Raw genomic sequence first — 53,950 nt, 5'->3', positions numbered from 1 at the left:
TTTCCTGCATAATCTGAAAGGTCTGAAGGACCGTGGCGGGAAGATCGTCACCTTCAACCCGGTGATCGAACAGGGGCTGGTCTCCTTTGTCGATCCACAAAACCCGATGGAGATGATGAGCGGCAAGGAGACGATTATCTCCGATCAGTACCATCAGGTTCAATCCGGCGGTGATGTCGGTGCGATCCTTGGCCTGTGCAAGGTTGTGGTGGAGGCCGACGATGCGGCGCAGGCAGCGGGCGCGCGAAGAGTCATCGACCACGATTTCATTGCTCAGCACACTACCGGCTTTGACGAATTCATCGCCTGCTGCCGGGATGCCGACTGGGCCGACATTGAAAAGGCCAGCGGTCTGACCGAAGCCGCGCTGCGCGAAGCCGCGCAGGTTTATATCGAGGCCGAAAAAACAATCGGCGTCTATGGCATGGGCTTCACGCAGCACACGCATGGCGCGCTCAATATTGCGATGATGGTCAACCTGCTGCTGCTCAAGGGAAATATCGGACGCCCCGGCACGGGCTGCTGCCCGGTTCGCGGCCACTCCAATGTGCAGGGCCAGCGCACCGTCGGGATTGCCGAAAAGGCGCATCTGGTGCCGATGGACAAGTTGAAAAAGCTGTTCGATTTCGACCCGCCGACCAAGGATGGTCTGCATGTCGTCGATGCGGTGAAGGGCCTGATCGATGGGCGCGTGCGCGGCTTTATCTCGCTCGGCGGAAATCTGGTGCGCGCGGTGCCGGATCAGAAACGGATGGAGAAAGGCTGGGCCTCGCAGGACATCGTGGTGATGGTCTCGACCAAATTGAATCGCAGTCACCTTTACCCCGGCAAAAGCGCTTTCATCCTCCCATGTCTCAGCCGGACCGAAGTGGACGAGCAGGCGAGCGGTAACCAGGCTGTGACTACCGAGGACAGTTTTTCGATGATCAATGGGTCGATCGGGCACCGCACGCCGGCCTCCGAGCACCTCAAGAGCGAACTTGCGATAGTGACGGGTATTGCCAAGGCTACGCTCGATCCCAATCCCCGGCTGAAATGGGACGAATGGACCGACGATTATTCGCTGGTTCGGGACCTTATCGAGGCGACCTATCCGGATGATTTCCACGATTTCAACAAGCGAATGTTCACCGCTGGCGGTTTCTGGCGCGGTAATCCCGCGCGTGAACGGGTGTGGAAAACGGATAGCGGGAAAGCGGTTATCACCACGCCGCCGCAGCTCACCTCCCTGGGCTTCGCGGACAAGCCCGGCCGCTACAGGCTTCTGACAATGCGCTCCAATGATCAGTTCAACACCACGATCTACGGGTATTCCGACCGATTTCGCGGGATTGAGGACACACGCGATGTCGTTCTGATGAACCCAGATGATATCGTTGAAGCCGGGCTTGCGGACGGAGACACGGTGCGTCTCATCACCGATTATGACGGTGACGATGTGGAGCGCGACCTCGGTGGTTTGAAGCTTGTGGCTTACAAGCTGCCGCGCGGCACGATTGCGGGCTATTATCCGGAATGCAACGTGCTGGTACCAATCACGCATCACGATCAGATATCCAAGACGCCGGCCTCCAAGTCGATTCCCGTGCGGGTTGAGGCAGGCTAACCCGACAATATAAAAGGCGCGCGGCTGGCGCGAACTTGCTCGGATGATTCCTCAGACACTCGAAGTGGCTGCCATCGCATTCCTGTTGATGGGGGTGCTTTGTGCCCTCTACGTGGCGCTGCAAATGGTGCGTCATCCGCCCCAAATGGCGGTCATGCGGTTGGTCTGGCCACTATGTGCGCTGTTCGCCGGGCCGGTGTTGATCTGGTTCTATCATCGCTATTCCGGGCCAGATGCAGATGACGTACCGTTCGCTGCAAAAGTCGCCAAAGGCACGCTGCATTGCGGCGCGGGATGCTCGCTCGCCGATCTGCTATGCGAAAATCTGGCGCATTATGTGCCGGGAGTGCTGGCATTTTTTGGCATGGGCACGCTCTTCTCGACTGAAATATACGCGCAGTGGACTATGGATTTTGTCTTTGCGCTGCTGACGGGAATTGTCTTCCAGTATTTCGCTATTGTGCCGATGCGTGAGCTGTCATTTGGTGAAGGAATCTGGGCGGCGGCAAAGGCGGATGTCCTCTCGCTCACCAGCTGGCAGGTAGGAATGTATGGCTTCATGGGCATTTCGCACTTCCTTGTGTTCCCCCTATCCTTCGGCGCGCCAATCGATGCCGGAAACCCGGTGTTCTGGGTGGCCATGCAGATCGCTATGCTGGCCGGCTTTGCCACGGCGTATTTCCCGAACTGGCTGTTGATCCGATCAGGGGTGAAGGAGGAAATGTGATGGCATGGATGAAGGCCGACTGAGGTCGATCAACCGAACCTATCAATGGCGTCGGTATGGCCATCCCTTGCATCGCCCGCAGCTTCGAGCCACCCGGCTCCATTGACCAGCGCCAGCAGGCTGACTGCGACCGCAGGTGGTACAAGCGCGAAAACCAGCCCTATCTTTAATGTCAGGACCGCGCCGATAACAGCGCCGGCAAGGATCGTCCCCCAGATGCTGAGCGGCAAGAGAATGTGTTTCCACTGACCGCGTCCCGAAATGGCATCGGCAATGTCCGAGCCGATGGCTACCACCGCTCCGCTGACGAAAGTGTGTACCGTGAAGCCGTTTCGGCCCTGCAAGGCCCGGTTGATCATTCCCATGGCAAAAGCGAGCAGGAGCAGAAGCGTGTAGTGGGCCCATCCGGACAGGGCGCCCACCACCGCCATCCACTTTGCCCCGGCGACCAGTGCCAGTGCCGCGGTTTCCCGCCAGGGCGTGCCGTCATTGACCAGCCGCGTGATGATGGTGCCCAGGATGAAGATGAGGACAACGCCCGCGACCATGGCGGCCAGCGTCAGCTTGCCAGAGACCAGGTCGGTGACGACCTTGGTAGAATTGCCGCTCATGAAAGAGGGGAATGCCTCCACCGAGCCAACCAGTGCGAGAAAGCCGACCGCATCCACCCAACCGGCCACGAAATTGAGAGTGAAGACGGCATGTTTGCGCGTGATCACTTGCGTCCGCCAGTCAGCGCGTCGGGGCTTCAGGCATCGCCGCGTCGCTCCCGCTGGCCTGATGCATACGCCCTCCGAGGTCTGACATGATGTACCAGGTTCCGCCGGCCATGATCGCGAGCAGGCAGACCGAGAACAGCACCAGCAGCAAATCTTCCCGCGACTGACCGCCCGAAAAGCTGAGATGAAGGAAATTGCGCATGTGCACGATGATCTGCAGCAGTGCCGCCACGCAGATAAGAACGATCTTCCACGTACTAGGCAGGTCGGAAAGCAGCGCTGCGAATGCCCCCACCGTCAGCAGCAGGCTGACGATGAAGCCCGTGGCATAGCTCTTGATCTCGCTCGCCGCGCTTTCCTGAGGGTTGAGTTCACCGGTGTTTGGCTTGGTCATGTGAGCGTCGCCAGAAAGACAAAGGAAAAGATGCCGACCCAGATCAGGTCGAGGAAATGCCAGAATACCCCCAGCATCGACAGGCGGACTTTCACCACGTCATCGACGCCGCGCGTGGAGATCTGTCCGATCATGGCGATAATCCAGAGAATGCCGGAGAAGACATGAAAGCCGTGCAGCCCGACCAGCAGCCAGTAGGAACTGAGCCAGCCGCTTACCTGAGGCGTGCCGCCTTCGCCGGCCTGACTTATGAAATCCTTGATTTCGAAGAACAGGAAGCCTGCGCCGAGAACTGCGCATATGAGCAGCCAGAGGATAAGCTTCGCGCGGCCTTGCTCATATTTCACTGACAGGGAGACACCCCCATAGGCCACGCCGCCGAAAAGCAGGAAGGCCGTCTGGATCGCGACGCTCTTTACGTCGAAGAGATCCTGCGGACCCGGACCTCCGGCGAGCCCGATGGGATCGAGATAGGACGCGTAAGAGGCGAATAGGATGCCGAAGATGATGAGATCACTCATCAGGAACACCCAGAAACCGAACACTGTGGATTCGGCCTGAAGATGCGCATCATCATGCGCTTCGCCAAGGTTCAATCCGGGATAGAGGCCGTTCTCGCTCATCCTGCGAACTCCGACAGGTCAGGGACGCCGCGATTGCGCTCTGTCTCTTCGTCGGCTCGGGTCGCAGGCGGAAGGCTGGCCACTTGTTGGCGGAACCGGCGATCTTCCTCCTCCACCTGGGCTGCCGGAATAATGTTGGGTTCAATCACCCGCATGCCGCGCAGTACAACTAAGCCGGGAATGGCAAGAACACCAAGGATCGCCAGCCACCAGATGTGCCACACCATCGCAAAGCCGAGCGTGAATGAGGCGCCGGCGATCAGCAGCCCATGCGCGGTGTTGGCGGGCATTTCTATGTCGGTATAGGTTTCGGGACTTCTCCAGGGATCACCTCTGCGCTTTGTCTCGCCCCAATCTTCACGTGCCTTGACGCGCGGGATACAGGGGAAGGTCCATTCCGGCACTGGCGCGGGGGTCGACCATTCCAGGGTCGAGCCATTCCACGGATCGCCGCCGGGAACGGCCAGTGCCCTGCGATTGCGATAGCTGGTCCAGAAGGTCCAGCAGAGGCTGGCAAGCGCGCAGAGCATCAACACCCCGCCAAACGCCGCAATATACATCCACGGCATGAAGTCCGGGTTCTGGAAGGTGGGTGAGCGGCGCGGCATGCCCATCAGTCCCAGCACGTAAAGCGGCATGAAGGTGAAGATGAACCCGCCGACGAACAGCAAGGCCGTGCGCCGGCCCCAAGTCTCGCTAAGGCGGAAGCCGAAGGCCTTGGGGAACCAGTAATGGATACCCGCCAGCATGCCGTAAAGCACACCGGGAATGATCACATTGTGGAAATGTGCAACCAGAAAGGTCGAGTTATGGACCTGATAATCGATCGAGGGATTGGCCAGAATGATGCCCGACAATCCGCCGATAACGAAGAGCAGGAAGAAGCCGGTCAGATAGACGATCGGCGCGGTGATCCGCACCCTGCCGCGCCATAGGGTTGCCATCCAGTCGTAGATCTTCACGCCGGTCGGGATTCCTATAATCATGGTGGCGATGCCGAAAGCTATATTGACCCCGGCGCTCTGCCCCATGGTGAAGAAGTGGTGCAGCCAGACGGTGAAGCTGATCACCGCAATACTCATGCTGGCGATCACGAGCGAGGTGTAGCCGTAAAGCCGCTTGCCCGAATAGGTGGAGCTGATTTCCGAGAACACGCCGAAGGCGGGCAGGATCAGGATGTAGACTTCCGGGTGGCCGAACATCCAGAAGATGTTGGCATAGTTCATCATATTACCGCCAGCGGCATTGGTGAAGAAGTGGAAATCGGCATATCGGTCCAGCGCCAGCATCACGCTCGACACGGTCAGTGCGGGCATGGCGTAGATCAACATTATGGCGACGCACAGGCTGGTCCAGCAGAACAGCGGCATCCGCATTAAATGCATTCCCGGCGCGCGTTCCTTGAAGATGGTGACGGCGAAATTCATGCCGGTCAGCGTCGAGCCCATGCCCGATATCAGGATTGCCCAGAGCCAGTAATCGACCCCTTCACCGGGGCTGAAGATCTTGCCCGTATAAGGCGGATACATGGTCCATCCGCCGGTGCCGAACTGGCCCACCAGCAGCGAAATCATGATGAGGCCCGCGCCCGCCGCCGTCAGCCCCAGACTCACCTGATTGAGCACCGGGAAAGCCATGTCGCGCGCACCAAGCTGTTGCGGCAGGACGAAATTGATCAGTCCGATCAGCAACGGCATGGCGACAAAGAAGATCATGATCGTGCCATGCGTGCTGAACAGCTGCGCGAAATGATCGGGCGCGACGAGACCGCTTTCCTTTTGCGCCAGCGTGCCAAGCGCCATCGCCTGATGCGCGCGCATCACGAAGCCTTCGATGATGCCCCGCGCCAGCATGACGAGCGCCAGCGCGATATACATGATGCCGATCTTCTTCGCGTCAGGCGACGTCAGCCAATTGCGATAGAGCGGGCCCCACCAGCGCATGTAGGTAAAAAGAACCAGACCGGCGATGGCGCCAAGAACCAGCACGCTGGCCGCGCCCGCACCCACGATGGTGCTGCTGTCCACATGCTTCAGCAGGTCGGTATAGGGCGTTACATTCCAGTCGAGATTGCCGACGATCGGGCTGGTCTCCCCGCTCATTCTCCGGCTCCCTTCGCACCGCTTTGGGGTAGGGCGATGCCGCCCCAGCGCTCGCTCGCGGCTGTGTTGCCGCTCCCGTGGTATTTCGCGACGATCTGCTGGAAGATATCCTGCTGCCCCAGTGCCATGATGATCGGCTGGGCGCGCTTGTTCAGACCAAGATCGCCCCTGGCATCGGCCAGCACCGTCCGTCGGCGCAATGTGGCATAGGTCTCTTCATCGAGCGCAAGCCCATCTTTGCTGCTGGCGACCCATGCCTCATAGTCGGCCGGGGCAAGTGCGCGCACCGTAAACTTCTGGCGCCCGAAGCCGTCGCCATTGAACTGCGTGTTTTCGCCCTCGGCCTCGCCGGTGCGGGTGGCGGAGAAATTCAGCTTTGTCGTCATTCCCGGCATGGCATAGATCTGTCCGGTAAGCGGTGCGATCAGCAGGCTTTGCATGACCGTATCGGTCGTCAGTGTCAGTTCGACTGGCCTCCCGACAGGCACCGCCAACTCGTCGACTGTCGCAATTCCCTCTTCGGGATAGATAAACAGCCATTTCCAGTCGAGCCCGATGGCCTGAACCTGCAATGGCTCCGGCCCCAGCGGTTCATAGGGATCGAGTTTCTCGGTGGAATACCACAGCCAGCTCGCCAGCAGGATGACGACCAGCACCGGCACACCCCACAGGGCATATTCGAGCTTCTTTGAAAATTCCCATTCGGGCGTATAGGCGCCGCGCGGCCTGGAATAGCGATAGCGCCAGAGGATGAGAGGCACGCCGATGAGCACCGGAAGGATCACGACCATCGTGATCCCGATTACCCGCAGCAGGTGGTCGTATTGTTCTTGGGCAATCGGCCCCATCGGCTGCAGGAAGCTCTGATCGAGGCTCCCCGATGATGCCAATGCGGCAGAGCCCGTCCATGCGACCAGACAGGCTACACCAGCTTTCGCCCATGATATCGAACGTCGCCCCACTCAAGCTCCCCGAAAAACTATTCAATCCCAGCCGATGTGACGTTTGTCGCTTCCCCGCAGGAAGGAACCGATGTGGCACAGGGCGCATCGGTTCCCTGAATTGCAGATCAACCTCGTCAGGCCGCATGCCGCCCCTTCTTGCGGGCAGATTAGCTGCAGAGGTTCTTATCGCAAGAAATTGTTTTTCAAGAGGTCTACGACCTCCCGCGTTCTGCCGTCGAGCACGGCCTTGACCCCGAACAAGGCAGTACTGGCAACTTGAGACGCTTCAATCTTGGGCGGCATGACCAGTTCCATCTGGTTGACATGGACATCCAGCAAAGCGGGCCCATCATGCTGCAACCACGCATCCATGGCTGGCTCCAGCGCGTCGGCTTTCTCGACATGCCATCCGGCAAATCCGCAAGCTTCTGCCAGCTTGGCGAAATCGGGATTGTGCAGGGTGGTGTAGTGATCGACCAATCCCTCAACGCGCTGTTCCATCTCCACGAAGCCGAGCGTGTTGTTGTGGAACACCACCAGCTTGAGCGGGATATCTTCCTGTACCAGCGTCAGCAAGTCGCCCATCAACATGGTCAGGCCGCCATCGCCGCACATGGCGATGACCTGGCGTTCGGGATAGGCCAGTTTGGCACCGATTGCCTGCGGCATGCCGCTCGCCATCGTGCCGTGCAGCAGGCTGTTGAGGAAGCGCCGCTTTCCGTTAGCCTTCAGGTGCCGCAGCATCCACACCATCGCCGTACCGACATCGGACACGAAGATGGCGTCGTCGTCGGCCTTGCCGTCGAGCATATTGGCCACGAATTGCGGGTGGATCAGTGTGGGATCGCTTTCCTCGCCCTCATTGTCATAGCCCTTGAGATCTTCGCCCCACTGTTTGCGCTGTGCCTGAAGGTGGCTGTCATCCGTCTTGGGCGCGACCAGCGGGGTCAGAGCCGCAAAGGTCGTCTTCGCATCGCCGACCAGACCCAGATTGATCGCCGACCTTCGGCCAAGATGCGTGGGATCAATATCGATCTGCACGATCTTCTTCGCTTCAGGATAATATTGCGTATAGGCAAAGTCGCAGCCCAGCGTGATGACCAGATCGGCATCCTCCAGCGCTTCCACGCCGGCCTTATTGCCGAGAATACCGTTCACGCCGACATTGTAGGGATTGTTCGGTTCGAGGAACTCTTTCGCCCTGGTCGTATGCACCATGGGTGCCTTCACTTTTTCGCAGAAGGCCATGATTTCCTCGCGCGCATCACGCGCACCGATCCCGGCATAGACCGAAACCTTGTCCGCACCATCCACGAGCGCGGCAAGTTCGGCCATTTCGGCGTCGCTCGGGCGGCAAACGGGCTGCGGACGATAGACTTCCCAGTCCATCGCATCATCATCGGTTTCGGTGAACATGTCCCCGTTGACGATGACGACCGCCACGCCCTTTTTCGTAAGCGCGGCCTGTGCGGCCTTGGTCACGATCCGGCGGGCTTGCGAGGGGTGCGAGATATATTCGCAGAAATGCGAATGCTGCTCGTAAATCTTCTTCTGATCGACTTCCTGCGGGAAATTGAAGCCGCTTTCCGTGCGCGCAACGTCCGAGGCGATCAGCACCACTGGCGCGCCGTTGCGATGGCTTTCATAGATTCCGTTGACGAAATGCAACGAGCCCGGGCCGCATGTTCCGGCACAGATCGACAATTCGCCGGTCATGTAGGATTCGCCGCCCGCAGCAAATGCGCCGACTTCTTCGTGACGCACACCGATCCAGCGGAGGTCGCTTTTGGCGACGGCGGTGGTGAAATGGTTGATGGTATCGCCGGGGATTCCGTAGACGCGCTTTGCGCCAGCCTTTTGCAAGGCATCGACCATGATCTCCGCTACGTTCTTCGACATAATCTTCCTTTCACCGGGGAATTCTTCAAATCTCATTATGACTGGCCGCATCAGGACGATGCGTGATCATCAGCTCATACGATGCGAAACGATCGTTCCGTCTTTCAGTGCCATCACGGTCCCGCGCGGCAGCGGCTGCCAGCCTTTCGAATCCAGCGGCACCGACGCAAAAAGGTGCAGCGGACCGGAAATTTCCGCGATACTGGCGCCGTGCGCAGTCCAGCCATCCCCGCAATCTTCTGCGTTGAAAGAGCGAATGTTCAGCCCGGGCTCGCGCGGTTCGGTCAGCCCGTCTTCAGTTTCGAAACGTCGCCGGTCAGCATGGATGAACAGATGCTCACCATCGAAGAACAGGAAGTTGGCGCTTCCCAGCTCGCGCATTTCGGCGGCGAACCCGGCGAAGATTTCGAACCGGGCGGCGGCTTCGGTGGCCTCTGCCTTGCCAAGCCTGTCCAGCAACAACAGGAAGGCGAGTTCGGAATCGGTATCGCCAATCCTTTTGCCGATCAGATTCTGCGTATCGCTGCGATCCTCCAGCCCCGGCAATTCCCCATTATGGGCGAAAGCGTGGCGTCTCCCGCCAATCACGCGGTCGAAGGGATGGGTGTTGGCCAGCTCAGGCTTGCCCGCCGTCGCACGGCGGACATGCGCCATCAGATGCTTGCAGGGGCGCGCGTCGCGAACCACCATACGCGACAATTCGCTGGTGGCGGCCGGATCGGGTTCGCGAAACAGATAGGCATCGCGGTCCTGCGCGAAGAGAATGCCCCATCCATCGCGGTTGCGATGCCGCTCGCCTCCTTCATTGGCAAAAAGGTCGAGCTCGTAACGGACCGTCTGGGGGGCCGACGCGCTCATCGCAAACAGTTCACACATCCATTCCGCTCCGCTTGTTGGCAGTTGACGACCCTGCGCTGTCGGCAGAGATCGCGCCGCTGAGAACCACGTTCTGATAGGCATAGGGAATCTCGATACCCGCCTCATCGAAACGTGTCTTGATCTGCTCCAGCAGGTCGAACTCCGCCCCCTTGGCCGTCGCCGCATCGGCGCACCACGCCCGCAGCGACAAGTCCACGCTCGACGCGCCGAGATTTACCACCGGGCACCCAATGACTTCGGCGACATCATCATGCGCGTGGGCCAGTTCGAGCACGATCGCGCGCGCCTTCGCAATATCGGAACTGTACCCGATGGAAATTGTCGGCGTCATCATCACCCGCAGGTCCACCGAAGACAGGTTGATCATGATCTGGTTGGCAATGGTCCCGTTCGACAGGACGATACGCCGATTGTCGAATGTCCGCAGCACGGTGTAGCCAAGCGACAGGTTCTCGACGATGCCCGTCTCCAACCCGGTGGGGGTGGTCAATTGCAGGCGGTCTCCCCTGCGAAAGGGCTTGTAGATCACCAGACTGATGCCTGACACCAGATTGCCCAGCGTCGATTGCGCGGCCAGCCCGATTACCACCGAAACGATGCTGACACCGGCCAGCAGCGACGTCGTCAATTTGTTGAGCGAGGGAACGACGTGCGTGAAGAGCAGCGCCAGCACGATCCACATGATGAAGGTGGCCAGATGCTGGATAAAACTGATCGTCATCCTGTCGATCCGCTCATTCGGATCATGTTCGATCAGCGTGCTCAGAGCCCGGCGGACAACCCAGCTCATCACGAAGCCGAACATCACGAAGGCCACGCCAAGCCCGACTGCCCCCCAGAAATGGCTGGGATCAAGATAATGCGTCAAACCAGCCAGCGCATGCGGAACGCTTTCACTGGCTGGGGATGAAGAGGCGGTTGGCGTCGGCCCCGGAGTGGCTGGCACCATCAGGGCCATCACAAGGTCGGCTTGAACGTGTCGGGATTTGCCATCCGCCAATATTCTGCAAAGGCTGTGTCATCGGGTTCATGCAGCAATTTGCCGGGTTCCACTTCATGGACAATTTGCGACCACGGGATCATCTCGGCATTGTTTTTCCACTGACGCAGATGGCGCGGCGTGAAATCGTCCGGCGTTTCGAGACCGCAGGCAACGACGATATCGTGCAGGCTGTCGAGCGTCTTTGATTGGAAATTGGCCACCCGTTCGGCCTTTTCGGGGATCACCAGGCCGCGCTGCCGAGCAGGCGAACTGGTCGCCACCCCAGTCGGGCACGTGCCGGTATGGCAGCGCAGCGACTGAACGCAGCCCAGCGAGAACATGAAGGCGCGGGCCGCATTGCACCAATTGGCACCCAGGGCCGCATTCATCGCGATGGCTGAGCCGGAGAAAACCTTTTCCGATGCGGCTAGCTTGACCTTGTCCTTCAGCCCGGTGCCGATCAGCGCATTGTTGACGTAATAGAGGCCGATGCGCAGCGGCAGACCAACATGGTCCGACAGTTCGAGCGGCGCTGCTCCGGTTCCGCCGCCACCGCCATCCACGACGATGAAGTCGAGCGTGATGCCGCTGTCGAGCATGGCCTTGCAAATGGCGAAAACCTCGTGCGGCATGCCCACGCACAGCTTGATGCCGACGGGCTTGCCGCCCGAGAGCTCCCGCATCTTCGCAGCGAATTCCAGCATTTCGCGCGGTGTGGAGAAGGCGGAGTGCCCCGGCGGCGAGAGGCAATCCTTATTGGCCTGAACCTGCCGGGTATTGGCGATTTCCACGGTCACCTTGGCTGCGGGCAGCAGGCCGCCATGGCCGGGCTTGGCACCCTGGCTCAGCTTGATCTCGGTCATCTTCACCTGATCGTGCTGCGACTTGTCGCGGAAGCTCTCAGGGTCGAAATTGCCATTATCGTCACGCGCGCCAAAGTAGCCCGAGCCAATTTCCCAGACGACGTCGCCGCCATGTTTCAGATGATAGGGGGATAGCCCCCCTTCGCCTGTATCGTGATAGAAATTGCCGAGCTTCGCGCCCATGTTGAGCGCCTCGATCGCATGGCTGCCGAGCGCGCCAAAACTCATCGCGCTGATGTTGAGGCGGGCGGCATCGTAGGGTTTGCTGCATTGATCGGTCCCGACTGTGACGCGGGTCCGCTTGGGTGCATTGGCATTGGGCGCAGTCGAATGGCAGAGCGCTTCATATTCGTTCGAGTAAACGTCGAGCTCCGTCCCGAAAGGGTGGGCGTCTTCCTGTTTCTTCGCTCTGGCATAGACCAGCGAGCGCGCGACCCGGTCAAACGGTCGTCCTTCCAGCGGGCCTTCGACGATATAGCTGCGCAGGAAGGGCCGAAGGTCTTCGAACAGCCAGCGGAAGCGCGACGTCAGCGGGTAATTGCGTCTCAACGAATGGGTGGTTTGCGCCAGGTCCCATAGCGCGATCAGCAGTAGCGGGACGATCAGGAGGAGGCCCCAGAAAAAGTGGTGCGACACCAGCACTCCCAGCAGCACGATAGCGGCTAAAAGTCCAAGCGGGATCCAGAGGCCCAGATTTCTTTCCCAGCCCTTATCTGCAAACAATCCGCGCACCAGCATCGAAGACCCCTTTGTATCGTTCTTTTTATGATTGGTAATGTCTAGGGCCGCGCTGTGCAAAGGTTTAAAAAGGGGGCATTTTTTTGTCCCAGCCGGGGGCATCCTAAAATGGCGACAGCGGGCGCAGCTTGTGGCCCTCTGTTTCGTTCGCTTGGAAAAACAGATTGAGTTCAGTCGGCTGTCGAACCTATTGCTGTCGCTTCACCGCCCCATTCCTCCGCCAGGACAGACCGGCATGAGTGATTTTCTCTTCGCCTTTATTCTATGCCTGCTCGCCGGCTGGCCATCACACAGCGCCAGTTTGGTGGCGCGGCTGTCTGCGCGTTTGTCAAACATGGCGCTGCTGTCCAGTCTGGCCTTGCTGGCCTGCATCACCAGCGCGGCAGTGGCGGTCTGGGCAGGGACTGCACTGTCGCCTGCACTGACGCGGAAGGCCGCGTTGATATTGCTAATATTTGCGCTGTGTCTGGCTGCGCTGGAGGCGGTACTCGGGCGCAAGGCGGCCTTGCCGCAGGAACCAACCCGTTCAGCAGGTGCGATCACCTTGGCATTGTTTATGTCTCTGCTCACCGATGCGGGACGATTCCTGCTCTTTGCACTGGCGGCGCTGACACTGTTCCCCCTGGCCACAGCTCTGGGCGGTGTGCTTGCGAGTTTTGCCGTGTTGATGCTGGCGGCGCTGGCGGGGGACAAATGGGACGTGACCTTTGCCAGCAGGAAATTGCGCTATGTTCCGGCCGGTCTTTTCGTCACCGCCGCCATTGTGGTGTTCGCCAGACTCTAGCTCAGCCTAAATAATGCAACGATTACAACGGAAATTTCCTCAACCGGCGGACTGGATCATTGATCGATTTACTAGATTAACTCGCGCGCTATTCTCGCTGAAACCGATGAAGGCTGTCGCGCGTTGAAGGATTGAAACAATCCAAAGATGTAAAATCAGATAGGGGAATAATTATGGCCCAAACGGGTGACAATTCGAAAAAAGCTCTGGTTGAAGCGCTGAATGGGGCACTTGCTGATCATCTCGCGCTGTATGTGAAGACCAAGAACTTCCACTGGCATGTCAGCGGCGCGCGCTTCCGCGATCTGCACTTGCTGTTTGACGAACAGGCCGGGCAGATCATCGCCCAGGTGGACGATATCGGCGAACGCGTGCGCAAGAATGACGAATATACGCTGACATCGATCGGGTCGGTGGGCAAAGCCACCAAGATCGAAGATCAGGATGACGTCACTCTCACCCCGCAGGCCATGGTCGAAGAACTTCGGGATGATAACAAGAAGGTCCTCGACCGGCTGAAGGAAGTGAAACGCGCTTCTGAAGAAGCTGAAGATTTTGCCACCAGCGGTGTCGTCGATGACTGGATTGACCAGACCGAAGAACGCGTCTGGTTCCTGACACAGACATTGAAATAAGGCAGTAAAACACGGTAAGCGTGTTGCTGTACGGACCGCTGCGGCTCATGCTGCGGCGGTCCTTTTTCATGGAGCAGATAATGGCCGAAATCCAACTCGTCGAAAATGCGAAAAATAGCGATATCGCCACCTGGCTTTGCCACCGGCTGGACGTCGCGTTGCAGTCCGGCGAGGGGCCAGTCGCAATTACAGTGCCGGGCGGATCGACTCCTTTCCCCATTCTTGAAGAATTGGTGAAATCCCCGCTCGACTGGAGCCGCATTGTCGTATGGCCGGGTGACGACCGGGTGGTGCCGGAGGATCATGCAGCCAGCAATACCGGCAAGATCCGCGCCTTGTTCGAGCCGGTTGGTTCAGAAGTCGTGACGCTCAGCGAAATGGAGGAGGTTCCTCATTTCGCGCTGGTCTGGCTGGGCATGGGGAGTGACGGGCATATTGCCTCGCTCTTTCCCAACACCAATCCGCAGACCGATGATCCCCAGATGGTACGCCGGCTCACCCCTGATCCCTTGCCGCCCGAGGCGCCGTTTGACCGGATCACGCTGACGCTTCCGGCGTTGCTCGACAGCGATGAGATTCTCTTCGTCATTCGCGGGGACGATAAATTTGCCGTTTTCGATGCTGCGGCACGGGGCGAGAATGATCTTCCCGTCGCGCGCTTGCTGCGCGCTGCATCGTCCCAGAATGTGGCATGCTTCACCTGATCCCGCCGCCGCTGCACCGGGCAGCCTTGCGGCTGGCGCATGGGCTGCGCAAACGGCTCTGGCGCTGGCGGCCACGCGTTTTGAACGGTGCGAGCATGATTGCGCGCGATGGCTATGGCCGGGTTCTGCTGGTCCGCCATTCTTACGGAAGTGACAGCTGGACTTTGCCCGGTGGCGGTATCCGTGCGGATGAGAAACCTGCCATCGCCGCTTTACGCGAATTTGAAGAAGAACTCGGCTGCGGGGTCAGCGATCTGACATTTCTGGGGGTTCGCGAGGAGCAGCTTCATGGCTCACTCAACCGCGTTCATGTCTTTACCGGAGTGGCGCAGGGTGTGCCGCGGGCTGACGGGCGGGAACTCACGCAAGCGTGCTTTTTTGCGCGCGATGATTTGCCCGAAGCAATCAGTCCGTTGGTCGCGCAAAGGCTTGCTTTACTGGATCGCTGAACTTGCTCAGAGAAGCGAAAGCTGTTTGTCCTCCGTCGCGTCATGACGTTCATCCACGCCCTCCAGCGCGCTCAGCGTCAGGCCCATCAAACGGATCGGCAGCGGCAGCGGCAGGCAGTCGGCCAATATCGCATGGCCAAGCTGGCTGAATTCTTCCTTGTCCCCCACCCAATGCGTTACCGAGCGTGCCCGGGTAATCTGCTGAAAATCGTTATATTTCAGTTTTAACGTGACGGTGCGCCCGCGGGCGCTGTGGCCCTCTATCCTTTCCCACACGATATCGACGATCGCGTCCATCGCCTCGTGCAGATCCTGCGGCTTGTGGATGTCCTGCGCATAGGTCCGCTCTCCGCCAATAGATTTGCGAATGCGGTTCGGCTTTACGGGGCGCAAATCTATCCCGCGCGCGGCACGATAGAGATAATCCGCGAAAGAGCCGAAATGTTCGCGCAGGAAGGCAATCGGCCGGGCCGCCAGATCGGCCCCCGTTTCAATGCCGAGTTTTGCCATCTTCTCCGCTCCGCGCGGCCCCACACCATGAAAGCGGCGCACGGGCAGCGACTGGACGAAGGCCGCGCCATCGCCGGGGCGAATGATGCACATGCCGTCGGGCTTGTTCTGATCGCTCGCCAGTTTGGCCAGAAATTTGTTGTAGGACACCCCCGCACTGGCGGTCAGCTGGGTTTTCTCGCGAATATTCTGACGGATCAATTGCGCGATCCGCGTTGCCGAACCGATGCCGCGCAGATCATCGGTCACATCGAGATAGGCTTCATCCAGGCTGAGCGGTTCGACCAGCGGGGTATAATAGCGAAAGATCTCGCGGATCTGGCCGGAAACCTCGCGGTAGGTGTCAAACCTGGATTTGCAGAAGACCAGATCGGGGCAGAGGCGCTTGGCGGTGGAGGATGGCATGGCGGAGCGTACCCCGAATTTGCGCGCTTCATAGCTCGCTGCTGCCACCACGCCCCGGCCACTGGCTCCGCCCACTGCAACCGGTTTGCCGCGCAGGTCGGGATTGTCGCGCTGTTCGACGCTGGCGAAGAAAGCATCCATATCGACATGGATGATCTTGCGCATACCGTCCGCTTCGTCATCCTGCGCCGGCGGAGGAGAGGAAGGGATGGGAGTCTCCATGACAGGCAATCTAGCGGTCCAGCTTGCACGTTTGAATAGAAAGACAACGGAATTTGTCAGTGTTGCCAACATATTTCCGTTTCTTCACGGCAGACACCGGGCTAGGGGCGAAGCATGAGTAATCTCGCGATCCCCAAAAATAAGCGCGTTATCGGGCAGCGTGAGCTGGTTGCCCTGACCGCATTCATGATGTCGCTGCAGGCGCTGGCGATTGACGCTATGCTGCCCGCACTGGACGAAATGGCCCGCGAACTGGGTGTTGCTGAAGGCAATCAGCGGCAATTGGTGGTCGCTGTTTTTCTCCTCTCATCGGGCGTCGGCGCCTTGCTGCCGGGTTCCTTCGCGGACAGATTCGGGCGTCGATCAGTGGCGATGTTCTGCATCACTTCCTACGCGCTCCTGTCGCTGGTTATCGCGCTCATCCACGATTTCACGCTGCTTCTGGTTATTCGCGCGCTGCAGGGTGTTCTCAGTGCTGGCCTGATGGTCCTTCCTGCGACGATCATTCGGGATCGCTATGAAGGTGACCAGATGGCGCGCCTGCTTTCGCTGGTCGGCGCGGTATTTATTGTGGTGCCGGTGCTGGCCCCGAGCTTGGGGCAGGCTGTGCTGACCTTTGCCGGTTGGCGCTGGATTTTCGTGGTGTTGGCAGCGATGGCGGGGATGGCTGGTTTCTGGGCCTGGAAGCGTCTGCCGGAAACGCTCGACCCGCTTGATCGCCAAATGATCGAATTGCCCGTGGTGATGCGTAACATGACCCATGCGCTGCTCAACCGTTCGGCAATCGGCTATGTCCTGGGCACCAGTCTGCTGATCGGTGCGGTCTTTGGCTATGTGAATTCTTCGCAGCAATTGATCGGCGAACATTTTGGCATGGGCACGTGGTTCCCGATCGTGTTTGGCGGCACCGCGGCGATGATGGTTCTGTCCAACCTCGTCAATTCGCGGATCGTCGAACGCTTTGGCGCGCGGCGTGTTTCGCATACCGGCGTGCTGGCCTTCATCGCGGTCAGCGCGCTGCAGGTCTTGGCGGCATTCCGGCATGATGGCGACATCGTCTATTTCCTGCCGCTGATGGCGACGAATCTGGCGCTGCTCGGTTTTCTGGGGGCCAATTTCGGGTCCATTGCAATGCAGCCTTTCGCGCATATTGCGGGGGCTGCGAGTTCGATCCAGAGCTTCTTCCGCACCTTTGGCGCGGCGGTTGTCGGGCTCTTCATCGGGCAAAGCTATGACGGCACAGCGCGGCCTTTCGCTATTGCCCTGCTGATTTGCAGTGTGCTGGCTCTGCTGCTCGTGCTCTATAGCGAAAAGGGCCGGCTGTTCCGCCGGCTGAATGCCCCCGCCAAGCCTGAGACGAAGCCCGGCGGGGTTTATTAAGCCAGGATTGGCGGGGCTATTCGGCGGGTTCGATCCGCGCGAGTAAGGTGTCCACCTGAACCTGCGCGCCCTGCTGCGCGGGCAGGTCGGTCACGATACCGGTGAAGGGTGCGGTGAGGGTGTGTTCCATCTTCATCGCCTCCATCACCAGCAATCGCTGCCCTTCTTCAACGCTGTCGCCTGCGGCTACATCCACCGCAATAATTTTGCCCGGCATCGGGGCCAGAATGGCGCCATCGCCAATCGCGCCCTGTCCGGTGCCGCGCGCGACGGCGTCGAAAGCGATGGCCTGGCCGGAATCGAAAGTAATCGGGCCGCGATCACCGGTTACACTGGCGAGTGCGGCCTGACCGGCGGGTTCAACGCTGCGGAACTCTCCGTCATAGCCCACCCATATTCCGGTTTCTGTGGGAGCATTGAGGCGAAAGCCCATCAGCCCTTTCGGTTCCGCTCCACCGGCTGAGTGGTCCTGAATGGCGCGGGCCGCAATGCGCCAATGCTGATCGTTCGGCTCGGTGGAGGGGATCAGCGCATCCTCATGTGCGGCGATGAAGCCAGTATCCAGATTGGCGCTGCGGAAATCTGGATGATCCAGGGCGCGGGCCAGAAATGCGGCATTGGTTTTGACAGGCCAGATCTGCGTTTCGGCCACCATCTTTTGCAATCCATCCACCGCCTGTTCCCGGGTGTCGGCGTGATAGATCAGCTTCGCAATCATCGGGTCGTAATGCGGGCTGATCGCGTGGGTTTGCGCCACGCCGGTTTCCACCCGTCCGCTTTCAGACAGATGGAAATGGTCAAGCCGCCCGGTGCTGGGGAGGAAGCCGCTGGAGGGATCTTCGGCATAAAGCCGCGCCTCTATGGCATGGCCGCGGATCGTCAGATCGTCTTGCGCCAATGGGATGGGTTCGCCGCTGGCCACCCGCAATTGCCATTCGACCAGATCGACCCTGGTGATTTCCTCTGTCACCGGATGTTCGACCTGCAGCCGGGTGTTCATTTCCATGAAAAAGATGTTGTCGGCAGACAGGCCGCCATCTGTGCCCGCATTGCCATCGGCGATGAATTCGACCGTTCCGGCCCCCACGTAATCAACCGCTTTGGCGGCCCTGACCGCAGCCGCGCATAATTGCTCACGTGTTGCCGCGTCCATGCCCGGCGCGGGCGCTTCTTCGATAACTTTTTGATGGCGCCGCTGAAGTGAACAATCGCGTTCAAACAGATGCACGGCATTGCCGTGGCTATCGCCGAAAATCTGCACTTCGATATGGCGCGGCGATGTGATCCATTTTTCCAGCAGGACATGATCATTGCCGAAACTGGCCTGCGCCTCGCGCCGGCAGCTTTCCAGCGAAGCGGCAAAATCGCTCGCCCGGTCGACCTTGCGCATGCCTTTGCCGCCGCCGCCGGCGACTGCTTTGATCAGCACGGGATAGCCGATCTGCTCAGCCTCCTGCGCCAGCCTCTCTGGCGATTGATCCGTGCCGTCATAGCCGGGCGTGACCGGTACGCCGGCATCGCGCATCAACTGTTTGGCGGCATCTTTCAGGCCCATGGCGCGGATACTGTCCGGCTTGGGCCCAACCCAGATCAGCCCGGCATCGATCACCGCTTGTGCAAATTCGGAATTTTCAGACAGGAAGCCATAGCCGGGGTGAATGGCTTCGGCGCCGGAGGATTTCGCCGCGGCGATAATGGCCTCTCCGCGCAGATAGCTTTCCGCGGCGGGCGGCGGCCCGATGCGGACTGCATCATCGGCCTGCTGCACATGCAAGGCTCCGGCATCGGCATCGGAATAGACCGCAATCGTGCGAATATTCATCGCATTGGTTGTGCGAATGATGCGGCAGGCGATTTCGCCGCGATTGGCGATCAGAAGAGATTGTATCATCTGTAACAGGCTACAATTGCCTGCAGCCATCGGCAAGCGTGGTGGTTCAGATATCGTCCTCTTCACGCAAAGGTGTCATGGGAATGGGGGCAATCGGGCCCGCCATCCGTACCGCGACCAGAACTTCGCTGCGGGTCCAGCGGGGCCATTTTTCGGGTTCCGGCGCGCGCCGCAGAGCCTGATAGAACCCTTTACTAACAAAGCGCGCCTTGGCCGCAGCGGATGTGTGTACCCGGCTGTTCCACGCCTCTGCGCCGCGTTTGCGAACTTCGCGGCCAATTGCGCCATAGATATTGGCGGCGGAGAGCACCGCCCAGCGTTGTCGCAGGGTCAGCGCGCGCGCGCCATAACGGGCGGCGGCTTCGTGGCTTTCTGCCATATCCACCAGACGTTTGACCAGTTTGACCAGCTTTTCGCGATAGGCGGGCTTCATGTGCTGGCCGGGCGGAATATCTTCCTCCACCAGCCATTCGACCGGCAGATAACAGCGCCCGGCAGCATCATCTTCATAGATGTCGCGGGCGATATTGTTGAGCTGAAATGCAAAGCCAAGGTCACAGGCGCGATCCAGCGTTTCATGGTCATCCGGAGATACGCCCATCACCAGCGCCATCATCACGCCGACTGCGCCAGCCACGTGGTAGCAATAGCGCATCATGTCCGCTTCGGTACGGGGGCGCCAACCTTTGGCATCCAGCGCGAAGCCGTCAATCACATCATCGGCGAGCTGCCGATCAATCCGGGCTTCCATTGCCACCTGACCAAAAGCATCAAAGGCGAGGTCGGCGGTTGGCTGCCCGTCCAGTGCGCGGTGTGTCAGGACGCGGATGCCCTTTACGCGCTGCTCAACATTGGCCTGTTCCTGCAAGACACCGCCATGGTCCTGCCCATCGGTAATGTCGTCACATTGGCGGCACCAGGCGTAGAGCAGCCACACGCGTTCACGCGTGGCCCGTCCGAACAGAGCGGATGCGGCAGAAAAGCTTTTGGACCCCTTTGCGATGGACGCTTTTGACTTTTGCACCAGCCATTCCCGCTCGCGCCCGCCGCCGACCTGGCGGGGCGTGGTGCGCAAAATGCGGGAGGGAGCAAGAAGACGGGGGCGGGCCATGTCAGAGTTCTTCGCGTTTCATATCGAAAATCGGGCGGTGCGGCTGATAGTCCCTCATGCGGTCAAGCAGCGGGTCGAGCGCGCTGTCGGCGATCATGATCCCCTGATGAGCCGGGCGGACGAAACCCACCTCCGCCATATGGTCGCGAAAGGCGATCAGCGAGTCGTAGAAGCCAAAGGCGTTGAGCAGGCCCACGGGATAGGAATGGTAGCCCAGCTGAGCCCAACTGATCGCTTCCCACAATTCATCCATCGTGCCGACCCCGCCGGGCAGAGTCAGAAACCCGTCGGACAGATCGGTGAATGCCTGCTTGCGCTCATGCATGCTGGAAACCACGGTCAGCTCGGTGCAATCCGTATTGGCGACTTCGCTGCCTGCCAGCTTGTCCGGGATTACGCCCAGCACTTCGCCGCCAGCCTCCAGCGCACCTGTCGCCAGTGCGCCCATCATGCCCAGACGGCCTCCCCCATAAACCACGCCAATACCGCGCTTCGCCAAGGTTTTGCCAACCGTGTAGGCGAGTTCGACATAGCGTGTATCCTGCGGGGAGGCGGAGCCGCAATATACGGCGAGACGTTTCATCTTAACTTAAATCCTCAATCATCAGCCCGGCGGTGGCCTTGGCACTGCCAACCACGCCCGGAATACCCGCGCCCGGATGGGTCCCGGCGCCGGTCAGGTAGAAATTCTTGATCACATCGTCGCGATTATGTCCGCGGAACCAAGCGCTCTGGGTCAGGATGGGTTCCAGACTGAAGGCGCTGCCCAGATGGGCGTTGAGGTCCTGCGTGAAATCGCGCGGCGTATAATGGAACTTGGTCAGGATGCGGTCGTGAATATCGGGAATCAGGCGCCGCCCGACTTCATCCAATACGCGCTTTTCAAGCATCGGCCCCACCTTGTTCCAGTCCACTGCCAGCTTACCCATATGGGCGACGGGCACCAGAGCATAAAACGTGCTCATACCCTCTGGTGCGACCGACGGATCGGTGACCGTGGGATGGTGGAGATAGATGGAGAAATCCTCCGGCAGAACGCCGTGATCGTAAATATCCTCCAGCAATTCCTTATAGCGCGGACCGAACAGGATCATGTGATGGGGAATGCCGGGCCAGCGCCCCTCTATCCCGAAATGGACTACGAACAGGCTGGGGGAAAAGCGCTTGGCCGAAAGGCTGCGGCCCATTTTCTGCCCGCGCTCATGGCCGGACATCAGATCGCGATAGGAATGCACGATATCGGCATTGCTGGCGACGGCGTGAAATTCCTCTTTCCACCCGCTTTGCGTTTCCACGCTGCGGGCCTTTTGCCCTTCGACATGCACCTGTACCACCGGATCACCGATGCGCATCGTGCCGCCCAGCCTTTCAAAATGCCGGACCATGCCTGCGACCAGACGGTTAGTGCCGCCGCGTGCCCACCACACGCCGCCATCCTTTTCCAGCTTGTGGATCAGGGCATAGATCGAGCTGGTCGTCATCGGATTGCCGCCGACCAGCAATGTGTGGAATGACAATGCCTCCCGCAGTTTTTCACTGCGGACATATTTCGACACCATCGAATAGACCGAACGCCATGCCTGATGTTTGGCCAGCGCAGGGGCCGCCTTGATCATGCTTTTGAAATCAAGGAACGGCACCGTGCCGAGCTTTACATAGCCTTCCTCATAAACGGCGGCGGCGTAGCGCAGAAATTCGTCATAGCCATCGACATCGGCGGGATCGAGCTTGGCGATTTCCTTGCGCAATTGGGCGTCATCATTCGAATAATCGAAATTGGTGCCGTCGGGCCAGTTGAGCCGATAGAAGGGCATGACTTCCATCAGTTCCACATCCTGCGCCATATCGGCACCGGTCAGCTGCCACAGTTCACGCAGGCAATCAGGGTCGGTGATGACGGTCGGCCCGGCATCGAAGGTGAATCCTTCACGCTGCCAGTGATAGGCACGTCCGCCCGGCGTATCGCGGGATTCCACAATCGTGGTCGCAATGCCTGCGCTTTGCAGGCGAATGGCCAGCGCCAGCCCGCCAAAGCCGGAACCGATGACACAGGCGCGGCGCGTCTGCGCCGTAATGGGGCTGTTCATGCAAAATCCTTCCGGCGGGAAATAATCAGGGTGCGCAGGGCGCGGAAAATCGGAACGGGTGGTTTGCCGCATAGAACGCGGAAGCGATCTGCCGGCGTTGAACGCGCGGAATAGAAGCGTTCTATCAAAGGTTCGCGCAAACGGTAAAATCTTTCGAAGATACGAAACCTTTCTTCCGGCTCGGCCGCGCCAAACAACATGCTGCCCAGCATTCTGTAATATCCGGTGGCTCGCCAATGGTTCCGCGCCCGCTCCTCCAGCTGGTCCGCCAGAAGGTGCCCCGGCATATCGGCCGCCCGCACGATGGCCAGCGCGGTGTCGACCGCAAAGGGCAGCGTATAGCTGGTCAGGGGATGGACAAACCCGCCGCGTGCGCCCGCGATGGCGACGCCTGAGAGGCGCTGCTCACGTTGAAATTTCGGGAAGTCTCCCCCGGTGATAACCGGCAGGACGCCCGTTTCTTCACTGATGGTTTCGCCCTGCAGCCGGTGTCTTTCGCAATAACGATCGATCCGGGCGGACAGTTCGGCCTGGTCCAGTTCAGGGCCATCGGAATAATAGGTGTCTTCGAGGAACAGCTCCGTGTCGCTCAGCGGCAGGACATAGACGAAGCGATAGGAGCCATGCTGGCGCACCATGGCATCCATGATGACAGGGTGTTCAATATTATGCGGTGTGGGGCTGCGCAGGTGGCGCCCGTAAAATACCTGATACCCGCCGCCTAGATAGCGTGATTCGGTGTGGCCACGGCAATCGATCACGCTGCGCGCATCGATGGTGCTGCCATCATCCAGCTTCACCTGGCGATGGGTCAACCGGCTGGCCTGCCGCCCGGTCATAATCGTGCCGGGCGGCAGCATATTTTCGAGCGCCGCGGCAAACTCCGTAGAAGAAAGCGAATTATAGGGCGTCGACAAATGTCGTTCGAGCGCGGGGAAACGCACATCATATCCGCCATCCCACCGGGCATGCGGGAATAGGGCCAGCAGCGCTTCCGCCTCTGCGCCCATAGGTGACAGGTCGCTGCTGAACCAGCTCCAGCGATGATTGCCGCCGGGGCGTGTGCCGCTTTCGATCAAAGCCACGGAAAGGTCTGGCCGGTGCTGCTGCAGGGCAGCGGCGATCAAACCGCCGGAGAGGCCCCCACCGACAATCGCAATATCACAGCCTGTTTTATCCATAGGCCTGCCTTAGCTGATGGGAGCGTGCAGGCAAATCGTCCGATGCGCGCAAAACGACAAACGCTGCCACTATTTGGAACCGAGACCGAATGAGCGAGTTGTTAGTACCATAGAAATACGGGGTACATCTGCATGAAAAATATAATCTTCACCAGCGCATCGGCGCTGGGGATGCTCGCCTTCGCAATGCCTGCGCAGGCCCAGGATGATCCGGTCACGGCGGTGGATGCCGGCGTGTTTGCCGGAGACAATCTGACGGTGGGTGTCGGCGCGGTTGCATCACCCAGCTATGATGGTTCGGATGATTACGTCATCAGCGTCTTTCCCGCCATTCGCGGTAAGGTGCAGGGCATCGGCATCAATCCCCGCGCAGGCGGTATCGCGCTGGATGTGATCGATGATGACGATCAGCCTGTCAGCTTCAGCTTCGGGCCGACTGCGCGTTTGCGCACCGACCGTGATGGCAAGATCAAGGATGAAGTGGTCAAACGGCTGGGCGATCTGGACACTGCGCTGGAAATCGGCCCCTCTGCGGGCGTGAGTTTCAACGGCGTGCTGCATGAATATGACACGGTCAGCATGAATGTGGATGTGAAATGGGATGTGCTTGGTGCCCATGACGGGATGACGATTTCGCCGTCCATTTCCTATTTTACACCGCTTAGCCGGGGCATTGTCACCATTCTTGCGGTCAGTGCAGAACACGGGAATGACAAGTTTAACGACTATTATTATTCCATCAGCCCGGCCGGGGCGGTGGCCAGCGGTTTGCCGGAATATGAAGCGGATGGCGGCTGGAATTCGGCTGGTGCAACGCTGATCATGGGGGTCGACCTTGATGGCGATCTGACCAATGGCGGCCTGGCGCTGGTCGGAGTTGCGGGCTATTCGCGTCAATTGGGCGATGCGAAGAAAACGCCGCTGACCTCAATTCGCGGTGATGCCGATCAGTTCTTCGGCGGCGCCGGGATTGCCTATACTTTCTGATCCATACCCCGATCATGGGGTGGGCTATTGAAAAAGGGGCGGCGGGTTTCAGCCCGCCGCCCCTTTTTTATGCGCGGGTATGTCAGTCCGCATCTGACTCCATATCCGGTAAATCCGGGCGTGGGTCGGGCAGGGCAGCGGTGCGGTCGCCACTTTTCAGATAGGTGTCAAACCATCGCATCATCCGCAGATTATAGTCATAGCGCGCAGCGGCCCCGGCATTGCCGTGGCCTTCATCCGGATAGAGGACCAGACGCACAGGCGTATCGGGTTTGCGCAATTTGATATTGCGATAGAGTTCATAGCTTTGCGTCGGCGAAACGCGCGGATCATCCTCCCCATGCATGATGAGCAGCGGCGTTTCGGCAGTGTCCACATGATAGATCGGGCTGACTTCCATCATCCCTTGCCAATCTTCCCACGGCCATTTGCGCGCATGCACCAGATACATTTCATTCGGAATGTCGGTGGTGCCGAATTTACTGACCTGGTTGGAAATGCCGACAAACATCACGCCCGCGGCATATTCGTCCGACAAAGCGGTGGCGCTCCATGCTGTGGCATATCCACCATAGGAGCCGCCCGTAATGCCCGTGCGGTCAGGATCGGTAATTCCCGCTTCCACCAGGGCGCGTTTGGCATCGACAATATCGGTAAATTCCGGGTCGGTGTAATTGTTCTGATGCTGTTTGGAAAAGGCGGTGCCATACCCGGTTGAGCCGCGATAATTGGGGAGGAAAACGGCATAGCCTTCACCGGCGGCGACTTGTCCGGGCATGGAATAGGCAGTCAGCCAGCCGTTGGATTCGTGGCTTTCCGGACCGCCATGGACGTCCATGATCGTGGGCGCGCCTCCAGCAGGCACACCGCCCACCGGTTCAATCAGAATGCCTTCAATCTGCTGCCCATCCCGGGCGGTGTAACGCATGGTGCGCTGCTCCACGAAATCGACATCTGCCAGCCATTCATTATGCTGGGTCCAGCGTTGGAAACGGCCATTGGACCACAGGAACAATTCGCTGGGGTGGCGGGGGGAATCCGCCTCCACCGCAATCCGGTTGCCGCCCGATTCCAGCCCGGTCAGAATGATCGGGCCAGAGGCGATATCCTCCACCAGATTGCCATCCTCGGTATAGATCCTCAGCCGGCTTTGCGCTCCCACATGGGCGATTGTTGCCAGCCGGCCATCGGCCATCCACTCAGTGTCGACTGTTGCTTCCGGCGCGCCTGCATTCAGGGCGCGGTACGTGCCGTTCGCAACATTGACCAGATGCAGGGTGGTGGCCGCAGGGTCATTGGCATCGACCGCCGCGATCATCGAAATTTGCGTGCCATCGGGCGAAATTTCGAAATCCCCCAATTTGCCCGGCGTTTCGATGACGCGGCGGATATTTCCACTGGCCAGATCAAGGATCTGCAGCCGTTTGGACGTATAGGCGTCATCAATCAGGGGGGAGGGGGCACTGGTGATGGCCGCCCAGTTGCCATCGGGGGCAACCTCTATATCGCTGACATATCCCGGCACCGTGATTTCGCGCGGATTCTTATCGGGTCTTTTGCGGTTTACCTCTGCGGCGAAGAGACGGTTGAAGCGCTGCTCTTCCTCGTAAACCACGGCATCGAACCCGGCTTCTTTTTCGGCATCGCGCGCCTCATCCGGCGCCGCACCCGTCAGCATGTACACCGTGCTGCCATCGGGTGCCCAGGCATATTTGCGGATGGCAGCGTCTTCAATCGCCGCCAGCTTGCGGTGGCTGCCGCCATCAACGGGAATCCCCCAGAGGGCGGTCTTTTCGCCTTCATCGGACCACAGAAATGTGATCATCGATCCATCCGGTGAAAAGGAGACAGAGGACACTCCCATATCATCGGGCAGAAATGCGCGTGCCGCATCCGGGCCGGTCGTCAGATTCAGCCTTTGCCGGGCTTTGCCATCCTCTTCCCCACTGGTCACATCAGGCAGGCTGCGTGTTGTATAGGCAATGCGGGAGCCATCAGGGGATATTGCAATCGTCTGAACGCTTTCCAGACGGGCGACATCCTCGGCCGTCATCGGGCGGGCGAGGGCGATGGACGGCATGATCAGCGCCGTCGCAGCGCAGAGTTTATGAAGTGTTTTCACAGAACATCCCCTGAAATCGTGTATTTATACTGCGCAGCATAATGCGCACAATTGATCAGGCAATGGGGGACTCGGCGGGGCGGGCGGCGGGGCGGGAAGATTACGTTTCGCGTCATCAAGAGCTGGATTTTGCCGGAGGGAAGAGTAGCTGCGAACCGATGAGCTCAGGAAGGGGCAACGGTGTGAGTGAAACGCAGAAATATGACTGGCGCGCCAGCCTGTTACCCCTGGCCGCTCTGGTCGGCGCCATGCTGTCGATCGGCATTGGTGCGGCGCTGGCAAAGCAGCTATTCCCCCTGGTTGGCGCGCAGGGGACGACCGCGCTGCGCCTCACCTTTGCGGCATTGATGCTGACGCTGGTTATGCGGCCATGGCGGGCGCGCTTTACAGCGCAAAGCTGGCTTCCGGTGCTGCTTTACGGCCTGACAATGGGGGGTATGAATTTCCTCTTTTACATGGCGCTGCGCTCCTTGCCGCTGGGTATTGCCGTAGCGCTGGAATTTACGGGGCCACTGGCTGTGGCAGTCTGCTCATCGCGCAAAGCGGCTGACTTTCTCTGGATAGCCTTCGCCGTGTCCGGGCTGGCCCTGCTCCTGCCGCTCAGTGGCGGGGTGGGCGATCTGGACCCGGTCGGAGCCGCTTACGCGCTGGGAGCAGGCGCCTGCTGGGCCTTTTACATTCTCACCGGACGCAAGGCCGGGCTTGATCACGGAACGATGGCGACCGGCCTTGGCATGATCATCGCGGCCATTCTGGTGGTGCCCTTTGGCATCGTGGAAGCCGGAGCGGACCTGCTGCTGCCATCCGTGCTGGGGCTGGGGATCGTGATTGGCTTCCTTTCCAGCGCGCTGCCTTATTCTCTGGAAATGTACACTTTGCGGCGATTGCCGCCCAAGGCATTCGGTACGCTTACCAGCCTGGAGCCCGTGGTCGCTGCGACGACCGGTTGGATATTGCTGAGCGAATCGCTTTCTCCGATACAGGCGGTTGCCATTATGCTGATCATTTCGGCTTCGATCGGAACGACGCTCACCGACATGCGAGAGAAGTCACGTGTAAAACGAACCGAACTGTTGCCAGATTAAACGGCAAGCGGAATATTAATTCGCACCCTCTCGATTTATTGCGTGAAAATTGCGCATTAATCACGTATTAATGACGCCCCGAAGGGGGGTAAATTTTGAATATTACTGTAAATCTGGCTGTGGCGATGCTGAGCATCGTCGGGGGGCTGGCTTTTTTGTGCCTTCTGACATTTCTGGCTATGCGGCGCCACTCGGCGCTCGCATGGCTGGCGGCTGCACTTGTGTGCGGTATTTTCGAGACGATAGCGCTTGATGGCGACACGCTGACCGCTCTGGATATTGTCATCGCGACAATTGCGAGCCCGGCGGCCTATTTCACTGTGTCGCAATCCATTCGAGTGGCATTTGGCGCCCCGATGGCACATCGCAATATTCTGATTACATGTGCATCTCTGACGCTTCTTTCCCTGTTCCTGATGCGTCTGCCGTTCCCTATTCCGCCGGTCGCGGTGACATTGGGGGGGCAGCTAGCCGGGGTGGTGGCCATGTTCGATGCTCTGCTCTGCCTGATCCGCCGCAGAGCTGTGATTGGCGTGCTGGGCCATCTTATGGCTGCTATCGCCTTATTGCTGTTCATGATCATTCTGGTGCGGGTGCCATTTTTTCCCACTTTGCTGGGGGCAGATGCTCCGCTTGGGCTGTTTGGCCGGACTGATCTGCAGCGTGTGCTGATCCAGATATATGCCGTACTGGTGCCGGTGTCTGTGCTCCTGATTATCACGCGAGTGGTTGCCACCACGCTCAACACCTATCGGAATGGCGCGGAACGCGACTATCTGACAGGCCTGCCCAACCGCCGCTTTTTTGAAGAGCTTGCCCGTAATCGCAAGGTTTCACCGGCGGCGCTGATCCTGTGCGATGTGGATAGTTTCAAGCTGGTCAATGACGAATATGGGCATGCCGCTGGCGATGCGATGCTGCGCGCATTTGGTTCCATTCTGCAAACGGGCGGTATTGCGGCGCGGATTGGCGGGGATGAATTTGTCCTGCTGCTGCCGGGTGCGGATCTCGGCGAAGGGAAGACCAAGGGGGATCGACTGCGTGAGGCTTTTCGCGCCTATCGTTTGCGGGAATTGCCGATGGGTGAATCGTTCAGCGCAAGTTTTGGCGTTGCCATGATGGATGGCCCCGGTGATTTGCAATCGGCTTTTGAACGGGCGGATATGGCATTGTCACGCGCGAAACAGTTAGGCCGCAATCGCTGTATTACCGAGCTGGAGGTGGAATCTCCCGATAACTCGACAGATCAGACCACGGTCGCACCTGTCGGACAGGCTCTGGCTACCGCCGCCGCTCAGGCGTAATAGGCGCGCTTTGTCCCCTCGGCGGGGTGCGGTAGACATACCCTTTGGCCGTGGACCAGTTATCGGTGCCTCAGCCTTCCTGCGCGAACCAGATCACGTGACGCGGTCCTTTGCCATTGCTGCGGGCCCTCACAGCAACTTCGTCCACTTCAAAACCGGCGCGTTTCAGACGGAATTTGAAGCTCTCATCCGGTGCGGCTGACCAGATGGCCAGCACACCACCGGGCGTCAGCGCGCGCTTGGCCGCCTGCAGCCCGCCGCGCGAATAAATCCGGTCATTATCGTCGCGTACCAGCCCATCCGGGCCATTGTCGACATCCAGCAGGATCGCGTCATACACATCGCGAGCGCTATAAATCAGATCACCGACATCACGCATTTTCAGTGTCACACGCGGGTCTTCCAGACAGTCACCCGTCATGTCCGCCATTGGTCCGCGCGCCCATTCGATGATCTTGGGAACCAGTTCAGCCACCGTGATCTTGCCCTGATCCATCCCTGCCAAGGCCGCGCGCAGAGTGAAACCCATGCCATATCCGCCAATCAGCAGATGCGGTGATTTATAGCCGACCAGGCGGTCCAGCGCCATCGTGGCCAGCGCCTCTTCCGATCCGCTCATCCGGCTGTTCATCAACTCGTTACGGTCAAGCTGAATCATGAAATCCTTGCCTCTGCGGCACAGGCGCAATTCGTTTCCACCGGGAATTTGCGCGCTGTCGAGATGTTCAAGGGGGATCATGCCAATTGCCTGTAACGATAGAATGGAAACCCGTCCGATAGGCTGCCCCGCGCCGCAAGGCGAGAATTTTCGCGCACTCCATCCATGCTTGCTTCGCCTGAGGGGCACCCCTATCGCGGCGATAGCGGCGCGGCTGGTGCGCCAGAGGCGAGGAGCGAGACCATGGCGCGGCTGATCCTGTTCAACAAGCCGCATGGCGTGCTGTCGCAATTTACCGATCGCGGCACCGAGACCAAACGCGCGACCCTGTCCGATTTTATAGATCTGCCGGGGGTCTATCCCGCCGGGCGGCTGGACCGGGATAGTGAAGGCCTGCTGCTGCTGACCGATGATGGCCGCTTGCAGGCCCGCATTGCCGATCCGCGCTTCAAGCTGCCCAAGACCTATCTGGTGCAGGTGGAGGGTGAGGTGCAGGATGGCGCGCTGGAGAAACTGCGCCGCTCGGTCACGCTGAAAGACGGACCGACCCGCCCGGCAGAGGCTGAGCGGATCCCAGAGCCCGATCTCTGGCCTCGTGATCCGCCAGTGCGTTTCCGCAAAACGGTGCCCGATTGCTGGATCAGCCTGACCCTGCGCGAAGGGCGCAACCGCCAGGTCCGCCGCATGACCGCCGCCGTCGGCCACCCGACCTTGCGCCTTGTCCGCTGGCAGATCGGTGACTGGACGCTCGAGGGCGTACCCCCGGGTGAATGGCGGGAAATGGCCATTTGATGCGGGCGTCGCCCTGCGCAGGATAGTCTGTGCCTGCCGGGACGTGGTTGCACAGCTTTACGTCGGCGTCGCTATCCTCTATGATTCGGAATCGAAGCACCGGGGAGGCCGCCCGCCGCTATTTATAGTGGCTGCGTTAAATGGCCTGAGAGGAACGTCTGGCACCGTTCGACCCGTTGAACCTGAACCCGTTAGCACGGGCGGAGGGAGTGGCTGGTCCGGGTAGATATTTCCCGTTGCGCCGCACCCATCCTCCCTTGCGAAGAGGAGAGACGCGCGGTGGCCTTTTTCGATTATCCTGCATGGATCGCCCTGTTTCTGGGCCTCTATGCGCTGGCTGCCGGGATTGGCGAATTGCGCAGCCCGGGCGGCTGGGCGGCCATGGTCGAAGACCTTATCACCAGCCACGGCCTGCGTTTCCTCACCGGAATTGTCTGCATCGCCATTGGCGCGGCGCTGTATTGTGTCTGCGCGCTGCGGCCCGGTGACTGGCTAGCCATCGCGCTCACTGTCATTGGCGGCATCTGCGCGGCGGAAGGTGCGCTGATATTGGCCAGCGGTGATCGCTTCATGATTTTTGCCCGGCGCCTGATGGCGAAGGGCGGCCCGATATGGGCCGGACTGTCCACTCTTATTGGCGCAGGGTTCCTCCTGCTCGCCTTCTCCCGCATCTGATTTTTCTCACGCTCTCCAAGGACATTTCCATGGCTGACATCAATTCCCCCCTCGAAATCGGCGTAACCACCGGTCCCATTCGCGGCAGCCGCAAGGTTCATGTCGGACCTTACAATGTCGCCATGCGCGAAATTGATCTGGAGCCGTCCTGCGGTGAGCCGCCTTTGCGCGTGTATGACACGTCCGGTCCCTATACCGACACGAATGCACAGATCGATATTTCCGCCGGCCTTAACCCGCTGCGCCGGGAATGGATCATGGCACGCGGCGATGTGGAGGAATATGACGGCCGCTCCATCAAACCCGAAGACAATGGCCAGCTTGGGCCGGACCGTTCGGGCGGGGTGCCGCCGTTCCCCAAGGTCGTCAGCCGCCCCCTGCGCGCCAAGGCTGGCCAGAATGTCAGCCAGATGCATTATGCCCGCCAAGGCATCATCACGCCGGAAATGGAATATGTCGCCGCGCGTGAAAATCTGGGGCGGGAACAGGCCCGCGAAGCGGCGGAGCGCGACGGCAATAGCTGGGGGGCAGAGATCCCCGATCATGTGACGCCCGAATTCGTCCGCGACGAAGTGGCGCGCGGACGCGCGATCATCCCCAGCAATATCAACCACCCGGAAGCCGAGCCGATGGCGATCGGGCGCAATTTCCTGGTCAAGATCAACGCCAATATCGGCAATAGCGCGGTCGCTTCCGACGTGGCGGCTGAAGTGGACAAGATGGTCTGGTCCACCCGCTGGGGCGCGGATACCGTGATGGATCTCAGCACGGGCCGCAATATTCACGACACGCGCGAATGGATCATCCGCAACAGCCCCGTGCCGATTGGCACCGTGCCGATCTATCAGGCGCTGGAAAAGGTCGGCGGCGTGGCCGAAGATCTCACCTGGGAAGTCTTCCGCGACACGCTGATCGAGCAGGCCGAGCAGGGCGTTGATTACTTCACCATCCATGCCGGTGTGCGCCTGCCCTTCGTACCGATGGCGGCCACGCGCGTGACCGGCATCGTCAGCCGCGGCGGGTCGATCATGGCGAAATGGTGCCTCGCGCATCATAAGGAGAGCTTCCTCTACGAACGCTTCGACGAAATCACCGAGATCATGAAGGCCTATGACGTGGCCTATTCACTGGGCGATGGTTTGCGTCCCGGCTCGATCGCGGATGCCAATGACGAAGCGCAATTTGCTGAGCTTTACACGCTGGGCGAACTGACCAAGCGCGCCTGGGAACAGGATGTGCAGGTGATGATCGAAGGGCCGGGCCATGTGCCCATGCACAAGATCAAGGAGAATATGGAAAAGCAGCTGGAAGCCTGCGGCGAAGCGCCTTTCTATACGCTCGGGCCCCTCGTCACCGATATCGCGCCGGGATATGACCATATCACCAGCGGCATCGGCGCGGCGCAGATCGGCTGGTACGGCACGGCGATGCTCTGCTACGTCACGCCCAAGGAACATCTGGGCCTGCCCGACCGCGACGATGTGAAGGTCGGCGTGGTGACCTACAAGCTCGCCGCCCATGCGGCCGACCTTGCCAAGGGTCACCCGGCGGCCAAATTGCGCGACGATGCACTCAGCCGCGCGCGGTTCGAATTCCGCTGGCGTGACCAGTTCAACCTGTCGCTCGACCCCGAAACGGCGGAGCAATATCACGACCAGACGCTCCCCGCAGAAGGCGCCAAGACCGCCCATTTCTGCTCGATGTGCGGGCCCAAATTCTGCTCGATGAAAATCAGCCAGGAAGTCCGCGAATTCGCCGCCAAGCAGAATTCGGATTCCTATCTGGCCAGCGAGAACCTGCGTGCCGAGACCTCGGCGGACGAAGCTGAGGAAGCGCGTGAGGGGATGGAGGAGATGAGCAAGGTGTACCGGGAGAAGGGGGAGCGGTTGTATTTGCCAGAGGGGTGAGTTGGCTACTCCATGACGTTCTGGGAAAACCTTCGGATCCGAGGATACGCGTGCAGTCATGAGGCTGAAGCGCCGAGTCCTGACGATCTGGCAAGAGAGCTCGAATGGCGGTGTGGTCTCGTCGCTACCGGGCGTGTCGCATCGCTCGCGCCTAAGTCATCCGAGGACGCTTCTCCGCGCACAATGTCGGCCATCTACGGGCTTTCGCAACAGCCATTCCATACAGATTGCGCAAGTTGGCCGCGACCGCCGCGCATGCTTTCACTTCATTGCATTGAAGGCGGATTCGAAGAGGTGTCGACCGATATTTTGGTTTTCGACTGGGGCGCAGTCGAACGGGCGACGGCAGTGAATTTGAAAGAGGTTGTTTGGCCGTTCCAGTGTCAAAGCAAAAGGGCAGTTTACGGGACCATTCTCCAGCGTCTTCCTGAAATCGGTTGGCGAGTTCGATTTGATCCAACGCTTCTCCGAGTTGCCTGCAACGGTCTGGAAAAGGAGCTCTGCTCTTTGGGGCGGACAGACAGTATTGTATTGCAATCAGGGCATTGGCTCATCATTGATAATTACCGGACTCTGCACAGACGATCCAGAGTTGGAGAAAGTAAAAGTAGGCGTGTTAGACGCTGTTATTGGGGGTAAGGCATGGAATGGGAATTTGATCCCCTTTTTGCAAAAGCAAAGCTGTACGCTTCGCGTGCCAACGAAGAAAAGATTGATTCAGCTCTTTACGGTTTTTGGATGAGCTTGTGTACCGAGCTTTTGGCTCGTGCGGCCCTGTCAAAAATCCATCCCGTTCTCATCGCCGACCCAACCAACGAAGCCAACATTTACTATGTCTTCGGCGTAAACCCAAAAGCAAACCCAAGATCGGTTCATGCGAAGACAGTTTTCGCTAGGTGCGCTGTTTTTATAGAAAAATTTACGGACAATATGGCGGGCCACTGCCTTCTGCTGGCTGATCGCCGAAATAAGGAACTACATGGTGGTGATGCAGCATTCGAAGGCATCGCTCCTGCTAGCTGGCTGCCGCGAACTTATGAAATTTATAAGGTCTTGCTAGACCATATGGGCCTGAGCTTGGAGGATTTGCTGGGCACTGAGCAGGCAAGTGGCGCTGAGAAAATGCTCGATGATCGCGGAGCGGCGATCGAGAAAGAGGTCAAAGATCGTGTGTCCAAGCACAGTAAAGAGTTTGGCGCGCTAACTGGCGATCAAAAATCAGAGATAACTGCGAAAGCAGCAAAGGCAATGGCCAAATGGCTGGGTATGACACCACTAGGGCGCAGCGTGGATTGCCCTTCGTGCGGATTTGGAGGGGCGCTCCACGGTGAAAGTATCAACCGTGGCCCCATTCAAGTATCAGACGAAGACGGCACCATCACCCGTGAGGTCCGAGTCCTTCCCAACAAATTTCGATGTGCGGTTTGTTCCCTCCATTTGGATGGTTTTACGGAGCTTACACACGCCGGCTTGGGCAATATCTTCACATCAATGGAAGAAGAAGACCCGGTTGAGTTTTTTGGCATCGATCCAGAAGAATACATCGATGTCGAAAAAATCGTTCAGGAATATCATGCGGAAGAGATGTACGGATGGCAGAATGAATAGCGGTTGGCGCTAGCTTCTGCGTGCAGCCTCCGTTATAACGCCCGTATGAACAAGTCGCTCAAGATCACCAAGATCGGCAATTCCGCCGGGATCGTCCTACCGAAAGAGGTGCTGGCGCGGCTTCGGGTGGGGCCGGGGGACCAAATCTACTTGTCCGAAGCACCCGACGGGGTGCGGCTGACGGCCGTCGATCCGGACTTTGCTGCCAAGATGGATGCCGCCGAGGCGATCATGCGCGAGGATCGCGATATTCTGCGCGAACTTGCCAAGTAGGCATGGCTCAGCGCACCGAGCCGGAATGGCTTTCTCTCGACATCGCGCTGGCGGTGCATGATCGCCAGCTTGCCGAACATGGCGGGCCGACCGGAGTGCGCGATCGGGGCATGCTCGAAAGTGCTCTGGCAAGGCCGCTCAACCAGTGGACCTATGGAGAGGAAGACCTGTGCGCGCTCGCCGCAGCCTATGCTTATGGCATTGCGCGTAATCACCCCTTCGCTGATGGCAACAAGCGCACGGCATGGGTTTTCGCTCGCCTCTTCCTTAAACTCAACGGGCAGACCCTCTCATTTACCCCGAGAGAGGCTATCGAGATCGTGCTCGCCCTCGCTGCAGGCGAAATCTCGGAGAGCGAACTGACTGACTGGTTCCGCGGTCATGTCGTACCCGCCTGACCATAATTCGGAACCCGCCCGAATCCTCACCCGTTGATTGCCCGAGGGAGAGTGACATGGCACGCAACACAGGTGACGATCATCGTATTGGCTCGGTCGAGGATCGTAGTCAGGTGAAGAACACGGCGACGGGCAAATGGACCAAGCGCAATCGTGAAGAGGGCTCCGCCGAGGCGGGGCAGTTCATGGATGTCAAAGCGGATGGCGAGCCGTTCAAGGGCGTAGCGAAGGAACAGGACGGGCGGCGCTGAGCGGCGCAGTCTCGGGCGGCGCGCGCCAGAGCTGGGAGGTAGGCAGGTAACGCGGTCTGCGATGCCCCCTGTCGCAAATGACCATTCGTCTCTATGGGGCGCTATTCTCTGTTTCAGCAGGCGCATGCGCCGGAAAGTACCCTATGGCCGACCTCTATCTCAAATCGCTGGAATCCGAGCGCCGTCAATTATGGGCGACGTGCCGGCTCAAAGGGCTGGCCAGGGACACGCCCGAGCGGCAGCGGATTGCCGCCATCGATGAAGCGATTGCCGCGCATAAGGCCAAGCCGCGCGGGGGCGAAAACAATGCCGGGCCTGCTGCGGATGATAAAACTTCGGGCTGACGGCGCCTGTGTGGCAAGCCTGTCTGTGCCCGGCTGCATCTATTTCCGCAGTTCGTCCAGATAGGCCGTCACGGCGTTTTGCACATGGCGGAAGCGATCCCCGCCCAAATGTTTGCCGCCATACCAGCGGGTGACGACTATGAGGTGATCGCGCAGCTCCTCGCGTTCGAGCATCCGCAGGATAATGAGGCCCGCGCCGCTTTCGCCATCGTCATTCTTGATCGGGCCCTCGTCACAGATAAGGCCCCAGCTATTATGCGTGGCCTTGGCGAATTTCTTGGCCTTGCACAGCGCCCTGACCAGCGCCTTGGCTTCATCCGAAGAAGTGCACCTGGCACCGGACACGGCATATTTCGATCCGCGGTCCGAAATGATCTTGTCGAGTGTCAGCATGGGCTGCGGCTTAAGCCGAAGTGCGATGCGATGCAAAAATGGTGTGAAAACGTACCTGCCGAGCCATGGCGAAGTTTTGCGACGAACCGAGGGGATGGGCGGCACGATTGTGGAGGCTGTTCGTTATTGCAGTGCAGCATAGCGCTGCCGGAGTGATCAACCTATGTCTTCTTCTACCACAAAATCATGGCCTGACCTCGCTTTCGATAGCTGGATGCTCGCTGGCGAGATGGGGGCTGTTATCTGGCTGCGATCCTTGCGGATGATGAACGGGGGCAAACTCGCCGAGCGTGAGGCGAAACAGATGGTGAGCGAGAAAATCTCCGCCGCCTTCAGCTTCTGGCCCGATGTCATGGCGGGTGGAATGGATCAGTCGCCTGAAAATGCGGCGGGCCGCGCGATGGCGCATTATAAGCGTCCGGTGAGTGCCAATTATAGGCGCCTGAGCCGTAATCGGTGATGCCGAACGCGGCGATCTGGTCATCTTTCAGATCGCTGCATGAATATCGCGAATGCTCAGGATTGATGCATTCTCAGGGCTTGTACATGGGGTCTTGTAATCCGCGCGGATTGGTCTGGTCGAGACCCTGCTGAATGCTTAGCGTTTGCTGCTGCATGGATGATATCAGCGCCTGACTTTGCAGAATAAAGCTCATGAAATCGCCGAAATGCTGCGCAAGGCTTTGTGCCGCCTCATCCGGTGGGGCTGTACCAACAGCCAGAAGGTCTGCCTTTGCGGGATCGACGAAGGAGATGTCGAAATAGCGCGCTGCAGGGACAAACCAGCCGCCCATCGCGGCAAATATATCGGGCGGGGCAACGAACATTTCGAATGTGGCGCCAATATCCTCACCTTGCGGTGTCTGGAGCCAGAAGCCAGCGATTTGCACCGGGCCAGAAGCGGTGCGTGCCGAGGCGGTAAAGGTTGAATAGCGTCCTTGCGGGTTGTCGATCGCTTCGCTGAACATGTCGGGTATTCCGCCGGTCAGATCACGGCGCGCGGTGATCACCGGCTCGCTTACGCTTTCATGCGCCAAGGCTTCACGAAGTCCGGCTTCAAATTCTACCGCGACATCCTTCACCGTCATGAGCACTGCCCCGTCAAATGCCTGATTGTCGGGTAACAGCCGATTGTCGGAGTAAGTGGTGTGAGCCTCGTGCCAACCGCGGAGAATGGTCGGCCGATCGTCACGCTGGATAGGGTCAGGCACCAGGCGCGGCAAATCCCGTGGTTCGGCCGCAACATTTTCCGGTGCGCAACCGGCGAGCAACAGCGCGATTGCTCCGCAGCGAAAAAGGATGGACATCACTACTTCCCGAAAGAACCGCAGTTCAAGAACGGACTGAGGTCAGTATGTATTCCCTCGCAATTCTGTGAGGCAACGCCGGTGCGATAAAGAGTGCCCTTAGCGCTTCTTGACGAATTCTGCGCGCAGGACGAGGCCCTTGATTCCGGGATATTTGCAGTCGATTTCCTGATCGTCTCCGGTCAGGCGAATGCTCTTGATCAGTGTGCCCTGTTTCAATGTCTGGCCCGCGCCCTTGACGTTCAGATCCTTGATCAGCGTTACCTGATCACCATCCTGCAGAACATTGCCCACCGCGTCGCGCACTTCGACCTGACCGGCTGTGGCCTGTTTTGCGGCCAGTTCGGACGCTGGCATCCATTCGCCGCTTTCCTCGTCATAGACATAGTCTTCATCGGCGGACATGCGGCTCTTCTCCTGAATAGTAAATACCAGCGGCTGATAGCCGTTTGCTGTCCGCGCCGTTACGCAAAAATTGGCCTATGCGCAATGAAGCAGGCTGGGGTGGAGCGCCTTTGCTCCATTTCTGCCCTGAGAACGCGCGTTGAATCCAGCCCAGGCCTTTTCATGAAAGAAAAAGGCAACGGCATTGATGCAGGGTTCGATCAGTGCAATCCCCCCGGCAAGGGCGAGCGAACCGGTGATGGCATAGGCGACAGAGAAACCGACCATCAGATGCAGGACGAGATAGGTGAATGTCTTGATGAGATCCTGTGGCATGGCGCGTAATCCTTCGCTGAAGCTGAGATTTGTAATTATTGCGAATGGATCGCAATTCCAAATGCATTGCTTCGCTCACACTGATCGACTGCCTGAAAACCGGCTCCTTTCGGAAAGTTCACCATCTCCTGAGCTGTGCGACTGACAGCGCATCCCATCACGGTGGCGCTATATTTTCTGCCAGAATTGGCTAAGGAGCTGGTGAAAGAATGCCACCTTATCTCTGGCGTAGTGAAAGGATTCCTCCCATGCGCGCCCATCCATTTTTCCTCATTATCTCTGCAATTGCGCTGCCGGGATTGAGCGGGTGTTCCTCGGGCGGGCCGGACGGCACGGTGCCGGGGGATCAGGATGACAACCAGCCTTTTGCGCAAATTGCCGAGAGTGAAATGCTGCATGTAAGCGGTACGGAGCCCTTCTGGGGAGCGCAGGCAAAGGGCACTGTTCTGACCTATACTACACCGGAAAAACCGGAGGGGGAGGCGATCACTATCCGCCGTTTCGCCGGCCGGGCCGGACTGACTTTATCCGGAAACTATCATGGTGAGACCTTTGATATGATGGTGACGGAGGGCACGTGCAGCGATGGGATGTCCGACCGCACCTATCCTTTTACCGTGACCCTGCGGCTGGGCAGTGAATTGCGCGATGGGTGCGGCTGGAGCGACAGCCATCCGGTTAAGGAACTGTCGGCTCGCGCTGGGGCGGGCTAAGTGCTATTTCGGAACTCCCGAGGCATTCTGCCGTTTTCGGGGTCAGAGGCGGCGCGTCAGGCGATTCCGCCTCTTATTGTTAGATATTCAAAAGGACGTTTTACATGAAACGCTTTACGCTTCCGCTTCTGGCCGGTGCCGCGCTGGCTCTTTCAGCTTGTGGCTCCGAAACTGCGGAAGAAGCCCCCGAAGCGGCTGCCACTGAGGCCGCACCGGCTCCGAAGACGATCGTCGATGTCACAGAGGAGAATGACGATTTCTCCACGCTGGTTTCGGCTATTCAGGCGGCGCAGCTTGGCGGTACGCTGATGACCGACGGGCCTTACACGATTTTCGCTCCTACCAATGCGGCCTTCGATGCTCTGCCTGAAGGCACGCTGGAAGAACTGACCGCCCCGGAAAACCAGAGCAAGCTCGAAGCTATTCTGACCTACCATGTGGTTAAGGGGGACGTGTCTTCTGAAGCGCTGAAGCAGCAGATCGAGGAAAATGACGGCGAAACCGAACTGACCACAGTCAACGGCGCCAAGCTGACCGCGCGCATGCAGGACGGCAATGTCGTGCTGACAGATGAGGCCGGCGATAAAGCCACTGTCACGCAGGTCGATGTTGAAGCGTCAAACGGCGTTGTTCACGCGATCGATGCGGTTCTGATGCCAGAATAAGCGTATCCAACCGGGCAAGGGTGGCATTCGATTGCCTCCCTTGCCTGACTTCCGGCTAGCGCATCCCTGGTTCAGCCTTCGCTGTCAGGTGCGAAGCCCGCTTCCGCCAGAACCTGGGCGCCTGTTTTCATCACCGTGTTCTGGGCCAGATCGTAATAGGCTGGTTTCTCGTCAGTGAAGATCTGTCCCTTGATCTCAAACGTGGCAGGCAAGTCGAACGATCCGGCGCAGAAGAAATATTGGTCACTGGGCAGGAAGTGATACCATAGCGAACTGCCGCAACGCGTGCAGGACGCCCGCTCTGCCCAGTCTGAAGACTTGCGGGCATGCACCAGATGATGACCCACAATGTCCTGCGTTTTAGCAATGACGGAAAACATCGGTCCGCCGGTCCAGCTTTGACACATCCGGCAATGGCAGACATTGATGACGGGATCTGCGGTGATTTTCATCGTGACCGAACCGCATAGACACTGACCGGATAGTTTCGACATCACATTCTCCTGAAATCTTTGCAGATAATGCAATGTTGCCTGGCATGGGGCAAGAACACATAGTTCTGGAACGGCTCAGTCCCATGCCCGTTGAACGATATTCACAGCTAAGCGGAAAGAATACGTGTCGGACAGCGAAGACAGACCATCCTTTGCCAATCAGATGCCTGTGGGATCGGCCACTTTCGATGATGCGCCACGGCGTTTTCGTGCCGATCATCCGGAAGACAAGTTCTCAGGCGCATCGGGCGTGTTGTTTGAACAGGCCATGGCACAAACCCGCATGGCGATCTGCCTGTGCGATCCGCATGCCGAAGATACACCGATCGTTTTTGCCAACCGTGCCTTCCGTGCGCTCACGGGCTATGATGAAGAAGAAATCATCGGCAATAATTGCCGGTTTCTCCAGGGGCCGGACACCGATCCGAAACAGGTTGAGAAAATCCGCCATGCACTGGCGACAGAAGACGTTCTGGTCGTGGAATTGCTGAATTACCGCAAGGACGGATCGTCCTTCTGGAATGCGCTGCATCTGGGGCCGGTCTATGACAATGACGGCAATCTGATGTATTTTTTCGGTAGCCAGTGGGATGTCTCTGATGTTCGTGCGGCCCGCGCGGAGGAACATCATGCCAAGATGATGGCGCGCGAATTATCGCACCGGATGAAAAACATGTTCGCTGTCATTTCGGGCATTGTGAACATCACCGGGCGAATGCGCGGTATCGAAAAAGAGTCGGCCGAGATTAACGGGCGTATTCAGGCTCTGGGGCGGGCATATGAGACCACTCTGGATGAAGCGTCGAGCGGCAGCATCGAAATCGGCCAGGCCATTCGCGCGATCCTTTCCCCCTATGGTGCCGATGAAGATCGGCTGATATTTCTCGGCAATGGCGCAAGGGTGCCATTCCAGACGGTGTCTGTCGTGGGACTGGTGCTGCATGAACTGGCGGCCAATGCCACGAAATTCGGCGCCTGGTCTGATGACAACGGCCGGGTGGAAGTCGACTGGAAGCGCGGCGAGGTGGATGACAGCGCCGCGCTCATCATTGAATGGCAGGAAGTTGGCGGACCGCAAGTGAGCGAGCCCGAAAATGACGAAGGCACTGGCACGGCTATCGTCAATCGGATGCTGCGTCTGGCGCAGGGCCAGATCGACCGTGAATGGGCGAAGGACGGCCTTCGCGTTACGATATCAGTCCCCTTGGGGAGCATGGCATGACAGATTGCAGCGATTGCACCATCCTCTTGCTGGATGATGAGCCACTGATTTTGATGGATCTCGAATTTGCCGTTGAAGACAAGGGCTGTGCAGCGCTGTGCTCATCAACGGTGCAGCAAGCTATCGACCTGCTCGAACAGACCGAGACAATTCACGTCGCGATTCTGGATGTAACTTTGCAGGATGGTGAAACCTGCGTGCCTGTTGCTCGCGCCCTGGAGCAAAGGGGCATACCCTTCGTCTTGCATTCAGGAGATCTGGACCGGCAGGACGAAACCGTACGAGACCTCGATGCAGAGCTGATCGCCAAACCGTCGAGTGCCGACAGTGTGATCCGCCGCGCGCTTGATTTTTCGGAAAGAACGCGCGCCTGATCTTCCCGATGTATAGAGGTTCGGACTTCAGGAAAACGCGCCTCTATATATCGGTGGAGGCCGCCACCCCGCCGCTGAAACATCTGTCAGCGCGGATGGCAGCTCCTCCGGATTAGTGTCTTAGAACGGTTTCGATTGCGGCTCAGCCACTTCAGGCAGACCTTCCTTCCAATCCACCCGATACAAATCGAACCTGCGATCCTTCAGGTTTTGCACGGCACCGCTCTGGCGGCTGGTGAGCAGGTCTGTGAGTGAGAGATCGGCAATCGCGATCGTTTCCGTATTGGGGGCCGTATCCGCTGCCACACCGTCGCGGGCGAAGGGGAAGTCGGACGGTGTCAGGATGGCGCTTTCGGCATAGTGAATGTCCATATTTTCGACATTCGGAATATTGCCCACCACACCGGACGTGATGACATAACACTGATTTTCCACCGCACGGGCCTGTGAACAATAGCGCACGCGCAAATAGCCGCGCCGTTCATCCGTGCAGAAGGGCACAAACAGCATCATCGCGCCCTGATTGACCAGATGACGCGCAATTTCGGGGAATTCGGAATCGTAACAGATCATCACGCCGATCGGGCCGCAATCGGTGGGAATGGCATCTGCGCCGTAGCCGCCCTTGATATTCCACCAGCGCCGTTCAGACGGAGTGGGATGCAGTTTCTCCTGACTGTAAACGGCACCGTCGCGCAGGAAGACATAGGCAATATTACGGATCTCGCCTTCTTCGACACGGGTCGGGTGAGAGCCACCGATGATATTGATATTATAGCTGACCGCCAGCTGCTCCATAAAGGCCACGAAGCGTTCGGTATAATCGGCGACCTTCTCGATTGCTTCGAGCGGGGGCAGTGGCTTGTCCGGTATGGACAGCAATTCCAGGGTGAAGAGTTCGGGGAAAACCACGAAATCCGCAGCGTAATCGGCCGCGACATCGACCCAATATTCCACCTGCTGTTCAAATTCGTCGATCGTGGAAATGCGGCGCATCATGAACTGCACCGTGGCAACGCGTACAGAAGACGGCAGTGTGGCACCCGGCCCGCGCGAGGCCTTTTCCCGCGCATCGGGGGCGAGCGGGTTTTCCCAATACATCAGCACGGCGTTGCCGGCGCTGGATTTATCGGTCGGATCGTAATTGCGCAGAACCTTCTGCGGCTGATAGCCCTGATTGAGCTGGAAATTGATCACCTGATCGCGCAGCTGTTTTTCCACCACTGCATCAAGATATTCAGCCGGATCGGGATAGGTCCTGCGGCGGCGGGAATAGCCGGGCATCCGCCCGCCAAAAACGATCCCCTTGAGTTCAAAATACTGGCACAATTCACGCCGTTTGCGGTAAAAACGCTGTCCGATGCGCAGGCGCCGGTAATCCGGATCGACACAGACTTCGATACCATACAGCACATCGCCTTCTTCATCGTGACGGGCGGCGAAGCCCTGTCCCGTGATTTCAGCCCAGCTATGCGGGGCAAAGGCGATATCCTTCGAAACGATCATCGTCGCGCAATAGCCCACGACGTCGCCTTCATATTCGGCGACGAACTGGCCGTCGGGGAAATTGTTGATCTGTCCGCGCACCTGGGCGGGACGGTATGCGTCCGACTTCCCATAAACTTTGGCGGAGAGCCGTACGATGGACGCTGCGTCCTTGGGCACGGCGGGGCGAATGACGAGTTTTGCCTTAGTTGAATCCATGCGTTTGCATATAGGGGTTGTCAGCCGGGAGTCTACGCGTCCAAACAGATAGCCGCACAAAATGGAACAGTGGAGCCGGACGGCTCGTTCCCCTAACTCAATCCCATTAAATCAGTCTCAACTGAGAAGAGGATCCAAACCGATATGTCCGATCACGTCCCCGCCTGGCTTAAAAAAGAACTTCCCAATGCGCGTGAAGGTCACGCGAATCTGACGATTGCCCGAATGGGGAGTGCAGATTTGCTCAACAAGGGTGGCTTCAGTCTGAAATCGGCGGCCTTTGTGAATGGTGAGGAGCTTGATCCGTGCTTCACCGCTCAGGAAGAGGATGCCGTGGCCCCGCCACTGGAATGGACGCCGCCGCCCGCCGGTGCGCAGGAGCTGGTGCTGATCGTCGAAGACCCCGATGCGCCGGGCGATGATGCGCTCTGTCATTGGGTGGTGTGGGGCCTGCCGCCGCAAAAGGGGCAGTTGCTCGAAGGCGAAAATCCGCCGCGTGTGGGCAAGAACGCGCAAAAGAATTCCGAATGGCTGCTGCCCAACCCGCCGGCGGAAGACGGGCCGCATGATTACGTGTTTCAGCTCTTTGCGATTGATCTGCCGCTGGTCCTCATGCCCGGTGCCTCGCGCGCTCAGCTGCATAAGGAAATGGAAGGGCGGATCGTGGCCGCAGCCATATTGACTGGAACCTATCAGCATCAGGACGATAGTGAAGAGGTGTGGGAGGACGATGACGACGCGCTCTGACGTCGTTTGTTTTTCGCGTAATATCAATAAGACAGGAGAGGCCCATGGCCAAAGCCAACAATGCCCTTAGCAAGCCGGTTCAGCTTTCCCCCCAATTGGAGGAAGTCATCGGCAAGGGGCCAATGACCCGCGCAGAAGTCACGTCCAAAGTGTGGGAATATATCAAGGCCAAAGGGCTTCAGGTAGAAGAAGACAAACGCATGATCGAAGCTGACGACAAACTCGGCGGCGTGATCGGCAAAGAACGGATTTCGATGTTCAAGATGACCGCGGCCGTCTCAAAACATCTGACCTGATCAGATTTGGTCGCGCTTGCGGGCGGGGGCAAAGGGCCAGTCCATGGCCCGCCCCGTCCACAAGGCAAGCCAGATCAGGATCGGTTGCGCTATCATGCGCGGAATATGATAGCCAAGACCAAGCCCGCCATCGGGTTTTGCCATATCCAGCGCAAAATGATTCATATTGGCCGGCCATACGCACAGCGCGTAAAGCGCCAGCCCAATCCCCGCCCATCGGCACAGCGTGTCCGACCAGGGCTGAATAAGGGCGATTGATCCCGCCAGTTCGGCCACTCCGGTCAATGCCACCACGGCTTCTGGCGCGGGAATGAAACTGGGCATGATGCTCAAAAATGGCTCTGGCGCTGCCAGATGAAAAATGCCCGCCACCAGATAAAAAAGTGCGAGGATAACGCGGAGCCCGCTGCGGATCATGCGCCTGGCTCCCACCCGGTATCCGCCAGTGTAAAGCCCTCAAATTCAAAGGCGGGGGCAACGATGCAGGATACCAGCGTATAGCCATGCGGGCCGGGCATTGGCTCCGCGGCCTGCCATTCATGCGGTTTGATTACATGATGCGGCTGCCCGCCGCGCAGCACATCGGCGCTCAATTCGACATCCCTTATTGGTCCGGCATCACTCTCCGCCAGTGACAGTTTCAGCGGGTCGCCGGAATGGTAAAGCCAGATCTCGCTCGCATCCACTGTGTGCCAGTGGGATCGCTGCCCGGCCTGCAGCAGGAAGTGGATACAGGTAGCCCGAGACCGAACGCCCGCCTCAGCCGCGTCGCGCCATGTTTCCTTGAACCAGCCACCCTCTGGATGGGGTTTGAGGTCCAGTTTCTCGATCAGGGCTTGGGCATCGCTCATTCCTCAATAATCTCTATATCCGCCCCAAATGCAATCCGACCGCGGATATTTGCGGCCTTTGCCGACGGCTCCGGGTAATACCATGCCGCGTCACTCAGTCGCTCACCATCAACCTCGACCGTGTAATAATGCGCCTCACCCTTCCACGCACAGCTGGTTGTGGTGTCGCTTTTCAGCAGCACGGAAGGGTCGACATCTTCCGCGGGGAAGTAATGATTACCCTCGATCACCACCGTATCGTCGCTATGCGCGATTACCTGATCGTTCCAGATTGCCTGCATCGCCATGGAATTTCTCCTCTGAGAGTACAGAGCAAAAGTCGTGACGGGCCGGTGCAGTTCCGTTGCCAAGTGCCGAATGCCGGTTAGACTGTGCCATCAGACAGACCGATTGAGGGAATAGCGATATGAAGATTTCCGCGCTGGCCGTGGCCGCTCTGGCAATTGCATCGACCCCCGCTGTGGCACAAAGCCCGGAGCAGACCGCGCGTGCTGCGTTGGAAGAGGCCCCGGTGTGGGACGGCCACAATGATGTTCCCATTCAGCTCCGCGCCCGTTTTGGCAATGTGATCAGTGATTTCGATTTCGCTGACACCAGCGATACCGGCGCGGATGCTCCGCGGATGATGCATACCGATCTGGCGCGTTTGGGCGAGGGGATGGTCGGCGCACAATTCTGGTCGGTCTATGTCAGCGCGGCTTTGCCGGAAGCAGAAGCCGTGCAGGCCACACTGGAACAAATTGACGTGACCAAGCGGCTGGTGGCCAGATATCCTGATCACCTGGTGCTGGCGCTCAACTCACAAGATGTCGAACAAGCCTTTGCGGAAGGCAAGATCGCGTCTTTGCTGGGTATGGAGGGCGGCCATTCGATCGGATCGTCGCTCGCCGTTTTGCGTCAAATGAACGATCTTGGCGTGCGTTACATGACGCTGACCCATTCGCGTAATACGCCCTGGGCAGATAGCGCCACCGATGATCCCGAGCATGATGGTCTGACAGAATTCGGCAAGGACGTGGTGCGTGAAATGAACCGCATCGGCATGTTGGTCGATCTGAGCCATGTCAGCGAGGCGACCATGATGGACGCTTTGGAGGTGGCGGGCGCTCCGGCCATGTTCAGCCACTCCGGGGCGAGGGCCGTAAACGGCCATGCCCGCAACGTTCCCGATGCCGTGCTGCGCAAGCTGAAGGACAATGGCGGTATAGTCATGGTGGTCGGGCTACCGGGCTATTTGTCGGAGGCTGCCCGGCAATGGTACGCCAATCGCAAGGCCGAGGAGGCACGCCTTGCGACATTATGGCAGGGGCAGCCTGAACTGTTCAGTGCGGGGCTGACAGAGTGGGATGCAGCCCATCCCGAGCCGAAGGCGACCATATCCGACATGGCCGATCATATCGATCATATCCGCGCGATAGCCGGGATCGATCATATCGGGCTGGGCGGGGATTATGACGGCATGGAAACCGGCCCGGTGGGGATGGAAGATGTGTCAGGATATCCGGCCTTGTTCATCGAATTGGCCCAGCGCGGCTATTCAAAGGCTGATCTGGAAAAGATCTCAAGCGGTAATATGCTGCGGGTGTTGAAGGCGGTCGAGGCCTACACTGCGGCGCATGCTGATGATTTGCCGATTGAGTATTCAGTGGAACACGACGGCTGAATCTGGAAGGGGGAGGGTCTTAGCGGCCCTCCAACCGGCCGAGAATCCGAACAAAGAACGCCGTTGACCAGCCCATTAGAATAACGCCGACAATCCCTTCCTGTGCGGCGAGAAGGCGCCATTGCTCGGCGATCTGCGCATCGCTGAAACCAATCGTGGCGTAGCTGATGGTAGAGAAATAGAGCGCATCTTCGAAAGAGCTGACTGCGTGCAGATAATCATACAGGAAGGCGAAGCACCATATCTGAACGAAGTGGACCAGAATCAGGGCAAACACGGTTGCTACGGTAAAGGTCGCACCGTGAAAGGACAGCGGCTGAGCCTTGTCGATTCTATTCAGGACACTGTCACGCTGCAGCAGTCGCTGGAGGGTAAACAGCCCCATGCCATGGATAACCACGCACAGAGCGATCATACCGGCGCCAATCAGCAATTGGGCGTTGAATGTCGCTTCAAGAACCTGATTATTTACGGCTGAATCCACCTATCTATATCCGCGCCAGTGTGGCTTCGTCGCTTACGCCGTCGAAAAAGCATGTCAGCGCTTGCGAAAAATCATCGGTGGTGGATGGTGCAGGGGCTGTGTTGACCTCATGGAACAAGGTCATGCAGCTATGCAGTTTCATCGCATCTGTGTGGCCCAGTATGTCCACCGCAGTTTTCCGTCCCGCCCAGCTCAGAATCGCTGCGGTACATTCTCTGAGCCGCGGCCCCAGAATGGGATGGGACAGATAGCGTTCGGCCTCTGCCAGATTCTGGATGGCATAATGCTGCGCCATCTGGCTGCGTCCCAAGCCGGCGATCTGCGGAAAAATGAACCACATCCAGTGGCTCTGTTTTCGCCCCTTTGTCAGCTCGGACAACGCCCTTTGATAGGTGAAATCCTGGTTTTGAGCTTCGACAAAGCGGTTCAGAGTGTCAGCATCCGCCAAGGTAAAGATCAGCTATCGTCATCCGCCGTTTCGGGCAGATCTTTGCGATCCGTGCTGGCGTAATCTTCCAGCTCATCTTCCGACATGGAATCATACATCTGCTTGGATGCGCCCTGAAGGTCGGACACTTTGGTGTCGCCGCGCTTGGCCGACAAAGCGGCACCCGCCGCCCTTTGCTGTGCTTTGGATTTTGCTGGCATCAGTCTTTTGCCTCCAGTTCCGAACCGAGCTTGAGAACTTCGTCCCCATCTTCCTGACGGATCAGATAAGCGGGGTCATCCTCGGTCCCATTGCGCGTGACTTTGGAGCCTTGCAGGGTGCGCTCGACATCACGTTCGAAGCGCTCGGTAATTTTACCGGTTCCCTGCCCGCTGCCCCAATTCCACTGGACGTATTGCCCGGTCTGGAAACTGTTGGTGTTACTCATGGATGGAATTAATTCTCAATGACCTCGAGGTCATTTTCCATCTCGGTCTTGCTCTGTCCGCCTTCTGATCCGATGGTGTTGTCGGTGAGCGCTTCAGTGTCGCCGGTGACCATGTCGCCAGTGTTCGCAGCGTCGCCTGCAACGGCGCCGTTAGTTTCATCTTCCTGCGCGATCGATTCATTCTGAACGGTGGCGCTGACCTCTTCTTCAGATTCGTCATGGTCAACCGCGCCGGTAATCCAGATAATCGAAAGCAGGCCAGCGGCCAGAACGATGCTGATAACCAGAATCCAGCGCACGATGTGGGGTGTTGACCCACTTCGTGCCTGGTCGGTTTCCATATGAACTTTGTTGTCTTCAGTTTCCATTTCGGCCTTCCCCGTATTTCACTTCGCCCCAAGCCGAGCTTGAGAGAGAAACCGTTTACGAGCGGAATTGGTTCCTCGTACAGCTTTTTGTTCAGGCTCGCAAAAGTTCGTTAATCCCGGTCTTGGCACGCGTTTGCGCATCCACCGTCTTGACGATCACGGCGCAATAGAGCGACGGGCCAGCCGTGCCGTCGGGCAGTGGCTTGCCGGGCAGGGTGCCGGGCACGACCACGGCATAGGGGGGTACTTCGCCCATGTGGATTTCACCGGAGGCGCGATCCACGATCTTGGTCGAGGCACCGAGATAGACGCCCATGGAGAGCACAGCACCTTCGCCGACGCGCACGCCTTCGGCCACTTCGGACCGGGCGCCGATGAAGGCGCCGTCACCGATGATGACCGGGTCGGCCTGCAGTGGCTCAAGCACGCCGCCGATCCCTGCGCCGCCCGAAATATGCACATTCTTGCCAATCTGGGCGCAGCTGCCGACGGTCGCCCAGGTGTCGACCATGGTCCCTTCGTCCACATAGGCGCCGATATTGACGAAGCTGGGCATCAGCACCACGCCTTTGCCGATAAAGCTGCCCTGACGGGCAACAGCGCCGGGAACAGCGCGAAAACCGGCTGCGCGGAAACGTGCCTCATCCCAATTGGTGAACTTGCTGGGCACTTTGTCAAAGCCGGGCGTGCCGGCGGACCCGTTTTCAATTACTTCATTGTCATTCAGGCGGAAAGACAGAAGGACGGCTTTCTTGAGCCACTGATTGACAGTCCAGCCACCATTTCCGTCAGGCTCGGCCACGCGGGCACTGCCCGCATCGATGAGCGACAGCGCTTCTTCCACCGCTTTGCGAACATCCGCGCTTTGTGGCGTCACGTCGGCCCGGTTTTCCCATGCGGCATCGATAGCGGAGGCAAGCTGACTGGACACGGTTATTTCTCCTGATTTCAAACACGGTCTTTATCGTTCTTTATGGTTGCGGCGGGTACTCTGAAGCGCTTTTTTGGGCAATAGGAGAGGCCCTTTAGGCGGGTGAAGCAGGGTTAATAATGAAGTGCGCGACCGTAAATTTACCGATTTTTCAATATATTCTGCTCGGATAGAGGTCCGGGAATAAGAAATAATACTGCCCGGACACAGGAGAATGCCAATGTTTCGGAGTCGCATCCCAACTTATCGCGGGCTTAAACCTCACACTCTGGCGAGCAGTGTTGCATTGTCGGCGCTTGTCGTACTTTCTGCCTGTGGTGGTGGCAGTAGCGGCGGCGGCACCATCAGCACGCCGAGCCCCAACCCGACTCCGATGCCATCACCTACACCTACACCCACACCTACGCCTAGGCCTACGCCGACACCCACACCTACGCCGACACCTAGGCCTACGCCTACGCCATCACCTACGCCTACGCCATCACCTACGCCTACGCCATCACCTGCACCCACACCGGCGCCTACTCCCACACCTACGCCGACACCTGCGCCCACACCCACCCCTACCCCTACCCCTACCCCTACTCCCACGCCGGCGGCGTCCAACAATCCAACTCCGGTACTTGTTTCGCCTCAATATAATACAGCCGAGTTCCGTCGGTCTGACGGCCCGGGGCAACATAACGCAGCGACCGCTTGGAATTTGGGGCATACGGGAGACGGTGTCACGATCGCCGTGGTGGACACCGGCATCGATGTGGACAGCCCCGAATTTGCGGGCAGAATATCGGCATTTTCGCGGGACATGTTCGACGGTGTCGACACACGCGGCGTGAATGCTACGGACGATCACGGGACCAATGTATCACTTGTCGCGGCTGCGGCGCGCAATGGTTCGGGCATTTTGGGAATGGCCTGGGATGCGACCATCATGGCGCTCCGTGCCGATACTCCGGGCTCCTGCGGTGCAGATAATCCTACGTCTTCAAACACGAACTGCTCATTTGCCAATTCGACCATCGCCGATGCGGTCACCTATGCCGCCGACAATGGCGCGAAGGTGATTAACCTCTCGCTTGGCGGGAGCCGTGCCAGCCTGGCCCTTCAACGCGCCGTGGAGGATGCGGTGAACGCCGGTGTTCTGGTGGTTGTCGCGGCAGGCAATGATGGCAGGGCCGATCCTGATGGTTTTGCGCTCAGCCTCGCGGATGATGCTGCAGGGGGCGTTCTTATCGTCGGGTCCATTGATGAAGATGGTAGCATTTCCAGCTTCAGCAACCGTGCGGGGGCTGGGACATCTCAATTCATCATGGCGCGCGGAGGATTGGTTTGCTGCGTCTATGAAGATGGCCAGATCTATGAGCAGAATGGCACCAGATATTTGCTGCAGGGAACCAGCTTTGCGGCACCGCAAGTCGCCGGTGCGGCAGCTTTGCTGGCACAGGCATTCCCCAATCTGACAGGTGCGCAAATTGCCCAGCTGTTGCTCGAAACCGCCCATGATGCCGGTGCTGCGGGCACGGATGAGCAATATGGTCGGGGAGTGCTGGATGTTGCGGAGGCATTTGCCCCGCAAGGAGTGACCCGTCTGGCCGAAAGCAGCGAAGCCTTTCCGCTGTCGGCACTGGCTGGGACCACATCGCCTGCCATGGGCGATGCGATTTCGGCAGCGTCGCTGGCGGCTGTGGTGCTGGATAAATATAGCCGCGCCTATGACGTCAATCTCAGTTCCTCCTTCCAATCTGCACCTGTCAGTCAGCGATTACAGGGGGCACTTGCCGGGCATAGCCGCGCAGTCGGTGCTGCTTCAGGAAATATGTCGGTGGCCTTCACCATTGATGCCTCTGGCGATGCCATGCGTCAGCCGCAGACAGGATCGCTGCAACTGGCCCAGCAAGATGCCGAAGCCGCTCGTGTTCTCGCCGGCCGCGTTACGATGCGCCTGGCGCCCGATATGCAGGTTGGTTTTGCCTTTTCCGAAAGTGCCGATGGTCTGGCCGCACAATTGCAGGGGCAGGACCGCCCGGCCTTCATGGTGGCGCGCAGTGCAGGCGGTGATGACGGGGTTTATCGAACCACGGATGCAGCCATTGCTGCACGCCGGCAATTTGGCGCATGGGGTCTGACTGCCCGGGCTGAGATGGGTGAAACGGTCAATAATACGCTCGACCCGGTGATAGATGTTCAGCGCCTGCAACAGCGCGATCGGGTGCGCAGTTTTGGTCTGTCACTGGATCGGCGTTTCGGCAATCTCAGCACCGCCCTTGGCCTGTCCCTGATTGATGAAGACAACAGTGTTCTCGGCGCGCGTTTCCATGATGGTTTCGGACTTCAGGGCGCGCAAACCATGTTTGTTGATGCAGAGGCTGGCTGGAACTTCGCGCGCAAATGGCGTCTCGGCGCGGCTATGCGTCTGGGGCAAACCACGCCTCAGGGCGGTTTGCTGGCAGATGGATCGCGCCTGATGACGCAGGCATGGTCCTTCGATGTGGAGCGAGCCGGGGTGTTCGCCCAAAACGACCGGATTGGCTTCCGTGTGTCTCAACCTTTGCGGGTTAACGGCGGGGCACTGAATTTCAATCTGCCCGTAGCCTATGATTATGCCAGCAACAGCGCACGCTATGCCGTGCAGAGCCTGTCCCTCAGCCCGAATGGACGGGAACTGATGGGCGAATTGGCATGGAGCGGTGCGCTGTGGTCCGGGCATGCGTCGGCCAGTGTGTTCTTTCGTCATGAGCCGGGCCATTATGCGCAATTGCCCGCGGATAAGGGTGTTGGCCTGCGCTGGTCGCGCGGTTTCTAAGGAAAGGGGCCCTTTCGCCAATGTCGGCTCTCAATCTGCAATCGCAAATTGGGAGCCGTTTGGTCTTGTGTAGGCAGAAGTTGGAGCGTTTGACCGTCCGGTCGCTCAGCGCGTCAGCTTGCGGACGAAATCGACCAGTCCGGTCTGACGCGTCCGGCGCATCCGCTCGGCATGCAAAATCTGCGAAACTTCGGCAAAGCAATGTTCCATATCATCATTCACGACGACATAATCATAGGCATCCCAATGGCTGATTTCGGCTTTGGCGCGGGCCATCCGGTCGGCGATCACAGTGTCGCTATCAGTACCGCGTCCACGTAAGCGGGTTTCCAGAGCATCAATACTGGGCGGCAACAAAAATACGCGCACGACATCCGCCTCTGCGCGCTGATGCAATTGCTGTGTGCCCTGCCAGTCAATATCGAACAGGAAATCATGGCCATGTTTCAGGCCATGGAAAATTTCTGCGCGCGGTGTGCCATAGCAATTGCCGAACACTTCCGCCCATTCCAGAAACGCGCCGTCTTCGACCATTTGATCAAAGGTCGGGCGATCGACGAAATAATAATCCTCTCCGTCCACTTCGCCGGGCCGCATAGGACGGGTGGTGGCGGAAATGGATGGCTTTATGCGGTCATCCTGCGCCAGAAGTTTACGCGCGATCGTGGTTTTGCCCGCGCCGGAGGGCGAGCTCAGGATAAACATCAGCCCGCGGCGATGAAGCGTGTCGGATTCGGTCATGCGCGTTGATGGCGCAGGGGGGCAGGCAAAATCAAGAGTCAGTCCTGATTTGCCTGTTCTTCCAGCGCGGCGTCACCTTCGCGTTCGGCCTGGCGGCGGCTGACACTGCGATCCAGAATGATCTTGGCCAGAATGCTGCCCCCGACCAAAACAGCGCCGGGAACGGACCGGGTTGCCACTTTGGAAATGGCGACCGTCGCCAATGTGCGCCCAAGAGTACGCCCCTCAACCACTTCTCTTGCCTTTTCGGGGGTGAAGCGTGCGCGCAGCAGACCCTTTTCCATCGTTCTGCGGAACAGCATGGATGCGGTGCGCATACCGATATCGGCAATCATCAGATTGGTCGCAGGATTGGTGCTC

The 53,950-nt window shown here is 58.8% G+C and carries 62 protein-coding genes (2 of these 62 only partly in view); 27 read left to right on the top strand and 35 right to left on the bottom strand.

Translation table 11 applies throughout. The annotated features are described in order from the left end of the window. Both GRI91_RS14705 and GRI91_RS14700 read left to right on the top strand, forming a co-directional pair. Positions 1 to 1,606 carry the 3' portion of an FdhF/YdeP family oxidoreductase gene (locus GRI91_RS14705; protein WP_160737430.1) on the top strand. 698 nt of this gene lie to the left of the window's left edge, so only the last 1,606 of its 2,304 coding nucleotides appear in the window; the start codon falls outside the window, past its left edge; its stop codon occupies positions 1,604 to 1,606. A 43-nt stretch (positions 1,607 to 1,649) separates the two neighbouring features. Next, the gene (locus GRI91_RS14700; RefSeq protein ID WP_160737429.1) at positions 1,650 to 2,333 is read left to right on the top strand and encodes a DUF4396 domain-containing protein; all 684 of its coding nucleotides are present in this window, start codon (positions 1,650 to 1,652) and stop codon (positions 2,331 to 2,333) included. A 29-nt stretch (positions 2,334 to 2,362) separates the two neighbouring features. On the opposite strand, the gene GRI91_RS14695 is transcribed toward GRI91_RS14700, so the two are convergent. The 9 genes from GRI91_RS14695 to GRI91_RS14655 form a co-directional block, all read right to left on the bottom strand. Next, positions 2,363 to 3,052, bottom strand: coding sequence for a DUF1275 family protein (locus tag GRI91_RS14695; RefSeq protein WP_160737428.1), 690 nt, complete (start codon positions 3,050 to 3,052; stop codon positions 2,363 to 2,365). 13 nt (positions 3,053 to 3,065) lie between these two features. After that, positions 3,066 to 3,446, bottom strand: a complete 381-nt coding sequence (locus GRI91_RS14690; protein WP_160737427.1) for a cytochrome o ubiquinol oxidase subunit IV — start codon at positions 3,444 to 3,446, stop codon at positions 3,066 to 3,068. Continuing rightward, positions 3,443 to 4,069 carry a cytochrome c oxidase subunit 3 gene (locus GRI91_RS14685; protein WP_160737426.1) on the bottom strand — a complete coding sequence of 209 codons (627 nt, stop codon included), beginning with the start codon at positions 4,067 to 4,069 and terminating at the stop codon, positions 3,443 to 3,445. Before GRI91_RS14685 ends, GRI91_RS14690 begins: the two co-directional genes overlap by 4 nt. Next, positions 4,066 to 6,171: a cbb3-type cytochrome c oxidase subunit I gene (locus GRI91_RS14680; RefSeq protein ID WP_160737425.1), complete on the bottom strand. Its 2,106-nt coding sequence runs from the start codon at positions 6,169 to 6,171 to the stop codon at positions 4,066 to 4,068. The genes GRI91_RS14685 and GRI91_RS14680 overlap by 4 nt, the downstream gene beginning before the upstream one ends. Next, positions 6,168 to 7,133 (bottom strand): cytochrome c oxidase subunit II, encoded by a 966-nt coding sequence (locus GRI91_RS14675; RefSeq protein ID WP_160737424.1) that lies wholly within the window; start codon positions 7,131 to 7,133, stop codon positions 6,168 to 6,170. The genes GRI91_RS14680 and GRI91_RS14675 overlap by 4 nt, the downstream gene beginning before the upstream one ends. Positions 7,134 to 7,298: 165 nt before the next feature. Next, entirely contained in the window at positions 7,299 to 9,014 is a 1,716-nt protein-coding gene (locus GRI91_RS14670) for a thiamine pyrophosphate-dependent enzyme (RefSeq protein WP_160737423.1), read from the bottom strand. Positions 9,015 to 9,083: 69 nt separating this feature from the next. Beyond that, positions 9,084 to 9,890 (bottom strand): class II glutamine amidotransferase, encoded by an 807-nt coding sequence (locus tag GRI91_RS14665; protein WP_160737422.1) that lies wholly within the window; start codon positions 9,888 to 9,890, stop codon positions 9,084 to 9,086. Further along, positions 9,883 to 10,851 (bottom strand): mechanosensitive ion channel family protein, encoded by a 969-nt coding sequence (locus GRI91_RS14660; RefSeq protein WP_237437915.1) that lies wholly within the window; start codon positions 10,849 to 10,851, stop codon positions 9,883 to 9,885. The genes GRI91_RS14665 and GRI91_RS14660 overlap by 8 nt, the downstream gene beginning before the upstream one ends. Beyond that, the gene (locus GRI91_RS14655; RefSeq protein WP_160737421.1) at positions 10,851 to 12,476 is read right to left on the bottom strand and encodes an FMN-binding glutamate synthase family protein; all 1,626 of its coding nucleotides are present in this window, start codon (positions 12,474 to 12,476) and stop codon (positions 10,851 to 10,853) included. The genes GRI91_RS14660 and GRI91_RS14655 overlap by 1 nt, the downstream gene beginning before the upstream one ends. A gap of 235 nt (positions 12,477 to 12,711) precedes the next feature. On the opposite strand from GRI91_RS14655, the gene GRI91_RS14650 reads away from it, so the two are divergent. The 4 genes from GRI91_RS14650 (at position 12,712) to GRI91_RS14635 (ending at position 15,048) form a co-directional block, all read left to right on the top strand. Continuing rightward, the gene (locus GRI91_RS14650; protein ID WP_160737420.1) at positions 12,712 to 13,260 is read left to right on the top strand and encodes a hypothetical protein; all 549 of its coding nucleotides are present in this window, start codon (positions 12,712 to 12,714) and stop codon (positions 13,258 to 13,260) included. Between the two features lie 173 nt (positions 13,261 to 13,433). Beyond that, positions 13,434 to 13,895, top strand: coding sequence for a Dps family protein (locus GRI91_RS14645; RefSeq protein ID WP_160737419.1), 462 nt, complete (start codon positions 13,434 to 13,436; stop codon positions 13,893 to 13,895). 80 nt (positions 13,896 to 13,975) lie between these two features. Next, positions 13,976 to 14,599 carry a 6-phosphogluconolactonase gene (locus tag GRI91_RS14640; RefSeq protein ID WP_160737418.1) on the top strand — a complete coding sequence of 208 codons (624 nt, stop codon included), beginning with the start codon at positions 13,976 to 13,978 and terminating at the stop codon, positions 14,597 to 14,599. Continuing rightward, on the top strand, positions 14,587 to 15,048 hold the full coding sequence (locus GRI91_RS14635) for an NUDIX hydrolase (protein WP_160737417.1): 462 nt from the start codon (positions 14,587 to 14,589) through the stop codon (positions 15,046 to 15,048). The genes GRI91_RS14640 and GRI91_RS14635 overlap by 13 nt, the downstream gene beginning before the upstream one ends. A gap of 6 nt (positions 15,049 to 15,054) precedes the next feature. On the opposite strand, the gene dinB is transcribed toward GRI91_RS14635, so the two are convergent. Next, on the bottom strand, positions 15,055 to 16,185 hold the full coding sequence (gene dinB, locus GRI91_RS14630; RefSeq protein WP_160737416.1) for a DNA polymerase IV: 1,131 nt from the start codon (positions 16,183 to 16,185) through the stop codon (positions 15,055 to 15,057). Between the two features lie 114 nt (positions 16,186 to 16,299). Between dinB and GRI91_RS14625 the strand changes: the two genes are divergently transcribed. Then, positions 16,300 to 17,565 (top strand): multidrug effflux MFS transporter, encoded by a 1,266-nt coding sequence (locus GRI91_RS14625; protein ID WP_160737415.1) that lies wholly within the window; start codon positions 16,300 to 16,302, stop codon positions 17,563 to 17,565. Positions 17,566 to 17,581: 16 nt separating this feature from the next. On the opposite strand, the gene GRI91_RS14620 is transcribed toward GRI91_RS14625, so the two are convergent. The 5 genes from GRI91_RS14620 to crtY are packed head-to-tail and all read right to left on the bottom strand — an operon-like array spanning position 17,582 to position 23,835. Next, positions 17,582 to 19,456, bottom strand: a complete 1,875-nt coding sequence (locus GRI91_RS14620; protein WP_160737414.1) for an acetyl/propionyl/methylcrotonyl-CoA carboxylase subunit alpha — start codon at positions 19,454 to 19,456, stop codon at positions 17,582 to 17,584. 46 nt (positions 19,457 to 19,502) lie between these two features. Further along, positions 19,503 to 20,567 (bottom strand): phytoene/squalene synthase family protein, encoded by a 1,065-nt coding sequence (locus GRI91_RS14615; protein WP_160737413.1) that lies wholly within the window; start codon positions 20,565 to 20,567, stop codon positions 19,503 to 19,505. A 1-nt stretch (position 20,568) separates the two neighbouring features. After that, positions 20,569 to 21,150: an LOG family protein gene (locus GRI91_RS14610; RefSeq protein WP_160737412.1), complete on the bottom strand. Its 582-nt coding sequence runs from the start codon at positions 21,148 to 21,150 to the stop codon at positions 20,569 to 20,571. Position 21,151: 1 nt separating this feature from the next. Further along, positions 21,152 to 22,654, bottom strand: coding sequence for a phytoene desaturase (locus GRI91_RS14605; protein ID WP_160737411.1), 1,503 nt, complete (start codon positions 22,652 to 22,654; stop codon positions 21,152 to 21,154). After that, positions 22,651 to 23,835 (bottom strand): lycopene beta-cyclase CrtY, encoded by a 1,185-nt coding sequence (gene crtY, locus GRI91_RS14600; RefSeq protein ID WP_160737410.1) that lies wholly within the window; start codon positions 23,833 to 23,835, stop codon positions 22,651 to 22,653. The genes GRI91_RS14605 and crtY overlap by 4 nt, the downstream gene beginning before the upstream one ends. 132 nt (positions 23,836 to 23,967) lie before the next feature. Between crtY and GRI91_RS14595 the strand changes: the two genes are divergently transcribed. Beyond that, positions 23,968 to 24,822: a MipA/OmpV family protein gene (locus GRI91_RS14595; protein ID WP_237437914.1), complete on the top strand. Its 855-nt coding sequence runs from the start codon at positions 23,968 to 23,970 to the stop codon at positions 24,820 to 24,822. 82 nt (positions 24,823 to 24,904) lie between these two features. On the opposite strand, the gene GRI91_RS14590 is transcribed toward GRI91_RS14595, so the two are convergent. Then, a complete protein-coding gene (locus tag GRI91_RS14590; protein ID WP_337190384.1) occupies positions 24,905 to 26,944 on the bottom strand; it encodes a S9 family peptidase in 2,040 nt (679 codons plus the stop codon). 182 nt (positions 26,945 to 27,126) lie between these two features. Here GRI91_RS14590 and rhtA point away from each other — a divergent pair, with 182 nt between their 5' ends. Together rhtA and GRI91_RS14580 are read left to right on the top strand one after the other, a co-directional pair. Continuing rightward, positions 27,127 to 28,029, top strand: a complete 903-nt coding sequence (gene rhtA / locus GRI91_RS14585; RefSeq protein ID WP_337190383.1) for a threonine/homoserine exporter RhtA — start codon at positions 27,127 to 27,129, stop codon at positions 28,027 to 28,029. Between the two features lie 95 nt (positions 28,030 to 28,124). Continuing rightward, positions 28,125 to 29,333, top strand: coding sequence for a GGDEF domain-containing protein (locus GRI91_RS14580; RefSeq protein ID WP_160737408.1), 1,209 nt, complete (start codon positions 28,125 to 28,127; stop codon positions 29,331 to 29,333). Between the two features lie 70 nt (positions 29,334 to 29,403). On the opposite strand, the gene GRI91_RS14575 is transcribed toward GRI91_RS14580, so the two are convergent. Next, positions 29,404 to 30,072, bottom strand: a complete 669-nt coding sequence (locus GRI91_RS14575) for a spermine/spermidine synthase domain-containing protein (RefSeq protein WP_160737407.1) — start codon at positions 30,070 to 30,072, stop codon at positions 29,404 to 29,406. A 162-nt stretch (positions 30,073 to 30,234) separates the two neighbouring features. On the opposite strand from GRI91_RS14575, the gene GRI91_RS14570 reads away from it, so the two are divergent. The 8 genes from GRI91_RS14570 (at position 30,235) to GRI91_RS14530 (ending at position 36,239) form a co-directional block, all read left to right on the top strand. Further along, complete coding sequence (locus tag GRI91_RS14570) at positions 30,235 to 30,783, top strand: pseudouridine synthase (protein ID WP_160737482.1); 549 nt, start codon at positions 30,235 to 30,237, stop codon at positions 30,781 to 30,783. 279 nt (positions 30,784 to 31,062) lie between these two features. Next, complete coding sequence (locus GRI91_RS14565; RefSeq protein ID WP_160737406.1) at positions 31,063 to 31,458, top strand: hypothetical protein; 396 nt, start codon at positions 31,063 to 31,065, stop codon at positions 31,456 to 31,458. Between the two features lie 29 nt (positions 31,459 to 31,487). Further along, complete coding sequence (gene thiC / locus GRI91_RS14560) at positions 31,488 to 33,365, top strand: phosphomethylpyrimidine synthase ThiC (RefSeq protein WP_160737405.1); 1,878 nt, start codon at positions 31,488 to 31,490, stop codon at positions 33,363 to 33,365. 642 nt (positions 33,366 to 34,007) lie between these two features. Further along, positions 34,008 to 34,973: a hypothetical protein gene (locus GRI91_RS14550; protein ID WP_160737403.1), complete on the top strand. Its 966-nt coding sequence runs from the start codon at positions 34,008 to 34,010 to the stop codon at positions 34,971 to 34,973. Between the two features lie 45 nt (positions 34,974 to 35,018). After that, positions 35,019 to 35,246, top strand: a complete 228-nt coding sequence (locus GRI91_RS14545) for an AbrB/MazE/SpoVT family DNA-binding domain-containing protein (RefSeq protein ID WP_160737402.1) — start codon at positions 35,019 to 35,021, stop codon at positions 35,244 to 35,246. A 2-nt stretch (positions 35,247 to 35,248) separates the two neighbouring features. Beyond that, positions 35,249 to 35,644 carry a type II toxin-antitoxin system death-on-curing family toxin gene (locus GRI91_RS14540; protein ID WP_160737401.1) on the top strand — a complete coding sequence of 132 codons (396 nt, stop codon included), beginning with the start codon at positions 35,249 to 35,251 and terminating at the stop codon, positions 35,642 to 35,644. A gap of 56 nt (positions 35,645 to 35,700) precedes the next feature. Beyond that, positions 35,701 to 35,895, top strand: a complete 195-nt coding sequence (locus GRI91_RS14535; RefSeq protein ID WP_160737400.1) for a hypothetical protein — start codon at positions 35,701 to 35,703, stop codon at positions 35,893 to 35,895. A 143-nt stretch (positions 35,896 to 36,038) separates the two neighbouring features. Then, positions 36,039 to 36,239: a hypothetical protein gene (locus tag GRI91_RS14530; protein ID WP_160737399.1), complete on the top strand. Its 201-nt coding sequence runs from the start codon at positions 36,039 to 36,041 to the stop codon at positions 36,237 to 36,239. A 39-nt stretch (positions 36,240 to 36,278) separates the two neighbouring features. Here GRI91_RS14530 and GRI91_RS14525 read toward each other — a convergent pair whose 3' ends face one another. Further along, positions 36,279 to 36,632, bottom strand: coding sequence for a YigZ family protein (locus GRI91_RS14525; protein ID WP_160737398.1), 354 nt, complete (start codon positions 36,630 to 36,632; stop codon positions 36,279 to 36,281). A gap of 163 nt (positions 36,633 to 36,795) precedes the next feature. Here GRI91_RS14525 and GRI91_RS14520 point away from each other — a divergent pair, with 163 nt between their 5' ends. Next, entirely contained in the window at positions 36,796 to 37,092 is a 297-nt protein-coding gene (locus GRI91_RS14520) for a hypothetical protein (RefSeq protein ID WP_160737397.1), read from the top strand. A 73-nt stretch (positions 37,093 to 37,165) separates the two neighbouring features. Here GRI91_RS14520 and GRI91_RS14515 read toward each other — a convergent pair whose 3' ends face one another. The 3 genes from GRI91_RS14515 to GRI91_RS14505 form a co-directional block, all read right to left on the bottom strand. Next, on the bottom strand, positions 37,166 to 37,939 hold the full coding sequence (locus tag GRI91_RS14515; RefSeq protein ID WP_160737396.1) for a hypothetical protein: 774 nt from the start codon (positions 37,937 to 37,939) through the stop codon (positions 37,166 to 37,168). Positions 37,940 to 38,038: 99 nt separating this feature from the next. Then, entirely contained in the window at positions 38,039 to 38,344 is a 306-nt protein-coding gene (locus GRI91_RS14510; protein WP_160737395.1) for an alkylphosphonate utilization protein, read from the bottom strand. Positions 38,345 to 38,419: 75 nt separating this feature from the next. Next, positions 38,420 to 38,659, bottom strand: coding sequence for a DUF2061 domain-containing protein (locus GRI91_RS14505; RefSeq protein ID WP_160737394.1), 240 nt, complete (start codon positions 38,657 to 38,659; stop codon positions 38,420 to 38,422). A gap of 248 nt (positions 38,660 to 38,907) precedes the next feature. On the opposite strand from GRI91_RS14505, the gene GRI91_RS14500 reads away from it, so the two are divergent. Together GRI91_RS14500 and GRI91_RS14495 are read left to right on the top strand one after the other, a co-directional pair. Next, complete coding sequence (locus GRI91_RS14500; RefSeq protein WP_160737393.1) at positions 38,908 to 39,372, top strand: COG3650 family protein; 465 nt, start codon at positions 38,908 to 38,910, stop codon at positions 39,370 to 39,372. 104 nt (positions 39,373 to 39,476) lie between these two features. After that, a complete protein-coding gene (locus GRI91_RS14495) occupies positions 39,477 to 40,037 on the top strand; it encodes a fasciclin domain-containing protein (protein WP_160737392.1) in 561 nt (186 codons plus the stop codon). A 71-nt stretch (positions 40,038 to 40,108) separates the two neighbouring features. Here GRI91_RS14495 and GRI91_RS14490 read toward each other — a convergent pair whose 3' ends face one another. Beyond that, positions 40,109 to 40,531, bottom strand: a complete 423-nt coding sequence (locus GRI91_RS14490; RefSeq protein ID WP_202385604.1) for a GFA family protein — start codon at positions 40,529 to 40,531, stop codon at positions 40,109 to 40,111. Positions 40,532 to 40,655: 124 nt separating this feature from the next. Here GRI91_RS14490 and GRI91_RS14485 point away from each other — a divergent pair, with 124 nt between their 5' ends. Together GRI91_RS14485 and GRI91_RS14480 are read left to right on the top strand one after the other, a co-directional pair. After that, entirely contained in the window at positions 40,656 to 41,753 is a 1,098-nt protein-coding gene (locus GRI91_RS14485; RefSeq protein ID WP_337190382.1) for a PAS domain-containing protein, read from the top strand. After that, on the top strand, positions 41,750 to 42,127 hold the full coding sequence (locus GRI91_RS14480) for a response regulator (protein WP_160737391.1): 378 nt from the start codon (positions 41,750 to 41,752) through the stop codon (positions 42,125 to 42,127). Before GRI91_RS14485 ends, GRI91_RS14480 begins: the two co-directional genes overlap by 4 nt. 120 nt (positions 42,128 to 42,247) lie before the next feature. Here GRI91_RS14480 and GRI91_RS14475 read toward each other — a convergent pair whose 3' ends face one another. Next, the gene (locus tag GRI91_RS14475; protein WP_160737390.1) at positions 42,248 to 43,831 is read right to left on the bottom strand and encodes a bifunctional GNAT family N-acetyltransferase/carbon-nitrogen hydrolase family protein; all 1,584 of its coding nucleotides are present in this window, start codon (positions 43,829 to 43,831) and stop codon (positions 42,248 to 42,250) included. A 144-nt stretch (positions 43,832 to 43,975) separates the two neighbouring features. On the opposite strand from GRI91_RS14475, the gene GRI91_RS14470 reads away from it, so the two are divergent. Then, positions 43,976 to 44,578 carry a YbhB/YbcL family Raf kinase inhibitor-like protein gene (locus GRI91_RS14470; RefSeq protein WP_160737389.1) on the top strand — a complete coding sequence of 201 codons (603 nt, stop codon included), beginning with the start codon at positions 43,976 to 43,978 and terminating at the stop codon, positions 44,576 to 44,578. Positions 44,579 to 44,622: 44 nt separating this feature from the next. Further along, positions 44,623 to 44,874, top strand: coding sequence for an SWIB/MDM2 domain-containing protein (locus GRI91_RS14465; RefSeq protein ID WP_160737388.1), 252 nt, complete (start codon positions 44,623 to 44,625; stop codon positions 44,872 to 44,874). Here GRI91_RS14465 and GRI91_RS14460 read toward each other — a convergent pair whose 3' ends face one another. From GRI91_RS14460 to GRI91_RS14450, 3 genes are read right to left on the bottom strand one after another with little or no spacing between them, the layout of a single operon-like run. Then, the gene (locus tag GRI91_RS14460; RefSeq protein WP_160737387.1) at positions 44,875 to 45,291 is read right to left on the bottom strand and encodes a DoxX family protein; all 417 of its coding nucleotides are present in this window, start codon (positions 45,289 to 45,291) and stop codon (positions 44,875 to 44,877) included. After that, on the bottom strand, positions 45,288 to 45,725 hold the full coding sequence (locus GRI91_RS14455; RefSeq protein WP_160737386.1) for a cupin domain-containing protein: 438 nt from the start codon (positions 45,723 to 45,725) through the stop codon (positions 45,288 to 45,290). Before GRI91_RS14455 ends, GRI91_RS14460 begins: the two co-directional genes overlap by 4 nt. After that, on the bottom strand, positions 45,722 to 46,012 hold the full coding sequence (locus GRI91_RS14450; protein WP_202385603.1) for a DUF427 domain-containing protein: 291 nt from the start codon (positions 46,010 to 46,012) through the stop codon (positions 45,722 to 45,724). The genes GRI91_RS14455 and GRI91_RS14450 overlap by 4 nt, the downstream gene beginning before the upstream one ends. A gap of 119 nt (positions 46,013 to 46,131) precedes the next feature. On the opposite strand from GRI91_RS14450, the gene GRI91_RS14445 reads away from it, so the two are divergent. Beyond that, positions 46,132 to 47,388: a dipeptidase gene (locus GRI91_RS14445; RefSeq protein WP_160737385.1), complete on the top strand. Its 1,257-nt coding sequence runs from the start codon at positions 46,132 to 46,134 to the stop codon at positions 47,386 to 47,388. A gap of 19 nt (positions 47,389 to 47,407) precedes the next feature. Here GRI91_RS14445 and GRI91_RS14440 read toward each other — a convergent pair whose 3' ends face one another. The 7 genes from GRI91_RS14440 to GRI91_RS15900 form a co-directional block, all read right to left on the bottom strand. Next, on the bottom strand, positions 47,408 to 47,872 hold the full coding sequence (locus tag GRI91_RS14440; protein WP_160737384.1) for an ion channel: 465 nt from the start codon (positions 47,870 to 47,872) through the stop codon (positions 47,408 to 47,410). Positions 47,873 to 47,876: 4 nt separating this feature from the next. Further along, positions 47,877 to 48,320, bottom strand: coding sequence for a DUF1810 domain-containing protein (locus GRI91_RS14435; protein WP_160737383.1), 444 nt, complete (start codon positions 48,318 to 48,320; stop codon positions 47,877 to 47,879). An 8-nt stretch (positions 48,321 to 48,328) separates the two neighbouring features. After that, positions 48,329 to 48,520 carry a DUF3008 family protein gene (locus GRI91_RS14430; RefSeq protein WP_160737382.1) on the bottom strand — a complete coding sequence of 64 codons (192 nt, stop codon included), beginning with the start codon at positions 48,518 to 48,520 and terminating at the stop codon, positions 48,329 to 48,331. After that, positions 48,520 to 48,747: a hypervirulence associated TUDOR domain-containing protein gene (locus GRI91_RS14425; protein ID WP_160737381.1), complete on the bottom strand. Its 228-nt coding sequence runs from the start codon at positions 48,745 to 48,747 to the stop codon at positions 48,520 to 48,522. Before GRI91_RS14425 ends, GRI91_RS14430 begins: the two co-directional genes overlap by 1 nt. A gap of 8 nt (positions 48,748 to 48,755) precedes the next feature. Continuing rightward, complete coding sequence (locus GRI91_RS15905) at positions 48,756 to 49,115, bottom strand: hypothetical protein (protein WP_202385602.1); 360 nt, start codon at positions 49,113 to 49,115, stop codon at positions 48,756 to 48,758. A gap of 91 nt (positions 49,116 to 49,206) precedes the next feature. Further along, on the bottom strand, positions 49,207 to 50,046 hold the full coding sequence (gene dapD / locus GRI91_RS14420) for a 2,3,4,5-tetrahydropyridine-2,6-dicarboxylate N-succinyltransferase (RefSeq protein ID WP_160737380.1): 840 nt from the start codon (positions 50,044 to 50,046) through the stop codon (positions 49,207 to 49,209). Positions 50,047 to 50,307: 261 nt separating this feature from the next. Then, positions 50,308 to 50,655, bottom strand: coding sequence for a hypothetical protein (locus GRI91_RS15900; protein WP_202385600.1), 348 nt, complete (start codon positions 50,653 to 50,655; stop codon positions 50,308 to 50,310). Positions 50,656 to 50,749: 94 nt separating this feature from the next. On the opposite strand from GRI91_RS15900, the gene GRI91_RS14410 reads away from it, so the two are divergent. Next, positions 50,750 to 52,849: a S8 family peptidase gene (locus tag GRI91_RS14410; RefSeq protein ID WP_160737379.1), complete on the top strand. Its 2,100-nt coding sequence runs from the start codon at positions 50,750 to 50,752 to the stop codon at positions 52,847 to 52,849. 105 nt (positions 52,850 to 52,954) lie between these two features. On the opposite strand, the gene gmk is transcribed toward GRI91_RS14410, so the two are convergent. Together gmk and GRI91_RS14400 are read right to left on the bottom strand one after the other, a co-directional pair. Further along, the gene (gene gmk, locus GRI91_RS14405) at positions 52,955 to 53,590 is read right to left on the bottom strand and encodes a guanylate kinase (RefSeq protein ID WP_237437913.1); all 636 of its coding nucleotides are present in this window, start codon (positions 53,588 to 53,590) and stop codon (positions 52,955 to 52,957) included. 38 nt (positions 53,591 to 53,628) lie between these two features. Further along, on the bottom strand, positions 53,629 to 53,950 hold the 3' portion of the coding sequence (locus GRI91_RS14400) for a hypothetical protein (RefSeq protein WP_160737378.1). 104 nt of this gene lie beyond the right edge of the window; the window shows 322 of its 426 coding nt (coding positions 105-426); its start codon lies beyond the right edge, outside the window — the gene reads right to left on this strand; its stop codon occupies positions 53,629 to 53,631.

Origin of the sequence: Altericroceibacterium endophyticum (genome assembly GCF_009827595.1) — a bacterium.
GTDB classification, from domain to species: domain Bacteria; phylum Pseudomonadota; class Alphaproteobacteria; order Sphingomonadales; family Sphingomonadaceae; genus Altericroceibacterium; species Altericroceibacterium endophyticum.
The sequence above is the reverse complement of the archived record's forward strand: the minus strand, read 5'-3'. Positions and strand labels throughout refer to the sequence as shown.

What these genes read in the sequence shown, in the direction of transcription:
- GRI91_RS14700 (WP_160737429.1), top strand. Translation starts at nt 1,650, where the DNA reads ATGATTCCTCAGACACTCGAAGTGGCTGCCATCGCATTCCTGTTGATG.
- GRI91_RS14690 (WP_160737427.1), bottom strand. Translation starts at nt 3,446, where the DNA reads ATGACCAAGCCAAACACCGGTGAACTCAACCCTCAGGAAAGCGCGGCG.
- GRI91_RS14685 (WP_160737426.1), bottom strand. Translation starts at nt 4,069, where the DNA reads ATGAGCGAGAACGGCCTCTATCCCGGATTGAACCTTGGCGAAGCGCAT.
- GRI91_RS14680 (WP_160737425.1), bottom strand. Translation starts at nt 6,171, where the DNA reads ATGAGCGGGGAGACCAGCCCGATCGTCGGCAATCTCGACTGGAATGTA.
- GRI91_RS14670 (WP_160737423.1), bottom strand. Translation starts at nt 9,014, where the DNA reads ATGTCGAAGAACGTAGCGGAGATCATGGTCGATGCCTTGCAAAAGGCT.
- GRI91_RS14665 (WP_160737422.1), bottom strand. Translation starts at nt 9,890, where the DNA reads ATGTGTGAACTGTTTGCGATGAGCGCGTCGGCCCCCCAGACGGTCCGT.
- GRI91_RS14660 (WP_237437915.1), bottom strand. Translation starts at nt 10,851, where the DNA reads ATGGCCCTGATGGTGCCAGCCACTCCGGGGCCGACGCCAACCGCCTCT.
- GRI91_RS14655 (WP_160737421.1), bottom strand. Translation starts at nt 12,476, where the DNA reads ATGCTGGTGCGCGGATTGTTTGCAGATAAGGGCTGGGAAAGAAATCTG.
- GRI91_RS14650 (WP_160737420.1), top strand. Translation starts at nt 12,712, where the DNA reads ATGAGTGATTTTCTCTTCGCCTTTATTCTATGCCTGCTCGCCGGCTGG.
- GRI91_RS14645 (WP_160737419.1), top strand. Translation starts at nt 13,434, where the DNA reads ATGGCCCAAACGGGTGACAATTCGAAAAAAGCTCTGGTTGAAGCGCTG.
- GRI91_RS14640 (WP_160737418.1), top strand. Translation starts at nt 13,976, where the DNA reads ATGGCCGAAATCCAACTCGTCGAAAATGCGAAAAATAGCGATATCGCC.
- GRI91_RS14635 (WP_160737417.1), top strand. Translation starts at nt 14,587, where the DNA reads ATGCTTCACCTGATCCCGCCGCCGCTGCACCGGGCAGCCTTGCGGCTG.
- dinB (WP_160737416.1), bottom strand. Translation starts at nt 16,185, where the DNA reads ATGGAGACTCCCATCCCTTCCTCTCCTCCGCCGGCGCAGGATGACGAA.
- GRI91_RS14625 (WP_160737415.1), top strand. Translation starts at nt 16,300, where the DNA reads ATGAGTAATCTCGCGATCCCCAAAAATAAGCGCGTTATCGGGCAGCGT.
- GRI91_RS14620 (WP_160737414.1), bottom strand. Translation starts at nt 19,456, where the DNA reads ATGATACAATCTCTTCTGATCGCCAATCGCGGCGAAATCGCCTGCCGC.
- GRI91_RS14615 (WP_160737413.1), bottom strand. Translation starts at nt 20,567, where the DNA reads ATGGCCCGCCCCCGTCTTCTTGCTCCCTCCCGCATTTTGCGCACCACG.
- GRI91_RS14610 (WP_160737412.1), bottom strand. Translation starts at nt 21,150, where the DNA reads ATGAAACGTCTCGCCGTATATTGCGGCTCCGCCTCCCCGCAGGATACA.
- GRI91_RS14605 (WP_160737411.1), bottom strand. Translation starts at nt 22,654, where the DNA reads ATGAACAGCCCCATTACGGCGCAGACGCGCCGCGCCTGTGTCATCGGT.
- crtY (WP_160737410.1), bottom strand. Translation starts at nt 23,835, where the DNA reads ATGGATAAAACAGGCTGTGATATTGCGATTGTCGGTGGGGGCCTCTCC.
- GRI91_RS14595 (WP_237437914.1), top strand. Translation starts at nt 23,968, where the DNA reads ATGAAAAATATAATCTTCACCAGCGCATCGGCGCTGGGGATGCTCGCC.
- GRI91_RS14575 (WP_160737407.1), bottom strand. Translation starts at nt 30,072, where the DNA reads ATGATCCCCCTTGAACATCTCGACAGCGCGCAAATTCCCGGTGGAAAC.
- GRI91_RS14570 (WP_160737482.1), top strand. Translation starts at nt 30,235, where the DNA reads ATGGCGCGGCTGATCCTGTTCAACAAGCCGCATGGCGTGCTGTCGCAA.
- thiC (WP_160737405.1), top strand. Translation starts at nt 31,488, where the DNA reads ATGGCTGACATCAATTCCCCCCTCGAAATCGGCGTAACCACCGGTCCC.
- GRI91_RS14550 (WP_160737403.1), top strand. Translation starts at nt 34,008, where the DNA reads ATGGAATGGGAATTTGATCCCCTTTTTGCAAAAGCAAAGCTGTACGCT.
- GRI91_RS14545 (WP_160737402.1), top strand. Translation starts at nt 35,019, where the DNA reads ATGAACAAGTCGCTCAAGATCACCAAGATCGGCAATTCCGCCGGGATC.
- GRI91_RS14540 (WP_160737401.1), top strand. Translation starts at nt 35,249, where the DNA reads ATGGCTCAGCGCACCGAGCCGGAATGGCTTTCTCTCGACATCGCGCTG.
- GRI91_RS14535 (WP_160737400.1), top strand. Translation starts at nt 35,701, where the DNA reads ATGGCACGCAACACAGGTGACGATCATCGTATTGGCTCGGTCGAGGAT.
- GRI91_RS14530 (WP_160737399.1), top strand. Translation starts at nt 36,039, where the DNA reads ATGGCCGACCTCTATCTCAAATCGCTGGAATCCGAGCGCCGTCAATTA.
- GRI91_RS14525 (WP_160737398.1), bottom strand. Translation starts at nt 36,632, where the DNA reads ATGCTGACACTCGACAAGATCATTTCGGACCGCGGATCGAAATATGCC.
- GRI91_RS14520 (WP_160737397.1), top strand. Translation starts at nt 36,796, where the DNA reads ATGTCTTCTTCTACCACAAAATCATGGCCTGACCTCGCTTTCGATAGC.
- GRI91_RS14515 (WP_160737396.1), bottom strand. Translation starts at nt 37,939, where the DNA reads ATGTCCATCCTTTTTCGCTGCGGAGCAATCGCGCTGTTGCTCGCCGGT.
- GRI91_RS14510 (WP_160737395.1), bottom strand. Translation starts at nt 38,344, where the DNA reads ATGTCCGCCGATGAAGACTATGTCTATGACGAGGAAAGCGGCGAATGG.
- GRI91_RS14505 (WP_160737394.1), bottom strand. Translation starts at nt 38,659, where the DNA reads ATGCCACAGGATCTCATCAAGACATTCACCTATCTCGTCCTGCATCTG.
- GRI91_RS14500 (WP_160737393.1), top strand. Translation starts at nt 38,908, where the DNA reads ATGCGCGCCCATCCATTTTTCCTCATTATCTCTGCAATTGCGCTGCCG.
- GRI91_RS14495 (WP_160737392.1), top strand. Translation starts at nt 39,477, where the DNA reads ATGAAACGCTTTACGCTTCCGCTTCTGGCCGGTGCCGCGCTGGCTCTT.
- GRI91_RS14490 (WP_202385604.1), bottom strand. Translation starts at nt 40,531, where the DNA reads ATGTCGAAACTATCCGGTCAGTGTCTATGCGGTTCGGTCACGATGAAA.
- GRI91_RS14480 (WP_160737391.1), top strand. Translation starts at nt 41,750, where the DNA reads ATGACAGATTGCAGCGATTGCACCATCCTCTTGCTGGATGATGAGCCA.
- GRI91_RS14475 (WP_160737390.1), bottom strand. Translation starts at nt 43,831, where the DNA reads ATGGATTCAACTAAGGCAAAACTCGTCATTCGCCCCGCCGTGCCCAAG.
- GRI91_RS14470 (WP_160737389.1), top strand. Translation starts at nt 43,976, where the DNA reads ATGTCCGATCACGTCCCCGCCTGGCTTAAAAAAGAACTTCCCAATGCG.
- GRI91_RS14465 (WP_160737388.1), top strand. Translation starts at nt 44,623, where the DNA reads ATGGCCAAAGCCAACAATGCCCTTAGCAAGCCGGTTCAGCTTTCCCCC.
- GRI91_RS14460 (WP_160737387.1), bottom strand. Translation starts at nt 45,291, where the DNA reads ATGATCCGCAGCGGGCTCCGCGTTATCCTCGCACTTTTTTATCTGGTG.
- GRI91_RS14455 (WP_160737386.1), bottom strand. Translation starts at nt 45,725, where the DNA reads ATGAGCGATGCCCAAGCCCTGATCGAGAAACTGGACCTCAAACCCCAT.
- GRI91_RS14450 (WP_202385603.1), bottom strand. Translation starts at nt 46,012, where the DNA reads ATGGCGATGCAGGCAATCTGGAACGATCAGGTAATCGCGCATAGCGAC.
- GRI91_RS14445 (WP_160737385.1), top strand. Translation starts at nt 46,132, where the DNA reads ATGAAGATTTCCGCGCTGGCCGTGGCCGCTCTGGCAATTGCATCGACC.
- GRI91_RS14430 (WP_160737382.1), bottom strand. Translation starts at nt 48,520, where the DNA reads ATGCCAGCAAAATCCAAAGCACAGCAAAGGGCGGCGGGTGCCGCTTTG.
- GRI91_RS14425 (WP_160737381.1), bottom strand. Translation starts at nt 48,747, where the DNA reads ATGAGTAACACCAACAGTTTCCAGACCGGGCAATACGTCCAGTGGAAT.
- GRI91_RS15905 (WP_202385602.1), bottom strand. Translation starts at nt 49,115, where the DNA reads ATGGAAACTGAAGACAACAAAGTTCATATGGAAACCGACCAGGCACGA.
- gmk (WP_237437913.1), bottom strand. Translation starts at nt 53,590, where the DNA reads ATGACCGAATCCGACACGCTTCATCGCCGCGGGCTGATGTTTATCCTG.